The 57,344-nt window shown below is 62.8% G+C and carries 52 protein-coding genes; 8 read left to right on the forward strand and 44 right to left on the reverse strand.

The window, feature by feature from the left end; translation table 11 throughout:
* The 34 genes from EEB15_RS26370 to EEB15_RS26535 form a co-directional block, all read right to left on the reverse strand.
* Positions 1–912: DnaJ domain-containing protein (locus EEB15_RS26370; RefSeq protein WP_158290236.1), on the reverse strand; the 912-nt coding region annotated here is incomplete at its 3' end.
* Between the two features lie 3 nt (positions 913–915).
* On the reverse strand, positions 916–3,249 hold the full coding sequence (locus EEB15_RS26375; protein ID WP_141512946.1) for a polysaccharide biosynthesis tyrosine autokinase: 2,334 nt from the start codon (positions 3,247–3,249) through the stop codon (positions 916–918).
* Positions 3,250–3,297: 48 nt separating this feature from the next.
* Positions 3,298–4,065: a polysaccharide biosynthesis/export family protein gene (locus EEB15_RS26380; RefSeq protein WP_141512947.1), complete on the reverse strand. Its 768-nt coding sequence runs from the start codon at positions 4,063–4,065 to the stop codon at positions 3,298–3,300.
* A gap of 26 nt (positions 4,066–4,091) precedes the next feature.
* Complete coding sequence (locus EEB15_RS26385) at positions 4,092–4,880, reverse strand: glycosyltransferase family 2 protein (RefSeq protein ID WP_141512948.1); 789 nt, start codon at positions 4,878–4,880, stop codon at positions 4,092–4,094.
* Positions 4,881–4,896: 16 nt separating this feature from the next.
* Positions 4,897–5,676 (reverse strand): YdcF family protein, encoded by a 780-nt coding sequence (locus EEB15_RS26390; protein ID WP_141512949.1) that lies wholly within the window; start codon positions 5,674–5,676, stop codon positions 4,897–4,899.
* 16 nt (positions 5,677–5,692) lie between these two features.
* The gene (locus tag EEB15_RS26395; protein WP_141512950.1) at positions 5,693–7,465 is read right to left on the reverse strand and encodes a carbamoyltransferase C-terminal domain-containing protein; all 1,773 of its coding nucleotides are present in this window, start codon (positions 7,463–7,465) and stop codon (positions 5,693–5,695) included.
* The gene (locus tag EEB15_RS26400; RefSeq protein ID WP_141512951.1) at positions 7,462–8,250 is read right to left on the reverse strand and encodes a glycosyltransferase family 2 protein; all 789 of its coding nucleotides are present in this window, start codon (positions 8,248–8,250) and stop codon (positions 7,462–7,464) included. The genes EEB15_RS26395 and EEB15_RS26400 overlap by 4 nt, the downstream gene beginning before the upstream one ends.
* Positions 8,251–8,258: 8 nt before the next feature.
* Positions 8,259–9,038, reverse strand: coding sequence for an FkbM family methyltransferase (locus tag EEB15_RS26405; RefSeq protein ID WP_141512952.1), 780 nt, complete (start codon positions 9,036–9,038; stop codon positions 8,259–8,261).
* Positions 9,035–10,207: a glycosyltransferase gene (locus tag EEB15_RS26410; protein WP_141512953.1), complete on the reverse strand. Its 1,173-nt coding sequence runs from the start codon at positions 10,205–10,207 to the stop codon at positions 9,035–9,037. The genes EEB15_RS26405 and EEB15_RS26410 overlap by 4 nt, the downstream gene beginning before the upstream one ends.
* Positions 10,204–11,313 (reverse strand): glycosyltransferase family 4 protein, encoded by a 1,110-nt coding sequence (locus EEB15_RS26415; protein WP_141512954.1) that lies wholly within the window; start codon positions 11,311–11,313, stop codon positions 10,204–10,206. The genes EEB15_RS26410 and EEB15_RS26415 overlap by 4 nt, the downstream gene beginning before the upstream one ends.
* 68 nt (positions 11,314–11,381) lie before the next feature.
* On the reverse strand, positions 11,382–12,695 hold the full coding sequence (locus EEB15_RS26420; RefSeq protein ID WP_141512955.1) for an oligosaccharide repeat unit polymerase: 1,314 nt from the start codon (positions 12,693–12,695) through the stop codon (positions 11,382–11,384).
* A 43-nt stretch (positions 12,696–12,738) separates the two neighbouring features.
* The gene (locus EEB15_RS26425; RefSeq protein WP_158290237.1) at positions 12,739–13,932 is read right to left on the reverse strand and encodes a glycosyltransferase family 4 protein; all 1,194 of its coding nucleotides are present in this window, start codon (positions 13,930–13,932) and stop codon (positions 12,739–12,741) included.
* Positions 13,922–14,935, reverse strand: coding sequence for a glycosyltransferase (locus tag EEB15_RS26430; RefSeq protein WP_199236642.1), 1,014 nt, complete (start codon positions 14,933–14,935; stop codon positions 13,922–13,924). The genes EEB15_RS26425 and EEB15_RS26430 overlap by 11 nt, the downstream gene beginning before the upstream one ends.
* Before the next feature lie 50 nt (positions 14,936–14,985).
* A complete protein-coding gene (locus tag EEB15_RS26435) occupies positions 14,986–16,173 on the reverse strand; it encodes a glycosyltransferase (RefSeq protein WP_141512958.1) in 1,188 nt (395 codons plus the stop codon).
* The gene (locus EEB15_RS26440; RefSeq protein WP_141512959.1) at positions 16,170–17,555 is read right to left on the reverse strand and encodes a glycosyltransferase; all 1,386 of its coding nucleotides are present in this window, start codon (positions 17,553–17,555) and stop codon (positions 16,170–16,172) included. The genes EEB15_RS26435 and EEB15_RS26440 overlap by 4 nt, the downstream gene beginning before the upstream one ends.
* Positions 17,555–18,541 (reverse strand): glycosyltransferase family 2 protein, encoded by a 987-nt coding sequence (locus tag EEB15_RS26445; RefSeq protein ID WP_141512960.1) that lies wholly within the window; start codon positions 18,539–18,541, stop codon positions 17,555–17,557. Before EEB15_RS26445 ends, EEB15_RS26440 begins: the two co-directional genes overlap by 1 nt.
* The gene (locus tag EEB15_RS26450; protein WP_141512961.1) at positions 18,534–19,208 is read right to left on the reverse strand and encodes an acetyltransferase; all 675 of its coding nucleotides are present in this window, start codon (positions 19,206–19,208) and stop codon (positions 18,534–18,536) included. Before EEB15_RS26450 ends, EEB15_RS26445 begins: the two co-directional genes overlap by 8 nt.
* Positions 19,209–19,223: 15 nt before the next feature.
* On the reverse strand, positions 19,224–20,273 hold the full coding sequence (locus EEB15_RS26455) for an NAD(P)-dependent oxidoreductase (protein WP_141512962.1): 1,050 nt from the start codon (positions 20,271–20,273) through the stop codon (positions 19,224–19,226).
* Positions 20,270–21,421, reverse strand: coding sequence for a DegT/DnrJ/EryC1/StrS aminotransferase family protein (locus EEB15_RS26460; RefSeq protein WP_141512963.1), 1,152 nt, complete (start codon positions 21,419–21,421; stop codon positions 20,270–20,272). The genes EEB15_RS26455 and EEB15_RS26460 overlap by 4 nt, the downstream gene beginning before the upstream one ends.
* A gap of 136 nt (positions 21,422–21,557) precedes the next feature.
* Complete coding sequence (locus EEB15_RS26465) at positions 21,558–23,375, reverse strand: ABC transporter ATP-binding protein (protein ID WP_199236643.1); 1,818 nt, start codon at positions 23,373–23,375, stop codon at positions 21,558–21,560.
* 8 nt (positions 23,376–23,383) lie between these two features.
* Positions 23,384–24,469: a glycosyltransferase family 4 protein gene (locus EEB15_RS26470; RefSeq protein WP_158290238.1), complete on the reverse strand. Its 1,086-nt coding sequence runs from the start codon at positions 24,467–24,469 to the stop codon at positions 23,384–23,386.
* Between the two features lie 8 nt (positions 24,470–24,477).
* The gene (asnB, locus tag EEB15_RS26475) at positions 24,478–26,316 is read right to left on the reverse strand and encodes an asparagine synthase (glutamine-hydrolyzing) (RefSeq protein ID WP_141512965.1); all 1,839 of its coding nucleotides are present in this window, start codon (positions 26,314–26,316) and stop codon (positions 24,478–24,480) included.
* 3 nt (positions 26,317–26,319) lie between these two features.
* Entirely contained in the window at positions 26,320–27,288 is a 969-nt protein-coding gene (locus tag EEB15_RS26480) for a UDP-glucuronic acid decarboxylase family protein (protein ID WP_141512966.1), read from the reverse strand.
* A 1-nt stretch (position 27,289) separates the two neighbouring features.
* A complete protein-coding gene (locus tag EEB15_RS26485; RefSeq protein WP_141512967.1) occupies positions 27,290–28,654 on the reverse strand; it encodes a UDP-glucose/GDP-mannose dehydrogenase family protein in 1,365 nt (454 codons plus the stop codon).
* Positions 28,645–29,616, reverse strand: coding sequence for a GDP-L-fucose synthase (locus tag EEB15_RS26490; protein ID WP_141512968.1), 972 nt, complete (start codon positions 29,614–29,616; stop codon positions 28,645–28,647). Before EEB15_RS26490 ends, EEB15_RS26485 begins: the two co-directional genes overlap by 10 nt.
* Entirely contained in the window at positions 29,613–30,638 is a 1,026-nt protein-coding gene (locus tag EEB15_RS26495; protein ID WP_158290239.1) for a glycosyltransferase, read from the reverse strand. The genes EEB15_RS26490 and EEB15_RS26495 overlap by 4 nt, the downstream gene beginning before the upstream one ends.
* 141 nt (positions 30,639–30,779) lie before the next feature.
* Complete coding sequence (locus EEB15_RS26500) at positions 30,780–32,420, reverse strand: ABC transporter ATP-binding protein (protein WP_141512970.1); 1,641 nt, start codon at positions 32,418–32,420, stop codon at positions 30,780–30,782.
* The gene (locus EEB15_RS26505) at positions 32,417–33,046 is read right to left on the reverse strand and encodes a 2OG-Fe(II) oxygenase (RefSeq protein ID WP_141512971.1); all 630 of its coding nucleotides are present in this window, start codon (positions 33,044–33,046) and stop codon (positions 32,417–32,419) included. The genes EEB15_RS26500 and EEB15_RS26505 overlap by 4 nt, the downstream gene beginning before the upstream one ends.
* 13 nt (positions 33,047–33,059) lie before the next feature.
* The gene (locus EEB15_RS26510; protein WP_158290240.1) at positions 33,060–33,332 is read right to left on the reverse strand and encodes a PqqD family protein; all 273 of its coding nucleotides are present in this window, start codon (positions 33,330–33,332) and stop codon (positions 33,060–33,062) included.
* Position 33,333: 1 nt separating this feature from the next.
* Entirely contained in the window at positions 33,334–34,224 is an 891-nt protein-coding gene (locus EEB15_RS26515; RefSeq protein ID WP_141512973.1) for a hypothetical protein, read from the reverse strand.
* Positions 34,221–34,730, reverse strand: a complete 510-nt coding sequence (locus EEB15_RS26520) for a lasso peptide biosynthesis B2 protein (RefSeq protein WP_141512974.1) — start codon at positions 34,728–34,730, stop codon at positions 34,221–34,223. Before EEB15_RS26520 ends, EEB15_RS26515 begins: the two co-directional genes overlap by 4 nt.
* Before the next feature lie 207 nt (positions 34,731–34,937).
* Complete coding sequence (locus EEB15_RS26525) at positions 34,938–36,767, reverse strand: asparagine synthetase B (protein WP_141512975.1); 1,830 nt, start codon at positions 36,765–36,767, stop codon at positions 34,938–34,940.
* Positions 36,764–37,888, reverse strand: a complete 1,125-nt coding sequence (locus EEB15_RS26530; RefSeq protein ID WP_141512976.1) for a methyltransferase domain-containing protein — start codon at positions 37,886–37,888, stop codon at positions 36,764–36,766. The genes EEB15_RS26525 and EEB15_RS26530 overlap by 4 nt, the downstream gene beginning before the upstream one ends.
* Before the next feature lie 12 nt (positions 37,889–37,900).
* A complete protein-coding gene (locus EEB15_RS26535) occupies positions 37,901–39,061 on the reverse strand; it encodes a nucleotidyltransferase family protein (RefSeq protein ID WP_158290241.1) in 1,161 nt (386 codons plus the stop codon).
* A gap of 151 nt (positions 39,062–39,212) precedes the next feature.
* On the opposite strand from EEB15_RS26535, the gene mnmG reads away from it, so the two are divergent.
* From mnmG to EEB15_RS26565, 6 genes are read left to right on the forward strand one after another with little or no spacing between them, the layout of a single operon-like run.
* The gene (gene mnmG, locus EEB15_RS26540; RefSeq protein ID WP_141512978.1) at positions 39,213–41,144 is read left to right on the forward strand and encodes a tRNA uridine-5-carboxymethylaminomethyl(34) synthesis enzyme MnmG; all 1,932 of its coding nucleotides are present in this window, start codon (positions 39,213–39,215) and stop codon (positions 41,142–41,144) included.
* Positions 41,141–41,776: a 16S rRNA (guanine(527)-N(7))-methyltransferase RsmG gene (gene rsmG / locus EEB15_RS26545; RefSeq protein ID WP_141512979.1), complete on the forward strand. Its 636-nt coding sequence runs from the start codon at positions 41,141–41,143 to the stop codon at positions 41,774–41,776. Before mnmG ends, rsmG begins: the two co-directional genes overlap by 4 nt.
* A 43-nt stretch (positions 41,777–41,819) precedes the next feature.
* The gene (locus EEB15_RS26550; RefSeq protein ID WP_141512980.1) at positions 41,820–42,434 is read left to right on the forward strand and encodes a LysE family transporter; all 615 of its coding nucleotides are present in this window, start codon (positions 41,820–41,822) and stop codon (positions 42,432–42,434) included.
* Between the two features lie 41 nt (positions 42,435–42,475).
* Entirely contained in the window at positions 42,476–43,246 is a 771-nt protein-coding gene (locus EEB15_RS26555) for a ParA family protein (protein WP_141512981.1), read from the forward strand.
* A 59-nt stretch (positions 43,247–43,305) separates the two neighbouring features.
* Entirely contained in the window at positions 43,306–43,845 is a 540-nt protein-coding gene (locus tag EEB15_RS26560) for an alpha/beta hydrolase (protein ID WP_141512982.1), read from the forward strand.
* A gap of 8 nt (positions 43,846–43,853) precedes the next feature.
* Positions 43,854–44,783: a ParB/RepB/Spo0J family partition protein gene (locus EEB15_RS26565; RefSeq protein ID WP_141512983.1), complete on the forward strand. Its 930-nt coding sequence runs from the start codon at positions 43,854–43,856 to the stop codon at positions 44,781–44,783.
* A gap of 64 nt (positions 44,784–44,847) precedes the next feature.
* Here EEB15_RS26565 and EEB15_RS33815 read toward each other — a convergent pair whose 3' ends face one another.
* Positions 44,848–45,912 carry a hypothetical protein gene (locus tag EEB15_RS33815; RefSeq protein WP_158290242.1) on the reverse strand — a complete coding sequence of 355 codons (1,065 nt, stop codon included), beginning with the start codon at positions 45,910–45,912 and terminating at the stop codon, positions 44,848–44,850.
* A gap of 98 nt (positions 45,913–46,010) precedes the next feature.
* Positions 46,011–47,435 (reverse strand): FAD-binding oxidoreductase, encoded by a 1,425-nt coding sequence (locus EEB15_RS26585; protein ID WP_141512987.1) that lies wholly within the window; start codon positions 47,433–47,435, stop codon positions 46,011–46,013.
* Between the two features lie 530 nt (positions 47,436–47,965).
* Here EEB15_RS26585 and EEB15_RS26590 point away from each other — a divergent pair.
* On the forward strand, positions 47,966–48,535 hold the full coding sequence (locus tag EEB15_RS26590; RefSeq protein WP_141512988.1) for a cob(I)yrinic acid a,c-diamide adenosyltransferase: 570 nt from the start codon (positions 47,966–47,968) through the stop codon (positions 48,533–48,535).
* A 9-nt stretch (positions 48,536–48,544) separates the two neighbouring features.
* On the opposite strand, the gene EEB15_RS26595 is transcribed toward EEB15_RS26590, so the two are convergent.
* The 4 genes from EEB15_RS26595 to EEB15_RS26610 form a co-directional block, all read right to left on the reverse strand.
* Positions 48,545–48,967: a hotdog fold thioesterase gene (locus EEB15_RS26595; protein WP_141512989.1), complete on the reverse strand. Its 423-nt coding sequence runs from the start codon at positions 48,965–48,967 to the stop codon at positions 48,545–48,547.
* 10 nt (positions 48,968–48,977) lie between these two features.
* Positions 48,978–50,300 carry a solute carrier family 23 protein gene (locus EEB15_RS26600; protein WP_141512990.1) on the reverse strand — a complete coding sequence of 441 codons (1,323 nt, stop codon included), beginning with the start codon at positions 50,298–50,300 and terminating at the stop codon, positions 48,978–48,980.
* Between the two features lie 119 nt (positions 50,301–50,419).
* Positions 50,420–51,304: an alpha/beta hydrolase gene (locus tag EEB15_RS26605; RefSeq protein WP_141512991.1), complete on the reverse strand. Its 885-nt coding sequence runs from the start codon at positions 51,302–51,304 to the stop codon at positions 50,420–50,422.
* Between the two features lie 206 nt (positions 51,305–51,510).
* Complete coding sequence (locus EEB15_RS26610; RefSeq protein WP_141512992.1) at positions 51,511–52,113, reverse strand: TetR/AcrR family transcriptional regulator; 603 nt, start codon at positions 52,111–52,113, stop codon at positions 51,511–51,513.
* 76 nt (positions 52,114–52,189) lie between these two features.
* Between EEB15_RS26610 and EEB15_RS26615 the strand changes: the two genes are divergently transcribed.
* On the forward strand, positions 52,190–54,202 hold the full coding sequence (locus tag EEB15_RS26615; protein ID WP_141512993.1) for an acetoacetate--CoA ligase: 2,013 nt from the start codon (positions 52,190–52,192) through the stop codon (positions 54,200–54,202).
* Here EEB15_RS26615 and EEB15_RS26620 read toward each other — a convergent pair.
* The 4 genes from EEB15_RS26620 to EEB15_RS26635 are packed head-to-tail and all read right to left on the reverse strand — an operon-like array spanning position 54,179 to position 57,343.
* Positions 54,179–54,796: an ATP-binding cassette domain-containing protein gene (locus EEB15_RS26620; protein WP_141512994.1), complete on the reverse strand. Its 618-nt coding sequence runs from the start codon at positions 54,794–54,796 to the stop codon at positions 54,179–54,181. The two genes, EEB15_RS26615 and EEB15_RS26620, sit on opposite strands and share 24 nt — an antisense overlap.
* Positions 54,796–55,590: an ABC transporter ATP-binding protein gene (locus tag EEB15_RS26625; protein WP_233259631.1), complete on the reverse strand. Its 795-nt coding sequence runs from the start codon at positions 55,588–55,590 to the stop codon at positions 54,796–54,798. Before EEB15_RS26625 ends, EEB15_RS26620 begins: the two co-directional genes overlap by 1 nt.
* Positions 55,587–56,330 carry an ABC transporter ATP-binding protein gene (locus EEB15_RS26630; RefSeq protein WP_141512995.1) on the reverse strand — a complete coding sequence of 248 codons (744 nt, stop codon included), beginning with the start codon at positions 56,328–56,330 and terminating at the stop codon, positions 55,587–55,589. Before EEB15_RS26630 ends, EEB15_RS26625 begins: the two co-directional genes overlap by 4 nt.
* The gene (locus EEB15_RS26635) at positions 56,327–57,343 is read right to left on the reverse strand and encodes a branched-chain amino acid ABC transporter permease (protein ID WP_141512996.1); all 1,017 of its coding nucleotides are present in this window, start codon (positions 57,341–57,343) and stop codon (positions 56,327–56,329) included. The genes EEB15_RS26630 and EEB15_RS26635 overlap by 4 nt, the downstream gene beginning before the upstream one ends.
* Position 57,344 lies beyond the last annotated feature (1 nt).

The following is a 57,344-nucleotide window of genomic DNA, read 5'->3' on the forward strand; positions in this document are numbered from 1 at the left end:
GTCGATGGGTGGAGCGCTAGCGGTCGCCACCATCGACGGGATGAGGGCTGCAGCAGGGGTCGTCGCGCGCGGCGCAGTCTGCCGCGCGGGTGCTTGCGGCGCTGCGAAGACGCGTGAAGGCAGTGCAGGGGCAGAAGTCAGCGCAGTCGGCAACGCCGCGACCTGGAGCGATAGCGTTGCGGGCGGATTCGATGCGGGAGGGGCCGGTGGCGCAGCCTGCACGACGAGCTGTTCCTGCGCAGCCGATGCCTTACTAGGCCGCTCTTTCTGGATGAGGCTCTCGCTCTCGTGCTCGCTATTGCTCGCCACCACCAGCGCGAGGACGCCCATGGCGCCCAGTGCGCCGAAGCCTGCCGCGAGGTGCTTGACCAGGACACGAGGCTCGGGCGCGGCGGGTTTGGGCGGGGCGGCATCCGGCGCGCCCGCCGGGGGAGTGGGCCGCGTCGCTACAGTGGGCGTGGGAAAGCGCTCCTCGTACTGGGCGCGCTTTTCAGGCGACCCGAGCGCCTCGTAAGCAAGGTTGATTCGCGTCGCCGCGTCGCTGGGCCACGCCGAACCGGGGCCGCCAGAAAAGTCCGGGTGGACCAGGCGCATCATCAGCCGATAGTGTTCCTTGATGGTTGCTGCATCGCTTGCGCGGGTGACGCCCAGCAGCGTGTAGTGATCGGCCCCAGGAAAGATGACCGCGAAGCGGACGAAGAAAGCGGCGGCCCGCTGGACGGACGCGCCGTGCTCGTCGTCTGCCGACTTGCCCGCGGCAAGCTGGAGGATTGCGCGGATCGAGCCGAAGAGGACGGCGGGTTCCCTGAGCGCGGTGGAATACTTGCCCGGCTGGCGGTGATAGTCCAGCAAAGCCACGGACAAGGGCGATTGCCCGGCTGCCGCGGGCTCAGGCGCAGGCTGCTTGGCCACCGCCTAGCCCTGGGTCGCGCTCTTGGCGGAGCGCCGGCTTTCCCTGGTGGACCCCTTCTCGACCGCACCGTAGCCGTAGTACGACTCGTAATGCTGATGACTCACGTTGCGCTGAACCTGGGTAAGCACGACGCCTCTCGGAACAAGACCCGCCAGTCGAAGCCGGCGCAGGGCGTCTCGCACCTGCGATTTGCGGGTGCTGCCTGCATGCACCACGAACAGGATGTTCTGAATCTGGTTGCCCAGCACGATGGAGTCCGCGATGCCCAGCAGCGGCGGGGCATCCACGATCACGTAATGAATGCCGTGGGCAGTGGCCTGGTCGAGTACGGCCGCCAGCTTGGGGCCAAGCAGCAGGTCGACCGGGTTCGGCGGGATCGGCCCGGCCGTCATGACGGAGAGGAAGGGAACGGTTGTCTGCGTGATCAGGGTGGCGGCGCCATAGTCGCCCGAAAGCAGGTTCGACAGGCCTGATTCATTGGGGATGCCCAATTGCTTGTGGACCGAAGGATTGCGCATGTCCGCGTCGATCAACAGCACCCTCTGCCCCATCTGCGCAAAGTTGATCGCCAGGGCCAGCGCACTTGTGCTCTTGCCTTCGTCGCGCGTGGTGCTGGTGATAAGCAGCCTGCGCGGCGCGCCTTCTGACGTTGAGAATTGCAGCGACGTGCGCAAGGAGCGATAGGCTTCCGCAATCGGCGATCGCGGCTGGGTGTGTACCTCGAATGCGATGGAGGTTTTATCCTGGTCACGTCGCTGACTGATCATCGGCACGATGCCCATCAGCGCCACACCCAGCGTCCGCTCGATCTCGTCGGGGAACTTGAAGGAGTCGTCCAGATATTCGAGGAGGAAGACCATGCACAGGCCCAACACGAGTCCGACTGCCAGTCCGAACATGAGGTTGCGCTGCAGATCGGGTTTGTAAGGGAACAACGGCGGTTCAGCGCGATCGACAACCGAAATGTTGTTGGCAGTGATGTCACCGGAAACACCGATTTGCTTCAGCCGCTGCAGGAGGCCGTCGTACAGCTGGCGATTGGTATCCACCTCGCGCTTGAGCAGGTTCAGGTCAATGCTGCTGTCTTGCGTGCTAAGCACTTGCTTGCGGGTCTCTCCGAGCTTGCTGCGCAGCAGGCTTTCCTGCCGCTGCGCGGCCTCGTACTGCGACTGCACGGCGGCACTGACGGCGGCGATCTCGGCCTTGATCTGCGAGTCGGCTTTGTCGATTTGCCCTTTGAGCTGGACCATCTTGGGAAAGTCCGGCTTGTAAATGCCCAGGTTCTGCTGGTACTCGATCTCCAGCTTGGCCTTTACTTCCTTGTAGTTCTGGATCGGTTTGCTTTCCATCACCTGCTGGGCGGCGTCGGGGCTGCGTTTGATCTCGGCGAAGGCGGCTTCGGCCTTGATGCGCTCCTGCTCGGCGCGTGCGAGAGCGGTGGCATAGTCGGTATAGGTTTGGTTGACGACGTTCGTCTTGTCGTCCAGGGTGAGAATCTGCCGCGTCTGCGCGTACTGATTGAGCTTGCGCTCTGACTCTTCCAGCTTGGCCTTGACCTGTTTGATCTGGTCTTCCAGAAAGGTTTTGGCATAGGTCGACGCTTCCATGCGCCTTTCCAGGCCCATGGCGATGAAGGCCTGGGCCGTCGCGTTTGCAATCTGCGCGGCGAGTGCTGGGTTGGTGTTGTCCACGTGCACGCGAACCAGGCGCGAGTTTCGAACGGGTTCGATTGTGAGTGAACCCAAGAAGCCGCCAATGACCCCTTCGCGGCTCAGCACTTCAGAGTCTGCGTTGGCCGGCATAGTCAACTTGCGGTAGCCGCCCACGATACGGTCGATATAGCCGGTGGACTGCGCCGCAGGCTTTGCATCAGTGGGTTGTCCAACTTTGGCTGGTGCCGTCGCCTTCGGGCGCTCTAGCCGAAGTTCGTCGACGACCCTTTCGGCCAAAGAGCGGCTGCGCAGCAGCTCATACTGCGTCTTCAGCAGCGTGAACTCGTCAGAATAAGGCTCCTGGTCCAAGTCATTGTTGAAGTTCACCACGCGCGGAGCACTCTTTTCGATCTGCAGCGTGAGCGTCGAGCGGTAGACCGGGGTACTCAACAAGGTCCTCACAACGGAGACGGAACCCGCCACAAGGAGCACGGCCAGCAGCGTCCACTTGTGCTTCAGGACGATCCGGAGCAGATCGGTCAGCGTCAGTGCACTGCTTGCAGCCTCATCGCCGCCTACGTTGTCGGTTCCGACCTGCAGTTGATACGGCCGATGCAGTGCCATGGCGGTGTTGGCGCCCCGTTGGGGGCGCTGCAGCGCTGGCGTCAAATGAGGATCGGACATGATTTCAATGGTTGGGCAATCGGGCGGAGGGTGCCCGGAATGCCCCCGTTAGCGGCCAAAGACCGAGAAGGGGTTGATCGAGTCGAGCACGTCGCGGAACACGGAGTCCTTCAGGAGAGCCCGGGTGCTGTCCCGCTGGACGACGATGAGGTCATCGCCCTTGATCACCGGATCGTCTGCGGTGCCCGAGCGGATCTTGTTGACGTCGTACACCGCCACTTCACGCACGCGCTTTTCGTTCACGCGAAACAGCATGACCTCAGTTGAGTTCGCGATAGGGCCGAAGCCACCGGCCAGCGCCAACGCGCGCAGCAGCGTGATCTGGCCCGTCAATGGGAATATGCCAGGCTTGGTGACTGCGCCTTCCACCGTAATGCGCTCGGTGGTGAATTCCTTGATGAAGACGGAGATTTGCGGGTTCTGCAGATACTTCTCGCGATAGCGGTCGGCGATGCGCGTTTCAAGTTCTTGCGATGTGGAGCCGGCGACTTGCACCGCGCCGATCAGGGGCAGCGAGATCATGCCGGCCGCGTTGACGCGGACCGTGCGCTTCATGTTGTCCAAGTCCATGATCTCGATGTCGATCAGGTCATTGGGCCCCACCCGATAGTCTTTGCTCAGGGAGACCAGCGGCGCCGCCAAGGGCGCGCTGCCTGCGAGCGGCGCTGCGTCGGTGGCAAAGTTCGACTTCGCACCATCCGGCTGCAGCGCGACGATGCGAAGGTCAGGTGACTGGGCAGGCGCCTGCGCGAAGCAAACGCCGCTGATGGCCAACAGCGCCATCGCCGCAAAGGCATTGATTCGAACAGGTTTCACTACGGGCCTCTCTGAGACTGGGAAGACTAAGCGGCGCTACGCGTTGCTGTTTGAAGGCGTGCACCGGGTGTCAAGAATTGCGGCAGCTTTGTCACGTTTTTAAGTAACACGCCCTGGAGCCCCCCCATCCCATTTTGCCGCAGAGCTGCAAAATCTTCTCGTGACTTTTGCACGATGTTTAGCAACGAACGGTTGCTTATTCCACCGGTGCGCATACGCACCAGGACCTCTGGAATGTAAGCGGCATGAACACCCCCGCCCCACAGGATGCGAAGCATGTTCTCGTAGTCTGCGGCAATGCGAAAGCGGGTGTCGAAGCCGCCCATGCGCTCATAGTGTTCCCGGCGCACGTAGAACGTGGGGTGGGGCGGCATCCAGCCGTGCGTGAGCCGGCTGCGGCGGAACGCCCCTGCGCGCCAATACCGCACTACGCGTGAAGCGTCGTCCTTGTTGACGTACACCAGGTCGCCGTACACGGCCCCAACAGACGGATCTTCGAACGCCGCGGCAACACGCTCCAGCGCCTGGGGCGTCGCGTAGCTGTCGTCGGCGTGCATGAATCCCACCACGTCGCCGGTGGCACGGCTGATGCCCTTGTTCAACGCGTCGTAGAGCCCGTTGTCTGGCTCGGATACCATCTGGGCTATCGAATGCTTGTGCCGGGCGAGAATGTCCAGGCTTCCGTCGGTGGAGCCGCCATCGATCACCACATGCTCAACGTGCCGCCAGGACTGGGCGCGCACCGACTGCAGAGCTTCATCCAAGGTGGACGCCCTGTTGAACACGGCAGTGATGACGGAGATGTGTAACGACATGTGAAAAGTGTGTCGCTCACATGATATCCAGCGCAAGCCCTCCTGCATACTCTTTGAGCAGTTTTGTTACAAAGCCCAGCGCAGAAGCGTCAGGAATCCACATTTTTGGCAACAACCTGCGTGGCGATTCCGACTCAACGTCGGCGGTAGCGGCGATCACCTGCACGCCCGAGCCCGACCAAGCCTTCTCGAAGGTCTTGATCGCGCGGGGCATATGGATGGCCGACGTAACCAAAAGAACTCGTTTTGCCCCCAACGACTGGACCAGCGGCAGGCTGTTGGCGGCGTTCTCGCGGGTGTTGCGGCTCAGGCCCTCAATCCGGATCGCTTGGTGCGGTACCCCCAACACGCCCAGCATCTCGGTGATCGCTTCGGCTTCGACCTGCTCGCCTTCCTGCCCGGGTTGGTTGCCTCCTGCAACGACGACCCAAGGGGCTTTTCGAGCCCTGTAGAGCTCGGCCGTGAACCAGACGCGCCCCGCTGAGGGGCCAATGTTGAACGTAGGCCGTTTGGGTGGGCTGGCGCCAGACAGCGCCCCCCCAAGGACCAGGATGACGTCAGCGGATGGCGAGGCCGCGGCTGTAATCGCTGGATACTTTTGCTCGAGCGGCGCGGCCAGTGCCAGGGCGACGACCGGCGTGGACGCCATCCAAAGCAGGGCAAAGCCGGAGAGGGCAAGAACGAATGTCCATCGCCGGTGGCGGAGCAGCAAGCAGGCGCCGGCAGCGATCCATAAGCCGAGCCCCCATGTCAGCGGGGCGAGCAGGTAGCTGGCGATCTTGCTGATTTCGAACAATTGCCTCGACCAGCGCCTACGCCCTCGCGCCTGCCGAATCGGCAGGCGTGCGGCGCACAAGCCAGTCTCCCAAAACGAGTACGTCCATCTTCGTGCGCAGGAAGCAATCGAGGGCTTCCTGCGGCGTGCAGACCACCGGCTCGTTCTCGTTGAACGATGTGTTCAGCACCATCGGTACACCCGTGATGTCGCGGAAGGCCGAGATCAGCTTGTAGTAGCGCCCATTGGTTTCCCGGTTGACGGTCTGCAGCCGGCCGGATCCATCCACGTGAGTCACTGCCGGGATCAATGCCCGCTTCTCCGTGCGGATCGGATAGACCTGCATCATGAAGGGCACCTCACCATCGAGTTCGAACCATTCGGGCACAGCTTCCTGGAGAACGGAAGGCGCGAACGGTCTGAACGATTCGCGGCGCTTGATCTTCAGGTTCAGGATGTCCTTCATGTCGGCCCGGCGCGGATCGCCCAGGATCGAACGATTGCCCAAGGCGCGCGGGCCCCACTCCATGCGCCCCTGGAACCAACCGATGACTTCGCCGCGCTCGATGGCGGCCGCTGTCTGGCTGACCAGAACTTCTTCATCACGCACGTGAGTAACCGTGCAGCCGGCTTGTGCGATCTCGGGCGAGCGCTCGGTGACGAGACGCTCCATTGCCTCGCTCCCGTAATGGGGGCCCCAGTAAGCGTGATCGTGCGCGGGGCCGCGCGCACCGCCGAGCTGGTGCCACACGCAGTAGGCCGCCCCGACAGCGCCGCCTGCATCCCCGGCAGCCGACTGGACATACACACGCTCGAACGGCGTCTTCAACGTGATCTTGCCGTTGGCGACCGAGTTCATTCCGCAGCCACCGGCGACTGCAACGGCATCCAGCCCGTAACGGGTGTGCAGCGCGTTGAGCAGGTGGAAGAACGCTTCCTCGTACATCGCCTGAGCCGATCGGGCCAAGTCCTTGTGGCGCTGCGTCAGCGGTTCATCCGCTACGCGCGAAGGCCCCAGCAGGTCAGTCATTGCCTGGCTGTAGAGCGTGCCGAAGTCGGGGCTGCCGTCCACCTGTCCGTAGTCGATCTTTTCGCGATGGTGGCGAAAGCAGTCGAGCTTGAGCCGGAAGCTGCCATCAGGCTGCAACGCCACAAGCTGGCGCATCTGGTCCATGTAGATCGGCTGGCCGTATGGCGCCAATCCCATGACCTTGTACTCGTCCCCATAGTTGGGAAAGCCGATGAATTGGGTCACCGCCTGATAGAAGATGCCCAGAGAGTGCGGAAAGAGCACGCGCTCGTCGACCCTGATCGCTGTTCCGTCCCCCACGCCCCAGGCGGCGCTGGCGAAATCGCCAAAGCCGTCCACTGAGACCACCACCGCCTTGTCGAACGGTGACACGTGGAAGGCCGACGACATGTGTGCGAGGTGGTGTTCGACAGCGTGAACTTCGCCTGTGAAGGTATCCCCCGGGAATGCCAGCGCCAAGTGCTGCCCTATTCCGATGCGCTCTCGCTTGTTGCGCAAGCGATTCATCACCATCCCGAAGTCCGGCCGGTTGACGAGCGTGTACGCGATCTTCTTTGCGAGATTGGCCTTGGCGTCCTGGTTGATCGCCACATGATCCACTTGCGCCAGTGAAATGCCAGCTTCGGACAGGCAAAAGCGGATGGCCTCGCTGGGAAAGCCGGCCCAGTGCTTGATGCGGCGGAATCGCTCTTCTTCCGCCGCAGCGATCATCACACCGTCCTTGACCAGACAGGCCGCCGAATCAGCATGGAATGCGTTGATGCCGAGGATGTAGGTCATCTGTTTTTCCGGCGATCCATGCCGGACTCCACGAGTTTGGCGCTGAGGATGGCCTCAGCGATGCCGCGTTGAAACGCATAGACGAGCCCGCGACGGCCATCCTTCAGGCCCCCGCCTATGGTGAGGCAATAGAGCGGCACCAGCCAGGGGGTGATCAAAACCATTCGCCGCAAGCGATCGCGCCAACTCAGGCGTGCCCATGGCGTGGACAGAAGCAGTCGGCATTCAAGCGCCGCATACCGATCCTGCGCTGTCAGCCACGAGGACATGGGCTTTCGGTCGTCATGGAGTGCTCGGGCGGCCAGTGACGAGACGTCGCCCCTGATGTGCACGCGCTGGGTGTGGCCATCCTGTTCATAACGCGCGTGGGCCCGCCGATACAAGACTGTCACATCGGGATAGAGCGAGCCCGTCAGAGGCTGGCCGTGAATGCAGTACCTGAAGTTGACGCGATAGCCGCTGACTTCAGGCGCTGTCTCCAGAAGGGCGATCTCATCCACAAGATCGGGCGTCAGCACGTAGTCGGCGTCAAGCGCCAACACCCACTCGGCCGCCAGGCCGCACTCTGCAATGCCGTAGTTCCACTGGTTTGCATGGTTGTCGAAAGCGCGCATCACAACACGCACATTGGGATAGCGCGCAGCTATTTCGAGCGTCGAATCGGTGCTGCCGCTATCCAGAACGACAATTTTGGGAAAGCGGTCCAACGCATCCAACGTCCGGGCGAGGTTGGCTTGCTCGTTCCATGTGAGGATGAGGACGTCGACACGTTCCAGAAAACTCATGGTGACTTCTAACGTCTGAGCGCGAGGAGCGAAAAGGTTTCGCGTCCCGCCGCTTCGAGAGTCTTGCCATCGCGCATGTCGAACCCGAAGCTCTCGAGGAAATCCCAACACTTCGCATCCACATAGCCATCGATGTACACGCCCTTGACTCTTCCCTCATCGAAGAACATGCGCGCGCCTTCCAATACCGCCATTTCCTGGCCCTCGACGTCGATCTTGATGATAAGGTCACGCTGCGCGAACGCGATGTTTGCCAACGGCACGATGTCGGCGGCGAATACTTCTTGCGCGATATTGTATTGATTCGAAATATCGGCGCGCGTAGTCACGTGAGACACGGCGCCGCCCACGAACTGCACCCGTTCCTGACGCTCCCCAACGCCAACGTTCATCGCGGAAAAGCCATGCAAGTGCGCATTCGCTTCAAGCCGGGTAAACGTATCAGGGTGAACTTCAAAAGCGTATACATGAAAGTCTTCATGTATACGCTTGAAGCGGGAAAAAACGATGGAGTACAACCCGACGTTTGCGCCAATGTCCACGAATGCGCAGTTGTTGGAGATGATATTTGCCAGCGATAACAAAACCGGTGTTTCGTCGCGCAAAGCAGACAGGCGCGCTGATGCCTTCGAGGCACGGAGGTAGCCGTTTTCCTTTACGCTGTGGACGTGAAAGGTGCTTCCAAGGAGGGTTGCCGACAGCAACCGGTTCCCGTACAGCATGCGGGTGACAAAACGCCGCAGCCTGGGCTGCTTGATGAAGAACACATCGATGAGCCATTCAATCATTGCGTTCTTTCCGGTAGCCTGTCGGCGAGTATGTCAACGTACAGCCGGTTCAAGCGGGCTCCCATCGCTGTGTCAGAAAAGCGATCGCGCGCGAGCGTTCGCGCATTCAATGACATCGGCGCGCATCGACTTTGAGCAATGATACGGCGAAGACCGTCCGCAATGGCTTGCGCATCGGTAGCCGTCGCAAGGCCCGCACCCGCCTGGACTACGTCGTCGGCAATGGCGACGCCTTCACCCACCAGGCATGGCAAGCCCGCGGCCAACGCCTCAGCCGCTGCGATGCCAAAGTTCTCAGAGTAAGAGGGCAAGACAAAGACATCCGCGGCGGCGAAGGCCGCAGCCTTCATTGCTCCTTCGAGGTGACCGGTCCAGGTCACTTGCGGGCCGATTCCACGTTCACTGGCGCGTCGCCGTAGCGCGGCCACGTAGTCGGGCGGGCCGCTGCCCGCCACAACGAGTCGCAACCCGGGCATATCCTGGCGGACCAACGCCACGGCGTCCAGTAGCCCTTCGAGGTTCTTCTTCGGATCCAGTCGCGACAGGAACAGTACGGACGGCGATTCCGGATCGCATACGCCTCGGTGACTGGCGGACAAGTCGAAAGCGGCTACGTTGATCCCCAATGGAATCACCGCGTCACGAAGCGCGAGCCCGAGGCGGCGCGCTTCCTGGGCCTCCTGCACGCTGGTGAAGTGAACTGCAGCCGCGCCACGCAGCGCTGGGCCCTCAACGAGCTCCATGGACAACCGCTTGAGCCATGGTCTGCGTTGCGTCATGCCATAGCCGTTCAAAGTGCCCAAGGGGCGAATGACATACGGTACGCCCGCTCGGCGCGCCGCTCTGGAAGCCACCATTGAGGTAAAGGAGAAGAGAGCGTGAACGTGCACGAGGTCGTAGTTCCGAATCTCGCGATTGATCCAGCGCGCGAACGTTGTCGATACTTTGTAGAAGTCGCTGCTTTTACGGAAATACCTGCGCACAACGCCGTTCTCCGGCAAAGGCTCCCCGCATTGCTTGCCGTTGTGCTGGTGGGGCCCGTCATCATCTGTCGTGGCCGTCTCGACTTGCGCGCCCTCGCCCGTCAGTGCCCGTTCCATCGCCGCAAGGGCGTGGGTGGGCCCGCCATGCACGATGGACAGGGAGGGAATCACGTGCAGGACTTTCATGCGCAGACCGAACTGAGGGCTGCTTTGAGGCCGGCCGTCGCGTTGTGCATCGAGTAGTGCTCCATGACCAGCTGGCGCGCCCGTTGGCCCATGGCGGCAGCGGCCGCTTTGTCCTGAAGCAAGGCGTGCATCGCGTCTGCCAGGGATTCCGCGCCGTCGGAGAATACATAGCCCGTTTCTCCGGGCCGCACGAGATCTTGGGCGCACCCGATCTGACTGCTCACGACGACCGGCAAGCCGAACAGCATGGCTTCGTTCGTTACCAGTCCCCATGTCTCGGCGTTTGTAGAGGGCAGCACGAAGGCATCTGCGGGGATGTAGGCTCTCCACAATTCAGTTTGATTGAGGAAACCGGTGAAATGGACGGGCACCGAAAGGTCTTCGGCTCGAAGCCTTATTTCCTCTGTCAGCTCACCCAGTCCGGCGAATTGCAGTTTTACTTTGAACCCGCGATCTCGCAGCAGTGCAGCTGCCTGGACGAGGAGCAATGGCCGCTTGAATGCCACGTGCTTGCCAACGAAGCAGAACACGAAGTCGTCTTCAGCGAATCCAGCCCTCGCTCGAAGCTGTTGGCGCTCGGCAGCGTGCATTTGCGACATCGATAGCATTCGCTCAGTCTCGACAAAGTAGGCCCCGTCAAAGAGCTTGTGCTGTTCTACGCCGTGGGCAATGTAGAAGCTGCGGTTGCCTTTTCCGATGACCGTCACCGCCGAAGCAAACCGCAGCAAGAGCCTGTGGAATGTGCTCTTGAGCCGGCTGCGCCTGCGAAGTGTGTTTGCCTCTCCACGGAGCACTACCGGAATCCCCAGCATGCGGGCCAACGGGTAGGCAGCCAACAACCCAGCTTCGTTCCAGCCAGTGATCAGTACCGCGTCCGGCTTGCTTGCAAGGAGCGCTTCCCTGAGGCGACTCCACGTCGTCGGGACCGCGCGCCAGCCGGCCGGCACATCAAGCACGTGGCTGGAGTAGCCTTGACGTAGCGGCACGTCCCAGTTAAACGCCTGCCCAAAGCCGGCGCCCTGTTGTTGCGCGTCCGGCTCGCGGAAAAAAATGACGTGGACGGAAAGTTCAGCGTCGCCAGCCAGCGCTCGGAACCATGGCGCCATGTACTGGATCGGGTGCGTCGTGACGACACAGAGGCGCAATGGCGGCCGCGGGGATCGTAGGCGAATATTCACGGTCGATTCACTGCGCTCTGGGAATCTGGTTGCCCCGGTTTCACAGCCCTGCGCTCGATGAGGCGTGAAGCCAGGAGCGCCGCGCCTATGGCCGCGGCGGTGGATGCCGTGACTTCCGCCAGATTCCCTCCGGCCTGGAGCATCCCCAGGCCCGGGACAAACCACATTACAAAGCGTCGGTAATCACCATTTCGTAGGCCCTGGGCAGCATGCCAATCGAACTGCCGAATGAGAACCCCGAGCAGCAAGAATCCGAAGGCGACGCCCCAGGCACCGAAATTGATGTAGAACTCGAGGACTTGTCCCACCCCGACGCTGGTACCTTCCGAGAAAGTCAGGCCAGTGAATTCCGCGACCATGTTGCCGCTACCGCCAAACGTGGGCTTGTCGGGCCAAAGTGCGCGCGGCACCAGCGCGACAAATGCAAGTAGAACGGATTCGCCGTGCGTGAAGTCCCTGAGCCCGTCCTTCATGTAGCCCACCGCCGACCCGACCAGATGATTTTGATTCAAGCGCTGGTCAATCGCGACGAGGTGGTCATTGTTTTCGATGTCCAGTAACTCGAAATCGGTGACGAGCTTCGTAACCCGGTCCATCTTCGAGGCAATGCCTGCGTCCCCCATCCAGATCATTTCGCGCAGGTCGGTTCTGTCTCTCATGTAGGTGACGTAAAGCGACATGCCGAGGTACACCACGGGCACCGCCAGTACGGCGGCGATATAGAGCGTACGTCGAGGGATATTCATCAATCCGAACGCCACGACGACGACGAGGGAGTAGGTGCCGAACCCCAGGAAAGCGGCGCTGGTCAGTGTGATGACCGGAAATGTCGCGGCCACGGCAAGCCAGAAGATGAGTCGCCGATTGTTTTTCTTCATGAACGCGTCGTGCAGTCCCAGGCATGCGCCGGCCACTGACAAGGTCGCCAGGCCCGAAGTCAAGGCGGTGAGCGAGGCGATTTGCCCGACAAAAGGAATCACGACCAGCTGAACAGCGAGCCCGATGCCCAGGAATAGCATCGCGATGCGATGAAGGGGACGCGCAGCAGCAAAGCCCGGACCTGGTGCCCGTCCGCGATCGGAGTTTGCCCCAGGGCGAACGAGGAAAACGCCGAGGCAGTACGTGGCAAGCCCCAGCGTTGTCAAGCCGAATCCGTCGACGATGGATTCGAGTTGGTAATAGTTGTGGTCAGGCAATAAATACAGGGACGCGCCGGGCAAGTGGATCAACGCCCAGCCGACGAGGTAAGCAAAGGGGAGGCCTACGGAGCCGACGCGAGACCTGCGCATCATTACGACGAGCGCAATCATGGCGCAGGGCCATGCAATTAGTTGCCAGAGAAGGCCGTCAGTTTCACCCACGAGCAACTTCCTCGAATTCCCGGGCAACGATCGCCCAAGAACGGGCGGGGGCGGTGCCAACCATGTTTGCAACCATGGAGGCGAGTTGTTCGCGGTCCTGATCACAAGCCTCGAGCCGCGCGGCGAGGCGCTCTGGCGACCGAATTGGCTCTATCCAACCGTTCATCCCCTCGCGGATGACATCGGGTCCGGCGCAGTTCGGTGTCGTCAGCACGGGTAGCTGCGACGCCAGAGCCTGGACGATCACCGCAGCAAAGCCGTCCTCGATGGTGGGGAAACAAAAGACGTCCCCCCATGCATAGTGCTTTGCAAGCTCGAATTCGCTTACCCGTGCGTGCATGTCAATCACTTCACGCGATTCACGTTCAAGCTTGGAGCGGCGAGGCGGGAGATCGCCTACAAAGCGGAATCGCATTCGGCCGTGCAGCGCGGTTGCCAGCTCGATAAAGTCGCGCGCGCCCTTTCGCGGCGTAAAGGAACCGACCATGAGAACGTGCAGCGGTTCGCGTGCAAGGATTCGTCGGCGCCGCTCGCTGATTGCGGCGTTCGAAGGCGCGAACCGAGCCAGGTTCGCTGCCAGGCCGACGATAAATACCTTTTCTTGCGGAACGCCATACTGCAAGAATGTGTCGCGCGCAAATTTGGACAGCACGAGGATCCTGTCGGCGAGGGCGTACTCACGCTCTTCACGGGCGATGATCGAGGGCAGCGGTTTTTCCACCCGCGTTCCCACTCTCTCCTGTTCTTGCTGCAGCAACTCGTGTTGTGCCCGGATATGCGACGACCCTCTCACCAGCATGTTCAATGGTCGTTTTTCACCGGGTGGTTTCCTGCGCGACGACTGAAATATCTCTTCAGCAACTCCACTGAAAACGTGCACGACGTCTGCGTCACAGCGCACCTGCGTTGACGCCCAGCGGCCGAACCAGCTGTGGAGGAATGGCTCTAGATCAGGGAGGCGCAGAGGCTGCTTGAGACGGTAGTAGATGCGGGTCGCGATGCCGTGAGATACGCAGGTTCGAACGGCGGAGGCAGGTACGCCGAAACGGCGCACGACCGACCTGGGGTAGTTGGTGATCAGCCTCACGTCATGGCCATTCCCCAACAGGCCCAGAACGAGATCGAAGGCATGAAATCGACCGTGCACCACAACATCAACGCGCAGAGGCGGCTTGCTATCGTTCATCGTCCCAGCCTCTTTGCGCAAGAATGCTACGGAGCCTATCCGCGTAGGTGTTCCCGCCATTGGTGATTAGCTGGTGGGCAGCATTTGCGAGCCGCAGCCGGAGTACATCGTCGTCGCACAGTTGCCGGCATTTGACGACCATCTCTTCGATGGAATCGAAGTAGAGAACCGCTACGCCTTCGTCGCCAAAGATCTGGCGGTGTTCTTCCGTGTCCTCGACCAGCATGCATGTGCCGACCGCCGGCACCTCAAATGTACGCATGCAACTGCCGTCGCGATTTGCCTTGCGGACCAGGCACAAGGCCACTTTGGCAGAAGACAGCACTTGCGACAGATTCGCCGCGTCGGCCATGCCGCGGGAGGCGGACCGAAGACTGCGATATCGGTGCCAATAGTTGCCATAGAGCGACAGCGTGAAGCCGGCGCGCACCAGGGCCAGCATGTGTGGCACGCGATCTTCGTCGGCGCCGCCTGCAAACACGACGTCAGCGCATTCGGCTTGTGTTGGCGCGTCGGGGCCGGGAGGACTGAAAATCTGCGCGTCGTAGCCAAAGGGCAGATATCGCACGTTCTTGCAGCCGATCCTTGCCAGGTCCGGCATCATCGCCCGTCGCGGTGAAAAAATGATGTCGTATGCCGGGAGCGCTTTGATGAACCACGGTGCATGGTGGGCTGGGTTCCAGGGATCGTCAGTCAGGAAATTGACACACGTGGTTCCGGCGGCGCTCAGTTGCTTCAGAGCGTCGGCGGTTAACGGTGCCAAGCCGGTAGTCAGTAGCAACTGCGGTTCGAAACTTCGATTGACGTCCAGGACCTTGCGCCCAAAGGCGTGCAGCCGTACTGGCCGTCTGCCCTGCAGCCGCCAAGCGACAAACCGGCGAATCCGTGACCCTTCGAAAGCATCCCCGGAATCGACAATTTCGCTGGATACACCCAACTGGCCGGCGGCACGGTGGAAGGAGCCGCCCACGTGGGTGCCGCCCTTGCCGCCGACGATAAGCATTCGAAGAGGTTCTCCGGCGGTAGCCTCGTTGGCCGCAACTGGCTTCTCCGTCATGGCGCGGCCCCGGCGTTGCTTATGACTCGCGGGCTGCAGCGCGCGTCGATTTGGTGTTTGACGGCCGAGAAAGCCTGTTCGTAGTTGTAGCCATTGAGGATGGCCTGCCTTCCCCGCTCGCCGATGGCGGCCATGTCGTCGCGCCGGTCCCAGTACCAGGCTATTGCGGCCGCGATGCTCTGGGCCGATTCGGGGTCGCATTTCACGCCGAGGCCGCTCTTGACAAATAGTTCGTCCCAATCAGGCAAATCGCTCACGATGAGGCCACACCCACGGGCAAGGTACTCGAATGGCTTGTTGGACGCTCCCGTCATGTGCTTCATGTTGAGATCCGTGCTGTGCATGGGCATGAGTGCCAATCCGACATGCGCATTGCTTGCATGCGAGAGAAGACTTTCGCGAGTGACGACCCCTTCAAACTCAACGCGTCCGCCCAGACCGAGTGCTTGGGCCCGGTCCCGGAGTAGTTCCGTATAGCCCTGGCTTCCCGCTGTTTCGTATCCGATGACACGAAGCTTGATCCCGGCTGGCAGGGTGGCCATGGCGTCGAGCACCGTTAAGGGAAGACGTGCCTGCACTATGGAGCCGTGGTAGATCAGCCAGAGGGCGCGGTTGTCCCTCTCGGGTGCCTTGCCGACGGCCTCTTCCCGCGCGGGGCAGTTCCACACGCAGAACAGCGTGTTTGGTGCGATCCTGGTTTCATCGACAAGAAACTGGCCACGCACAGCGTTGGGAACGACGACGGCCGAAGCCTTGCGCGCAAGCCGCGCCCTGCAGGCATGCAGCCAGCTCTGGAAGCGGCCGGCGGGCGGAGGCGGCGCATCATGCTCGTGATAGACAAGGGCCGACACGGGCCACGTTGAAGCCAAGAGCGCGGCTGGGGCACTGAGCGTGTCGGAGGCGTAGATGCATTGCGGCCTCCACCGCAGCCGCCACCAGAGAACCCAAAGGGCGTACGCCGCATAGTGGAGCTTCTGCCGCCAACCTGGCGAGCAAGACTTCATATTCAAGACCGTCTGCCGACGATGCTGGTGCAATTCGAGACGCTCAGCGCCCCCGCCGCTGACTCCCAGAAAGGTGAGTTCCCATCCGTCGGCAAGCAGGATGTCGGCTATGTGTTGCAGTGGGGGATAGCCACCTGGGTTGGTGTACTGTACGAAAAGCGCTCTGCGCGGACCATTCATGTGGATACCTGCGCCTTTCCGCCGTGCAATGACTGGCGATACAAGTCGGCCATTTCTGCAGCAACTTGCCCCATAGTGCGAGTCGCGCGTGGGCTGCTACGCCACGTCTCGAGCAGCTGCGGGTTTTGCAACACCTCGGCCAATGCGTCGGCCCATGCCTTCGGCGAGCCCGCAGAAACCAGCCTTCCGTCCGTGCCGTCCCGGATCACTTCCGCGATGCCCCCCAGCGCGGAACCCAATACCGGCACTCCGCTCGCCAGCGCTTCGTACGCTACCAACGGGCCGGTTTCCATGCAGACGGAAGGAACGGTGATCAGGTGATAGGCCTTCATTGCATCCGGGACCGCGTGGCTCGCGAGAGGCGGATGGAAGCGAATTCTTCCATCGATCGCTTTCGCAAGGTCGTCTCGCGGCACCTCGCCGACCCCATAGATGTCCAGCGCAACGGGGGCATTTGGCAACAGCTTGACCGCAGCGACGAGTACTTCGATCCCTTTGGTTGGGTCCAGCCTGCCGAAGTACGCGAGCCGCAATGGGTTCGCCGGGCTGAAGGCGGGGCTGGGGACGATTCGCGCCTGCATCGGCGGTTGGGATTGCGCGGTTCTTGATGGCAGCCCTTGACGCGAAAGCAGCAACTTCGCGGGCGCGATGCCATTGAGCAAAAGCACTTTATGCACCCAATCGCAGACCGCCACGATTCGATCTGCCGCTGCCCAGGCCGATCGCGCCGTTTGATGACGGTTGCGCACCAGCAGCGGCATCTGCAGTGCCGTGGATGTGCGGCCCTTGCCTATGGTTCTTCCGATCCAGGCCAGCAGCCGATGGGGCAGCGCGGCCATCAGCGCCGCCACGGGCTTGGGCAGTCCCTTGCCGTGAAGCGCGCAGGCTGAGCACAGGCGGGGACGCATCCGGCCATCGCAAGCCTGCGACCCCCAGCGCAGCATCGATCCCCGCACGCAAGACACCGTTGGCGTGTGATACGTGAACACCAGCGGTATGCCCTTTGCTGCGACTGCCTGCATAGCCCGCGCCGAAACAGCCGGGCTTAGCGCATGAAAATGCACGATGTCTGGCTTGCATTGGGTGAGTATTGCTGCAAACGCCGCGGCGGCAGTGCGATCGCCCTCTCCATATTGAGCGTCCAGGCTGACGCCCGGCGATACGGCGAAGCGCCGAACGTCGACACCTTCCCATTCGTAGCGCCTGTCACTCGCACCAGGAGCGGCCACCATCGATGACCAATCGAAAGCGCGCAGTTCGCGAGCCAGAGCCGCAACGAATACCTCCGTTCCGCCTGATGCGTCCGGCATGTACCCGTACGGAACATGCAAGACAGTCGGCGCGGCGTTCGAAACCCTAGAACTGGCCCATCCTGTGCGCATCAGCTGCTTCCTCTGGCGGGCATCCGCTTTTTCATCGCCTTCTTGATGCGTTCGTACCAGGGGCGGGGGAGGTAAGTGGCCAACAGCAAACGTGACACGCGTGGGTCAAGAAGGAGGGCCGGTTGGTAACGCACCGCGGTGCTCAGGCACCTCCTGGCGTCCCGGTGCATTTCGTGACCGAAGTACTTGAGTCCGAAGTCCAGATACTGTGCCGCATAGACCTCACCCCGGGCTCGTTGCTTGGCCAAGTCCAGCTCCGGCAAGGGTTCAGTTTCACCATAAATCTTGTCCAGCAACCAGAGAACTGACCTTTCTTCGGACCCGTCCTTGCCGATTGCAGTGTGGTGATTGAGCCCGTGCACACGGTACTGAGCCAGCACTTCGTGGACGTAGTAGAACTCCCAGCGTCGCGCCAGCATCAAGTTGAAGTACCAGTCGTTGAAAGCCAAGCCGCTCGGGATGGGCCAAGCTGACATCCATGCCTCTCGCCGGGCAACCACGGTCGGCGCGCAGATGAAATTCTTCTTCAGCAATGCCACCAGCTCATTGCCTTTGAAGTCCATGCCCGCGTGGGTTTGGTCACATCGCTCCTGCGTGACTACGCCTTCCGCATTGATGATCGATACGTCACCATATACAAGGCCGACCTCGGGATGGCGCTCCAGTATTGGCAATGTGCGGGCGAGAAAAACGGGTGTGTAGCGGTCGTCTGGATCGATCCGCACCACATATTTACCACGGGACGCCTGAAGCCCTTCGTTGACGCTGATGACGTGACCCTGGTTAACCTCATGGTCAATCAGTTTCAAGCGCGGGTCGGAGTAGCTCTTGAGGATTGCCAGCGTATCGTCGGGCGAGGCGTCGTGAATGGCGATGATCTCGATGTCGTATCCGCCGTCGAGCGACAGGATGCTGTCCAGACAATTGCGCAGATAGCGGCCATACCCGTAGCAGGGCATGACAAAACTAACCAGTGGGCTACTCATGAGGGACGCCCTGCCGCTTGATGATGCGGGCTGGAACGCCGGCCGCGGTTACCCCAGAGGGAAGGTCTTCGACAACGACGGCGCCAGCTCCTATGATCGTCCAAGCACCGATGGTTCGCTTTTCCAGGACGGTGGCGCCGGCGCCCACGTAGCAGCCCTCCCCAACGGTGACGTTGCCGCATAGTGTGGCGCTGGGATTGATATTGCACCAATCACCCACTGTGCAGTCATGCGACGCGCTGGACTGAATGTTCATGATGCAGTGACTGCCGATCCGCACTTGTGCCGTGAGGATCGCGCCGGGCGCGATCAGTGTCCCGTCGGCGATCGTCACGTTGGGCCCTAACCATGCTGAGGGGTGAATCAGGGACGAAGCCGTCAGGTTTGGAATATTCAACGCAGCGATTGCGCGCACAACGCGCCGGCGAACGGCGTTGTCGCCGAGGGCAGTCATGTAGACAACATTTTCGTGACTGGAACAAAACTCAGGCAGGTCGACGAGACCCCCAAGTATGTGAGTCAGCTGCCACGGCCCCGGCGGTCTGTGATCGTCGAACACGCCGCCGAGATTGACGCCCATGCCGGTGGCATAGGCCGAGACCTCGACGCCATGGCCACCAGCCCCGATGATGACCAGCGGCGTGCTTGGCTTGGCGGCAGCTTTCATAACAACTATCCAGTCTCAGCGCACCACGCGGTGGGCGGCCATGAGGTCCAACATGCCGATAAGCCCGCGATGATCGCGGGCACCCAATTCCGTCAGTTCCTTGAGCCACTTGGCGTTGCGGTAAAAGATCGATTCGGGGTCGGCGATGCGCCCAGTGACGATGGCCTCAACGATTTCTTCGGCGCCAGTGCGAATGTCGATACGGGGTTGAATGCCCGCCGCCCGCATTCTTGCTGTAGACACGTGGTAGTTGCGCGTGTCCGGATTCTCGAGCTTGACGTGGATGGGAACGCAAGCGGGATTGATCGTCTGAAAAATGCCGATAAGGTCGACAACGCGCATGTTCTCGTTTGCGATGTTGAACATGACGTGGTCCCTGTTCGGGTTCTCCACGAAGTGGACGAATGCGCGAGCGCAGTCCGCAACGTGCAAAAAGGGCCGCCATTGCTGTCCGTCGCCGAAAACCCGGAGTTCTCCGTAAAGCGCGGCGCAGTAGCTGAAGATGTTGATGACCAGGTCGAACCGCATGCGCGGCGAGTACCCGAACAGGGTCCCGTTGCGCAATATGGTGGGGCGCCAATCAGCGTCAGCTTGGTCTACGAGGAAATTGTCCATGTTGACTTTGGACCGGGCGTACACCGTGAGAGGGTTCGTAGCGCCTTCTTCGTCCACCTCTCCTGGCGCCTCGCCATAGACAGAGCAGGACGATGAGAAGATAAATCGGATGCCGCGCTCCTTGCACGCCATTGCCAAGTCGCGGGAGGCCTCGAAGTTCACTTCCTCGGTGAGCCGGGCATTCAGCTCAGCGCTGGGATCGTTCGAGATTGCTGCCAGATGGACAACGACGTCGATGTCTTTCAACATCCGATCCAGTTCCGCGGGGTCCGCGAGAACTGCGCGGATGTCTTCGCGAAAGATCTCCACACTGGGTCGCATGCCCCGCAGGTGCTCCACGCCGAAGTAGCCAATGTCTACCGAGCGCACCTGGTGACCTCGAACGAGTAGCTTGGGAATGAGGACTGCACCCAGGTAGCCCGCTCCCCCTGTAACCAGCACTTTGCTCATTGAATGCTCCCGCGGCGCGAAGAAGCCGAACTGAAATATTTCAGAACCGCATCGAAGAGGGTCTCGATTTCCTCGTCACTCATTACTGTGTGCACTGGAAGTGCGACTACGCGGTCTCTGATGGCATTTGTCATGGTGAGGTCCTGGCTCCTGTAGCGATCACGATAGTATTTAAGGTCGTGCGTTGCGGTGTAGTAGCGCCTGACCGCGACGCCGCTCTCTTGCATGTGCGTGACGAACGGGGTTGCTTCCTCGTTCAAGGTGATGGGGAAGTAGAGGTAGGTGCAGTTCACGGAAGGACTGACCTTCATCTGGCGCAGGAGCCCTTTGGCTTCCAGCGCACCGAAGAACTCGACATAGCGGGCGGCGTTTCGGGCTCTGCTTGCCAGAATGAATTCGATCTTTTCGAGATTGCGTAGCCCCACAAGGGCGCACACCTCGGTCATCTTGCTATTCAGTCCGGGCAAGTCCACATCTCCTCGCACTTTCTCGTATTGGCCAAAGTCCCTCAATCTCAAGAGGTAGTCAGCAACCTGAGGGTCATTGACGATCGTGGCCCCTCCCTCCATCGAGTTGTATATCTTGGTCGCGTGGAAGCTGAGCATTTCGCTGAAACCGAATTCGTGCGGATGTTTTCCCTTGAACCGCGCACCGAACGCGGGTGCGTTGTCGAGCAGCACAGCAAGGTTGCTGCGCGCGGCAATTTCCCCTAGCTGCTCCAGATCGCAGAGGTTTCCGTAAGCTCCGACCGGCATGATCATTTTGATCGACGGCGAGTCGATTTCAATCTTGTTCAGGTCCAGGACGAATCCGTCGTCGATGTCACAGAAGACCGGCCGAAGATTGTTGGTCACGAGGGCATTGATCGTGCCGGAAAAAGTGAACGACGGAACCAGCACTTCGAAGCTATCGTGGGGGCCGGCTCCGAGCTTCGCTTTCCAGGCCTGTATCAGATTGAACAGTGCCAGCTCGCCATTGCAGTTCACGCACGGCTTTATTGCGCTGCCAAAGTACCGCCAGAGACTCTCTTCCAGATCCTGCACATGCTTGGAGTTGTTTGTGACGAGCCCCGAAGAAAGGCAGCGGGCAAAGTCATCCTGAATTTCTTCCAAATTCGGCATGAACGGCTTGACTATGTTGATCTGCATGATTCCTCGCGTTGACTTTAGAGAATGGAGCCGGAACTGGCGATTGGAGCACCATTGACCTCGGAAGCGGAGGCATCGACGCGCTCATGCCATGTGGGCAGCGCTTCCTTGCAGAACAGAGTTGCCGCGGCGGTGCTCATGCTGCGACCTGCGCCATGTGGCGAAACGACTCGCTGGATTCCAGCAGTTCTTCCCAGCTGCCCTGGGCAGCTACCGTGCCATTCTTCAACTCTACGATGAGGTCGCAGCGCCGGACCGTGCTGAGCCGGTGTGCCACCATGATCACGGTGAGATCTCGGCTCAACCCGTTGATGGTGGACATGATCGAGCGTTCCGTAGCGCTGTCAAGCGCGCTGGTGGCCTCGTCGAACACAAGTACGTTGGCGCGCTTGTACAGCGCTCTGGCGATTCCGATTCGCTGTCGCTGGCCGCCGGATAGGCGGATGCCTCGCTCGCCTACTTTTGCGTCGTACCCTTCCGGGTGACCTTCGACAAAGTCAGCGATCTGCGCTTGCTGCGCCGCCGCCCGCACTCGGGCCATGTCGATTGCCTCGGGCGCAACGCCCAGCGCGATGTTGGCGGCAATGGACGCATCGGCCAAGAAAATGCTCTGCGGCACGTGCGCAATGGTCTGTTGCCAAGCCCGGACCCGGCTGCCCATGATCGGCTGGCCGTCGGCAAGCACGTGCCCAGACGTCGGCTCGAGCAGTCCCATCAGCAGGTCCATCGTTGTGCTCTTGCCGCTGCCCGTTGCGCCAACCAAGCCAATGTGCATCCCTTTGGGAAGGGTCAAGTTCAGCCCTTTCAGAACCCAGGGCCCTTGGTCGGAGTAACGGAAGCTCACGTCGTCGAGGCGGATTGCGTGACGCAGCGGTGCAGGCTCCGGCGCGGGAAGATGCGCCTCTTCGGGAATTGGCTGATCGAGCAAGTCAAGAACGTCTGCCAGCGGTCCACGACTCCCTGAGATCACTGCCCACGATTGGTAGCTTTGCTGCAGGGCGGGCAGGAGCCGCTGGGCGCCTAGGGCGAGGGCGCCTAGCACCGGCATGGCAGCTCCCACGCCGCCTGCCTGAAGGCTGAGGCCATAAGCCAGCGAGGCAACCAGGATGATCCCCAGCGCTTCCATCAGATAACGAGGGCTTTGCCCTATAAAGGTCACGGCGCCTTGTGCCCGGCGAAGCGGTTGATCAGCCCGCCGGTAAATATCGCAATAGACGGGCTGCGTTCCGTCGAGCAGCACATCGCGTATCCCCCCCAGCCCCTCTTGCAGCGCCTGAATGATCCGTGTCTGCTCATCTGCGATGCGGCGACTGTTGCGCGCCAACTTGCGGCGAGTGAACCATGTGATAAGTCCGTAGCTCGCTCCAAACGCCGCGGCGGCGACGATCGCTACCCTCGGATCGATCACGAGCAGCGCAGTGAGGATGCTCACAATGAGGATCAGTGTGCCTGCGAGCGTGAGCGTCATCATGATGACGCCGAACACGGCGCTGTTGACCTTGTTCACAATGCCGCTGATCACCTCGCTACTGTTGCGGTTGAGATGCACACGGTAAGGCTGGTAGAGCGTGCGGCGGTATACCTCCATGCTCAGATCGGCGCCTGCGGCGTAGCCGATGCGTGTGCTGGACCATAGCAACAGCAAACGGATCGCGGCTGCCAAGACGGTGGCGCCTATGAAAAGCTGTGTTAGCGGCCACGTTAGATTCCGCGCGGAATCGACGCCAAGGTAGCGCGCCAGGGCGGGCACTCCGGAGTGGTCGAAAAGTGTTTCGGGAGCCAACAGGACGCCCAAAAAGGGAATAACCGCACCCAAGCTGATGACTTCCGCAAAGGCGCTCAGAACCATCAATACGCCAACCACCCCCAGCTGGGCGCGCCTGCGTCGGCTCAGGTGCTGCCAAAGTCGAATCAGCAACGTCGGCAGGGGCGGTGTGTCAGTACTCGGATTCACGGGGGCTCTCAGGTGTTGGCGCGCGCAAGCTGCGCCAGCGTGACTGCAAGACGATGGGCCTGTGCCTCGAAGTAGCGGAACTCAAATGGACTGTCTCCGGCGGCGTCGCGAGGCCTTGCCAGCGCCTCTTCGATTGCTCTACCGAGAGATTCCGGCATGCCAATCGTAACCAACGCGCCATCGGCGCCATCACGCAAAGGATCGCGCGATCCGTCGCCGTCGGCTGCGATCACGGGCAGCCCGCACGCGATTGCCTGCAGAAACACGATGCCGAAGCCTTCGCCGGTGCTTGGCATCACAAACACATCGGCGCTGCGGTACAAGTCCGGCAAGTCCTCGTCTTTGACAAACCCCGTGAACCGGGTGTTGCCGGCCACGCCGAGGTCGCGCGCCAAATGTTGGAGGCGTGGAAGGTCGTCTCCGTCGCCCGCAATCACGTACACCAGATCCGGGTGCTGCGACTTCAGGGCCGCAAGGGCGGAAAGAACCAGGTCGTGTCCCTTGTAGCGCTCGGCCGCAGCCAGCCTCGATACGGTGAGCAATATTTTCTTGCCGCGCAGGTCGTACCGGTCAAGGAGGGCATCGCTTCGCGGGCCAGGGGTGAAGCGCGGATCGACCGTGTTCGGCATCACCTTGACCGTCTCAGGTTCCAACTTGGCCCAACCGAGGAACCTGTCTCGGGTGTAGCGACTCACCGCCGTCACCAGGCGGGCCTGTTCTGCGGCCCACCTGCGCCAGCGCCCGGGCGGGTCCCAGGCTTCGATGCCATGAAGTTGGAGCCAGAGGTTTGCCCCGGCAATCTTCGCCGCGACTGCGGCGACAGGAGCCGTATAAAGATGACCGCAGAAGACGACATCGAAAGGTCCGCTTCGCAGCGCGACGTTGATGGCCGCCAAGGCGTACAGGATTTTTTTGGGGCGTGCGGGCAGCTGTACCACGTTGGGGGGAATCTGTCCGGCCGTTGCGGCGCCCGAGCGGGACAGCACTACAACCTCCGTGATTCCAGCCGACTTGCTCAGCGCGTCGAGCAGGTCTCGGTTGTACTGCGCGATTCCCCCATCAGCGCCATAGGCGTCGGTGACCAGTGCGAGCATTCGCATTTTTACCAAGCTGCCCGCTTCAAGACGGACGAACCCCATTGGCGTGCCCAGGGGCCGGTGCGGCGCGATACGGTCGTGGCTGCCCCATCGGTTCGGGCGGTCGTTCGCTGCCAGTCGCCGACAGGCGTGGTGAATCCGGTCTTCTTACGGTGGGTCACCTCGGTCGGCAAAGCGAGGGTAGGGCTGGCAGCAAGCAACAGCTTTCGCTTGGACGCGCCGGCGTTCAGCAGCGGCCCCGCAAGCGTGCTTAACAAAGGGGCATCGACCAGCGGCGTGCGCACTTCCAGCGAATGCGCCATGCTGGCCCAGTCGGTGTCACGCAGTAATTGATTGCGCATGTAGAGGCTCGTTTCGAGCGCTGCGACTTGACCGTATGCAGTTCGCGGTCCGGGCTGCAACCTGGCAGCGATGTGACTCAGGGGGTCCAATTTGCGCAGTCCCTCACGCGCAACGTCGGGGCCTAGCAATGCAGGCAGCTCGATCGGCATGAACAGGCCACGTCGCAACAGGTAAGCTCCTTGCGGGGTGCCCCCGTATCGCACCATCGATCCGGCTTTGGGACTCAGTCCGCGCAAGAGCGGGGCGAAGGCCGCTTGCACCTGTTCGGTCAGCCTGCCCAGCCCAGGTATGCGCGAAGGCAGCCACATCGATCGCACCCAACGCGGAATGTCGTGGAAGGAAGGGTACCCGCCGAACAGCTCGTCGCCGCCCAAGCCGGAAATAGCGACCTTCAAGCCGGCCTCGTGGGCGGCTTTGCTGACAAACCACGTATTGATTCCATCGATACTGGGCTGGTCCATGGCCATCAAGATGCGGGGCAGGTCGGCAGCAAACTCCTTCTCGCCCACAACTCGCCGCGCGTGTTGGACGCCGTAGAGTCTGGCCACCTCCGTGGCCAGAGGCGCTTCGTCCTGCGGAGTGCCGACAAATTCTTCGAAGGCCAGGGTGACGGTCTGCACTTCCGTCTGGCCGGCATCCTTCATGAGTCCGACGAGGGCGCCTGAATCGATCCCGGCGGAGAGGAATGCGCCAACAGGCACATCCGCAATCAGATGGTGTCGCACGGAATCTACCAAGGCATCGCGCACCGCTTCCTGCAATTCAGGCTCGCCCATCGATGGCGTGCGCACGAGGGCGGCCTGGGCCCACACACTTGCGCAGCTGAAATACTGCTGCGGCGGTTGTGGTCCAAGAGCGTCTACCCACTGGTAGCTGCCTGCTGGCACGCTGCGAATCTGCTGATAGAGAGTGAATGGTTCCGGCACGCTGCCGAACAGGTAAAACCCCGCCAGTCCGGCAGGTTCGCTCTGGCGCGACACGCGGGGACTCGTCAGCAGGGCCTTCACTTGGGACGCGAAGCGCACGGTCCACCCGTCGTCCGCCAGATAGAGAGGCTTGATGCCGAAGGGGTCGCGTGCAAGCAGGAGCGCCTCGCGGCGGTTGTCCCACAACGCAAAAGCGAACATGCCGCGCAATCGGGCGAGCATGGCGACGCCCTCGGCGGCGTACAAGTGGAGGAGAACTTCAGTGTCGGACTCGGTGCGGAATACGCACCCGGCGTCTTGCAATTCGCGGCGCAGCTCTTTGTAGTTGTAAATTTCGCCGTTGAAACTGATGACCAGCTGTTCGTCTGCGCTGCTCATCGGCTGGATGGCGCGGTCAGACAGGTCGATGATGGAAAGACGGCGATGCGCTAGCGCCACCCGGCCGTTGGGCGCGTGCCACTGGCCCGATCCATCGGGCCCGCGCAGTGCCATGTAATCCCGGATCGCGACCAGTTCAGCCCGGTCAACCGGTAAAGCTGCCTGGTGATAGGCAAAGATGCCTGCAACGCCACACATGGCCTACTCCGGCCTTGCGTCGGCGAGCAGGGTATCGAAGTAGGCTATTGTTTTTTTCAGGCCGTCGCGCAGTTGTACTTGCGGTTGCCACCCCAGCGCGTCTTTCGCCAAACTGATATCCGGCTGTCGTTGCATCGGGTCGTCCACCGGCAGCGGCATCTTCACCAACCGCGACTTCGAAGCCGTGAGCTCGATCACCAGCTCCGCCAGCTGCCGGATCGTGAACTCGTTCGGGTTGCCCAGGTTCACGGGCCCCGGAACTTCGGGGCCGGTGTCCATCAGGCGCAGAAACCCGTCGAGCAGATCGTCCACGTAGCAGAACGATCGCGTCTGCGAGCCTTCGCCGTAGATCGTGATGTCTTCACCCTTGAGCGCCTGCACGATGAAGTTGCTCACCACGCGGCCGTCGTTGGGGTGCATGCGCGGGCCGTAGGTGTTGAAGATGCGCGCCACCTTGATGTCCAGCTTGTGCTGGCGGTGGTAGTCAAAAAACAGCGTCTCGGCGCAGCGCTTGCCTTCGTCGTAGCAGCTGCGCGGGCCGATGGGGTTGACGTTGCCCCAGTAGTCTTCCCTTTGCGGGTGGACGGAAGGGTCGCCGTACACCTCGCTGGTCGACGCCTGGAAGATGCGCGCGCGCACCCGCTTGGCCAGGCCCAGCATGTTGATGGCACCGTGCACGCTGGTCTTGGTGGTTTGCACCGGGTCGTGCTGGTAGTGGATGGGCGAAGCCGGGCAGGCGAGGTTGTAGATCTGGTCGACCTCGACATACAGCGGGAAGGTCACGTCGTGGCGCATCAACTCGAAGCGTGGGTGGTCCAGCAGGTGCTCGACGTTGCGCTTGGAGCCGGTGAAGAAGTTGTCGACGCAAATGACGTCGTGTCCCCGCTCGATCAGCCGGTCGCACAGGTGGCTGCCCAGGAAGCCGGCGCCGCCGGTGACGAGGATGCGTTGGGTGGTGTTGTATTGGCGCACGTCAGTGGGTGTTGCGGCCGATGCCGACGTAGCTCACTCCGGCCGCCTTCATCACAACAGGTTCGTAGAGGTTGCGGCCGTCGAAGATGACGGGCTCTTTCATCGCGGCCTTCAGCGCCGTGAGGTTGGGGCTGCGATAAGCCTTCCATTCGGTGACGATGATCAGCGCGTCCGCGCCTTCCAGCGCGTCCATCGGCCGCGCCGCGTATTGCAGGCGCTTGAGCAGCGCCGGCGCATCGGCGAAGTCGTCTTGCAGCGCGCGTTGGGCATGCTCCACGGCCACCGGGTCGTGCGCGTTGATGGTGGCGCCGGCACGCAGCAGCGCGCCGATCACGCCGCGGCTGGGGGCTTCACGCATGTCGTCGGTGTTGGGCTTGAAGGCCAGGCCCCACAGCGCGAAATGGCGGCCGGTAAGCGACTGGCCGTAGCGCGCGAACACCTTGCGCACCAGCACCGATTTCTGTTCGTCGTTGACGGCTTCCACGGCTTCGAGCACGCGCAATGTGCGGCCGTGCGCGCGGGCAGTGTGGGCCAGGGCCTGCACGTCCTTGGGGAAGCAGCTGCCGCCGTAGCCGGTGCCCGCGTACAGGAAGTTGTAGCCGATGCGCGGGTCGGAGCCGATACCCTGGCGCACCAGTTCGATGTCGGCGCCGACGGCGTCCGCCAGGTTCGCCAGCTCGTTCATGAAGCTGATGCGCGTGGCCAGCATGGCGTTGGCGGCGTATTTGGTGAACTCCGCACTCTTCACGTCCATCGCGCGCGTGCGTTCGTGGTTCCGGTTGAAGGGGGCGTACAGCTGCCGCATCGCGGCCAATGCTTTGTGTCCTTCTGGCGTGTCGTCCGTGCCCAGCACGATGCGGTCTGGCCGCATGAAGTCGGCGATGGCCGCACCTTCCTTCAAGAATTCTGGGTTGCTCACGACCGAGAACGATGCGTCGGATTGGCGGCGCGTGAGTTCTTCGCGCAGCACGGCCGCCACTTTCAAACCGGTGCCCACCGGCACGGTCGACTTGTTGACGACGACCTTGAAGCCGCTCATGTAGCGGCCCACGTTCCGTGCGGCTTCCAGCACCTGGCGCAGATCGGCGCTGCCGTCGGTGTCAGACGGGGTGCCCACGGCGATGAACTGGATCTCGCCGAATTCCACGGCGGAAGTGATCTCTGTGGTGAATTGCAGCCGGCCGGCCGCCACGTTGTCCTGGATCAGTTCCTTGAGGCCGGGTTCGTAGATCGGCACTTCGCCGGCGTTGAGCCCCGCGATCTTGTTCACGTCGACGTCCACGCACATCACGTGGTTGCCCAGGTCGGCCAGGCAGGCGCCAGTCACCAGGCCTACATAGCCGGTGCCAATAACAGTTACTTGCATAGTTCGGGAGCTCGGGCGCGGCTGAAATAGTCGTCGTAGGCACGGGCCAGGCCCGCTTCGAGCGAGACCTGCGGCCGCCAACCCAGTTGGTGAATGCGGGTGGAGTCGAGCAGCTTGCGCGGCGAGCCATCCGGCTTGGTTGCGTCGAAAAGAATCTTGCCTTCGTAGCCCACCACTTCGGCCACGCGCTGCGCCAGTTCGGCGATGGTCACGTCGCTGCCGAAGCCAACGTTGATGTGGCTTTGCATGGGCTCGGTACAAGAGGCGTAAGCCGCTGGGTCCAGGTTCATGACATGCACGCTGGCGGCGGCCATGTCGTCCACGTACAGGAATTCGCGCATGGCGCGGCCCGTGCCCCAGATGGTGACCGTGGGAGCGTCTTCGGCCTTGGCTGCGTCGAAGCGGCGGATGAGCGCTGGCACCACGTGGCTGTTTTCAGGGTGGTAGTTGTCACCGGGGCCGTAGAGGTTGGTGGGCATCACGCTGCGGTAGTCGGTGCCGTACTGCCGGTTGTAGCTTTCGCACAATTTGATGCCCGCGATCTTGGCGACGGCATAGGGCTCGTTGGTGGGTTCCAGCGCGCCGGTGAGCAGCGCGTCTTCGGCCATGGGTTGCTGCGCGAGCTTGGGGTAGATGCAGCTGGAGCCGAGAAAGAGGAGCTTCTTGACGCCGTGCGTCCAGGCCGCGTGAATCACGTTGGCCTGCACCATCAGGTTGCTGTAGATGAATTCGGCCGGGTACGCGTTGTTGGCGTGGATGCCGCCGACGCGAGCAGCGGCAAGGTAGACCTCGTCGGGCCGTTCGGCAGCGAAGAGTTCGTGGACGGCGCGCTGGTCGGTGAGGTCCACCTCGGCGCGGCTGCGTGTTACAAAGTTGCTGTGGCCCTGCGTCTGGAGCGTTCGCACGATGGCGCTTCCCACCATGCCCAAATGGCCAGCGACGTAAATTTTGGGCAATGTCATAGGCGTACCAAGTATCGGTAGAGCATATGGTAGAGCAGGACGCACGCGCCAGCACAAAACCAAAGGGCAATTGGGCGTTGATACAACGCGACCGCCGCCACCGCGGGCGCTGCGGCGCATACCCACATCAACACGGACACGGCCGAGTTTTGTAACGTGGGGTGCAGGTTTCGCAGCTTCGGCTGCACGAGTTTTGTGGCGACCAGGCTGTGCAAGTGGTGCCGATCGGGGTTGCCAGGGCTTTCACGGCGCAGCCCGCGGCGCACGATGCTGTACAAGACTTCGATCACGGGGTAGGCGCACACCAGGAAGCTGGCCCACGGCGACACTTGCGGGTTGCGCATGGGCAGCAGCACTGCGAGCCACGCCAAAGCGAAGCCGGCGAAGTAGGCGCCGCCGTCGCCCAGAAACAACTTGCCCCACGGAAAATTCACGAGCCAGAAGCCGGCAACCGCTGCGGCCAATATCACCGCGGTTAACACCAGAGGCGTATCGCCGACAAGCGCCGCGATGCCGGCGAGGGCCAACAGGGCGATGGTGGCGGTGCCGCTCGCCAGGCCATGAAAGCCATCAATGATGTTGATGGCGTTGGCGATGCCGCCAATCGCGAAGATCGTGAAGAGGACGGCAATGGGCGTCCAGCCCAGCAACTGGTCGACGAACGGTACCTGCAGGTGAGTAATCATCACGCCGGTCATCCAGTAGGCGACGAGACCGCTCGCCATCGTGGCCAGCAAACGCGTGCGCACGCTGATTCTTTTGGTGAGGTCTTCCAGCAGCCCGGCAACGAGGGCCGGGATGCCCGCGAGCAGGATCGTGTCGAGAATGCGCTTGGCCTCGAGGCTGGACATCAATTGAGATGCAGCTACCAAGGCCAGGTAGATGCCGATCCCACCGATGCGCGGCGTGGGATGCAGGTGGAACTTTTGAATGGCCCCGGGTGCGTCCATCGTGAAGCGCCCATGCTGGCTTGTCGTGAGGACAAGCACGATCGCAGCCGCGAAGGACGCGACGGCGCTCATGGCAATGGGGTAGGCGATTGGATCCACGGGGGTGTAGCAACGAGTTGAGCTTTGCAACATTTTATTACAGGCTTGCTGTGATGAAAGCACTATTCATCACGTGAAACCGTGACGGATTCACGTCCTGCGCCACTGTTGCGTTTACACGGTGTGGACAGTTCCGTCGCCGAGACGCAGAACGCGGTCTGCCAAAGCCAGGCTGGCCGGGCGATGTGTGATGAGGATGACGGTGCGCTCGCGGAAGGTGTCGCGGCAGGCCTGGACGAAAGATCGCTCGCCCTCCGGGTCGAACATGGCGGTGGCTTCGTCGAGTATCAGGATGGGTGGGTTCTTGAGCAGCGCCCTTGCCAACGCGACCCGCTGGCGCTGCCCGCCCGACAACCGCACGCCTTCGTCGCCGATGAGGGTGTCGTAGCCCTGCGGCAAGCCCAAGATGAAGTCATGCGCCTGCGCCATTTGCGCAGCGGCTTGAATGGCATGTTCGTCAGCGCCAGGCCGGCCGTAGGCAATGTTGTCGCGAAGGGTGCCGTTGAACAACAGCACGTGCTGCGGCACGACGCCGATTTGCCCGCGCAGGCTGTGCAAGCTCACCTGCGATATGTCGTGGCCATCGACGAAGATCTGGCCCGACTGCGGCGTTTGAAGGCGCATCAGCAAGTGTGCGAAGGTGCTCTTGCCGGCGCCGTTTTCTCCGACGATTGCGATCGTTTCACCGGCCCGCACGTGCAGGTTCAGTTCCTTGAGCACCGCTGGGCGGCCGGGGTAAGAGAAGCAGACGTTGCGGTATTCGATGTTTCCGTGAACTGCCGGCAATGCATGTGTCGCCTGAAAGATGGGCTCGCCCGGTTCCGAGAGAACGCCTTGCAGGCGCTGCAGTGTTCCCTGGGCCATCAGGGCCTGGCCGTAGGTTGTGGCCAAACGGCCGACAGGCCGCGTCAGCAGGGCCGCATACAACAGGAAGCTGACCAACTCGGCTGGGGTCATGTGGCCGCTGCCAAGGCGCGCGCTCGCGAACCAGATCAGCAGGACGGCGGATGTCATCGCCACAAACTGGACGGCCGGCTCTATGGCGGCGTAGGCAACGGATTCCTTCGCACTCAGCAGGCGTACGTTCTCGACGTGCGTTGCGTACCGTATCGATTCTTCAGCCTCACGGGTGAAGGTCTTGATGGCCGGCAACATGCTGAGGTTTTCATCGGCAATGGAAATAGCCATGGCGTCAGCCGCCTGCAGCTGCAAGCCTATCGAGCGAAGGTGGCGCCCCAAGACCTTGACCATCACGTAGAACACCGGGACCAGCATCGCTACGGCTGCGGCAAGGACCATGTCCAGGCGAACCATCAGGAGAGTTGCGCCCACCACCGTGAGTAGAGTAGGCACGACTGCCAGGAGGGTGCCCGAAATAAATCCGGCCAGTTGCGTGACCTCATAGGTGAGCAAAGCCAGGATTTCGCCCTGGCGGCGCTGGTGATAGAAGTTCAGGGGCAGCGATTGCAGATGGTCATAGATGCGGCAGCGCAAGTCCGCGAGTATGTCGGCGCCGGTGCGGGCAAGAAGGGAGCTGCTTGCATACCTGAGCAGGCATTGCAGGGCCAACAGTGCCACGATGATCAGGACTATTTTTGCCGTTGCCTGGGCGCCCTCCACCAGTTCCTGAGCGAAGCGACCCGCCAGCCAGGGCAGTGCCAGTGCGGCAAAGGCGTCCAGCAGCATCAGGAGGGCCGCAAGTGACAGACTGCGGCGATACGGCACAGCGTACGCCAGGAGCAGTCTCAGGGTCATTTCGCGCTTTGACTCGATGCGGCGCGTTGCCGCAAGACCCAGCAGTTGACCGCAAAGCGAGCATCGCCGAATTGACCCGTGGGACAAGTCACAGCGCGTACTTCGTGAGGCAGCCAGCTTGAAAAAGCCACTGCCATGTCGTGTTGTGGCACAACGTCGATGCCGCCTTCGGGGGAGATGTCCGTGGGGCGAATTTGGGGGTAAAGGCGCAACTCCCCACCGGAGAATCCCTTGGGTTCTCTGTGGAGGTAATAGACGAGGCTGATCAGCCTGTCAGCGGCGGCATCGCCGGGAGCGCGGTCGGAGCCTGTGAAGACGTCGATGTGGCGCCTGTAAAAGGCGCCATCCCCATGCGCTACCAACTCGACTTCAAACCCCGTCGCCTGAAAGGGTGTCAGCCCCAGACGGTCGATCAGCTCCGGGACAGCCTTGGCGACGCGCTTTTCGATCATGTCTCGGTAAGGACCGATATCGGTGAGCAGCCGAGACCGTCGTGCGGTGTGCTTGACACGAGCGTCGGTGCCGACGGTGGTTTCTTGAAAACGTGCCTCGTTGGCGATGGCGTAGTTCAGTAAGCCGGAGGCAGCGTCGGGGCCCAGCAGGCCTGGAATGAGGTAGTGCGACATGGCTCCCGGCGCGTCAACCCGCGCTCAGCAGGCCTTGCGAAAGCAATTCGTTCAGCAGCCGGTCAAGGTCCCGCTCCAGGTCGTCGGGCGAAACCTCGTATTCGGCGAGAAGGCTGTCGCGGACTGCGGCCGGCGTGCGGCCTTCAGTGATCAGTTGCCAGATTCGCGCGCCCACGGGATCCAGCCCAAAGTAGTTGCCGCTGGCCAGATCAAGGATGACGGTTTCGTCGCCCACTTGGCGGGCCATGACTTCGGGCGGGATGGTGACCTTGTCGGGAAGAGTCATCTCAGGAGCTTCCTTCACTGGCATGGCGGATGACGGCTTCGCGCACGAGTGGGAGACCCTCATATTGGCGCGGATAGTCGAGATGATAGTGAATTGGCAGGTTGGCGATTTTTGAAAGGCCGGAGAAATGCATTGCCAGCATCTCCTGCTCGTCGATGTCCAGAAGGAAAGAGTTGCGCACCAGTTGCATCAACGCGGCTGCCGGCTTCATGACCGTGATGTGGGGCGAGCGGGCATCCCCATTGCCAAGAAAATAGATCGCTGCCAAGGGCTTGGCTTCATCGCAAAAGTCAAGCGCCGGGCCTGCCAGGAGACGAGCCTTGGTTGTGAAATGGAGTGTGGGCGCCATGGCGTCGGTTTCGCCGATCAAAGCATCTTGACTGTCTTGCCAGAGGCGTATTGAAGGATGGCTAGGCATGGCGGTCAACTGGCTGTCGACCCATTCGAGGTGCAAGCCATCGTCCGTCAAAAACCTGGCACCTGATGTTGCGAAGCTCGCGGCCAGCGTGGACTTGCCCCGGCCCGATTCGCCCAGGAATACCAGGCACTGGTTGCCCACCTCGACGGCGCTGGCGTGAAGCACCAGCTTGCCTTGCCTGCTCAATGCAAGCGGCAGCACCTGGTTCAGGTACAAGTGCTCTACCGTCGGCGATGGCACACCCGGGGCCGGCCAGCTTTGCACGGCACGGCCGTCCTGGGACACCTCGAAGTCCCCCAGTCCTGGGAACCGGAGAAGATAGTGGGTGGGCCGTCGATAGAACAAGGTCCAGGGCGTGCTGTCCGGCAAGTGCCACTGCTGGAACGCAGGCTCTTCGATCAACTCCTGCGCGCGCTCGTCGTGCGCCAGGAACGTCACCAGTTGCTGGGACGTCTTGACCGTCACACCGCTCATGACGTTTGAAATGCGGAAGGAGGCTCCGGCGATTCGAAAGCATGGAACCGGGTGGCGATGTCCGGCTTGTCGTTGACAGGAATGCCTTGCCATTCGACCCATGCGTGGGCCGCAAACGCACCCTCGTCCAGTTTTACGCCGATGCGCAACTGGCACGGTATGCCGCGGCGGGCCAGCATCCAGGCGAGCAGAGTCGAGCGCGTCAGGCAGGTGGCGGGAAAGGGGCTTTGCTTCGCGGCCATGTTGACCAGCTTGCCCATGGATTGGATTTCAAGGAGGGAGGCACTTGCCTGCGCCAACGGACGCTTGACACGCAGCAGCGTCTGCATGCGCGCCAGTCCGAAAAGGCGCAGTCCTAGCCCGGCAAGGGGCAACAGGAGCATGGCAGCGACGAAGGTCCGACGCTCCACCGGCTGCAAGGCCTTCAAGCGGCCTAACCGGTGAGTAAACAGTTGCAAGCAATTCAATTTGTCGGCCAGGCCAGCGTCGAGCTGGCAAAACTGCAAATCAGTCGACGCCTGACGGCGGCTACGCCATAGTGACGCCCATATCGCTGGTGGGAGTGGAGCAGGCCGGATTGTCGCCCATGTTGCACCCAGAGGTCGATTGCGTCAGTGCCGACACTTGGCCAAACAAGACCAGCGTCGGGGTGCGATAGGTACTTTTCTGGCGCGGTGCAGAGGACAATTCTGGGCGCGGATTGTGATGTTGATTCATTTTTCGTGTGTTCCCGTCTTGCTATCTAACCAGGTGTTGAACGCGATGGGCGCAACGATGAGCGAAGTGTTCCAGGTGGAATCTGCGCCCTCGCCATTGCAGAAGTTATCCAAAGCGATGAAATACTTGTCTCGGCAGAGGAGCTTCGAAAAGTTCGATCCCTTCCATCGCTTTGGAAAGTCCAAATTACGATTTGTTACTATAACGCGAATGGGGTCCCCTGGCAAGGCTGTTTTTGGGCGATAACGCACAACTTCCGGGAGTTTTCCGCACATTGCCTCGCGAAGCACCGCTTTTCGCGCCAGCATGAAGTTGGGGATGCCCAGCAAAAACTGGACCAAGCGCAGGTCGTAAAACGGGTAGCGGCCAACAACCGGCTGTTTCAATATTTCGAGCGCTTCGAAGTGGCGGCTCAGCCAGGGTTGCGTCAATTGCCCATAGGCATCGACGCCGCTGTGGTAAGTCTGCCAGCCGGCATTCCATCGGGCCTCGAGATCGACCCTTTCGGCCAGGGCCGGATCTATCCAATCTGGTAGGGGAGGCATCCAGGCGGGCGTTGGCCGGGGGGGCCATAGCGCTGACCTCAGGCCCATTCCGCGGAATGAGCCCGTGCCCCGTACGTGGTGTGCAACCTCCGCCGCGAATTTGACGAGGCGGCCGCTTCGCATCAGGTTGGGGTAATGACTTGCCGACGGTGCCATCACCGCATCGCCCCCATGCCCGCTCAACAGGACTCGCGCGCCGGTCTCGGCCACTTGTGCGAGCGTATCGTGATGCGCCGCAAGATGGGGATAGACGATGGGCGCGCTTGTGGTCAGGGCCGCGCCTTGGCGGCCTTCGAACAGCTCGTACTTGCCGAGGTCTTGCGAAACAAGGCGAATGCCCAATTCAGACGCCACCATCTCCGCGAAATGGCGCTCCTGGTCTTCGGGGAGCAGGCTGTGTGAGCAAATGGTGTAAGCAGTGATTGCGCTTTTCGAAGCCGTCAAGCGGCCGGCCGTGACAGCGGCAATCGCCGTCGAATCCATTCCCCCGCTCAGCTGCATCGCGACCGCGCCGTCCGGCAGGCGATCACAAACCGCAACTTTGAACAACTCATCAAACTGCTCAACGTACTCTGAGCGGCGGCGGAACCGGGTTTCCGCGTGGCGCGGGAGTTCCCAGTACCTTCGCTGGGTGCTGTGCGAAGTGGTGATCGTCAGTGCCGTGGCGGGAGGCAGGCACTTGATGTCTCGATAGATCGAGCTCCCTGCGTCCTGGAAAGCGCCGAACAGCAAGAAATCAACAACGCTCGCCTCGTTCAGCTCGTCGGATACTTGCGGAATGGCCAGCAGGGCGTCCAGATCGCTGGCGAAGGCGAACACGTCGCCGGCCTGCACGTAATGAAATGGGCGCACACCAAAATGATCCCGCGCGCAGATCAGCTTGGCGGAGCGTTCGTCCCAGAGCGCAAATGCGAAGTCGCCGATGAGGTGACTCAGAAACTCCTCACCGAAGGCGCAGTAGCTCTCCACGATCAACTCGGCGTGAGGCGCGTCATTCTCGACACGTCTGCCAGCAGCGCGCAATTCGCGGATCAGGTCGGCGCGGCCGTCGATCCGTGCGTCCGCGGTGATCCAGACTTGGCGGTCCGTGGAGATGGCGTACCCGGCCTCTGCGCCGGAACTGCCCGTTCGCAGCAGGGCGTGGCCAAAGCCGACCGGCCCATCGCACACCACTTGATCGCCATCGGGCGCGCGGGCTTTCATGCGCGCGAGCATGCGATGCAGCCATTGGGGATCGATGGGCTTGCCTGCACGATCGAGCAGGCCGGCGATGCAGCTCACGTCTTTCCGCCGTATCGCTTGGCGATCGCCTGCACTTCCTGCAGGGCCAGCGCCGGGTTCATGGCCTCGGTTTTTACGAGGGTTTCAGCAATGGTGCGATTGCTCAGCCCTTCGGCCAACAGCTGCAGAACGCGCATCGCCCGCCGCCCGTCGTCGCTCAGGCCGGGACTGCTGGTGGGTGCCATCTTGGCGAGTTCTCTTGCGCCCTCGGCGCTGGCAAGAAAGGTGGAGTGCCGGCGCGATCCGGCGCCGGCACTGATGGACCAGGTCCAATCGCCATAAGCGGGTCGCTTCAGTGTCATCGTGACTTCCTCACCTTGCTGGAGCGCGAGGGGAGGATCGATGGGCAATATCACCGGAGACCAATGCACGTCGGGTGCGTCCGGGTCGGTGCTGATCCATTCATCGACCAAGCGGATTCTCGTCCACGCCAGCAGGCCGTGGCATAAGCCGGCCGTATCGACAGTGCAGCGGACCTCGCCGCTGCAGTCGGCGCTCGTAGCGGTCGTCAGGTCCAGGTCGCTGACAATGCCGCCTGCGCCCAGACGCTGCGTGCCAACGAATTCCGGCCGCCGAAGCCAAAGAACATCATTGGCCGCAAACCGCTTGGCCTTGGAGTAGTCGAGGCCCATGATCGGCTCTGCCCAGCGCGTGATGTGCTTCGCGTGCAGCGCAGGCGCGCACAGAGGCGCAAGGCGCAGTTCGGCACGGTCCGGCAGCATCTTGCCGCCTGGCTTGAGGTACTTGTCCCGGGCGTGAAAGAGCGACGGCAACAGGTCTTCGCTGAAAAGTAGATTGCCGGTGAAGACCGAAACGATGAGGTCGACGGGTTCCGGCAAGGTCGCGTCTTCGATGCGATCTTGCAAGACAACCACCTGGCCATCGAGGCCGCCCGCGCGGGCTGCGTCCCGTGCCGTGTGGACGACAGGCTGAGGCTCGACCAGATAGACGCGTGCTGCGCCCGCCGCGGCTGCCAAGAGTCCGTGAAGGCCCAGGCCCGCACCCAAGTCCAGCACGACGGAATCGGCGTGAACTGTCTTGGCGATGGCAGCGGCGTACCGCTCGTTGCGGTACGTGTCGAAAACCATCGAAGCGTGATGGGTGACTCGTGAATAGGACATGGCTCGAGAGTATCAGCGGTCTGCGTGTTGTGGCTCTGCGGCGGTGCGGGCGCGCATTCGCTTGACGACTCCGCCCAAGGCCCGCCGGATGTACAGCCACGAAAGCCAGGTGGATGGCGACGCCGCGTAGTGCGCGCGCATGTATTCGGCGGAAGGGAAGACCAGTTCGCGAAGGAAGCGCAATTGGCGCGTGAAGCTTCCGAGCGCCTGAAAGTCCATCCACTGCTGCCGCAGCTTCCCGCCCCCCAGATAGAGTGCGGGGGGCTCTGGCGTGCTGTGCATCGCGAGCCCCTGCAGCACCGCTTCCGGGTACTTCGTGTGAAAGCGGGCCTGCGCGTTTTGCATGCCTTCCAGGCAGACGGCGCGCAGGCCCTTGTCGTCGGCCAAGCGCACGACCTGTTCCCATTCGCCTTCGTTCAGCTGCCCCGCGAGCAAGTGAATGTCGTAGAGCCAGATCAGCCGGTTGGCGTCGTGGTGAGCTTCACCGTTCACGTAGTACGGGTTCTGCTTGTGCGTGGACCGGTGCATGCAGGCCAGCAGCAGGGCGTGCACGCGCGAAGCCCCCAATGCATGCGCACAGAGGCGAGGCAGAGGCTCGGCGTCGTGGGCAAGCTCGTCGTAAGTGAAGAGGCGCGACAGCAGTTCGGAGTTGTTGATCTTCCAGTGCAGATCCAGCGTGTGGGAGCTGCCATCGGAGGTTTGCTGGACGTAGCTCGCCTGGTAGCTGACGAACTCGCCGCTGACGGCGAGAACCCGCTCGAAGCCGAGAGCCAGCAACGCGGCGTGGACTTTCTGTTGGGCGTCGAAGGGAATGATCAGGTCGGTGTCGCCCCGTGTGCGGAGTGCGGCGTCGGCATACAGCGAGTAGGCCAGGGCGGTGCCTTTGACGAGCACGGGCCGTACACCGATGGCGTCGAGCCCGGCGAGTGTTTTGGCGAGCACCCTCTGGTGGCGTGTCTCCCACATGGCCAGCTCGATCGCATTGGTGCGCAGGCTTTGCAGCAAAGAGGGCGGCCAGTCGGCAGACGCCAGGCGAGAGTGCAATAGGGCGCAGACGCCGTGCGCGTTGGCTTGCTCGAACAAGCGTGCTGCGGCGTCTGGTTCATCTCTCCAACGCCAAGGCGCGTGTTCTCCGCGAAGCACGGCGCAGATCAGTTCTTCGGCGGTGGGCACAGGTGGCGATGGTTGGGCAAGATGAGCATTTTGACGTAGAGCTGTCCGTGGGGTCATGCGATCAGGGCCAAGCGCTCGCGCGTGGCACAAAACCGACCCGGCCCGTAAAATCAAAGGTTGCCTGCCATCTTGCCGGGCGCCCCCAAAACCCATGCTCTACCCCCAAGAATTCGACGTCATCGTAGTCGGCGGCGGCCACGCCGGGACCGAGGCCGCCCTGGCTTCCGCGCGCATGGGCTGCAAGACTTTGCTGCTCACGCACAACATCGAGACGCTGGGGCAGATGAGCTGCAACCCGTCGATCGGCGGAATCGGCAAGGGCCACCTGGTCAAAGAGGTGGACGCGTTGGGCGGCGCCATGGCCATTGCCACGGACGAAGGCGGCATCCAGTTCCGCATCCTCAACGGTTCCAAGGGCCCTGCCGTGCGTGCGACGCGCGCGCAGGCTGACCGCATTCTCTATAAGGCCGCGATCCGCCGGCGCCTGGAAAACGAGCCCAACCTCACGCTGTTCCAGCAGGCGGTCGATGATTTGATGGTCGAGGGCGACCGGGTGGTGGGCGCTGTTACGCAAGTAGGCATTCGCTTTCGCAGTCGCACCGTGGTGCTGACGGCCGGGACCTTCCTGGACGGGCGCATCCATGTGGGCCTGAACAACTACCAAGCGGGGCGGGCGGGTGATCCGCCGGCCATCTCGCTCTCGGCCCGGCTGAAAGAGCTGAAGCTGCCGCAAGGGCGCCTGAAAACCGGAACGCCGCCGCGCATCGACGGCCGGACGATCGATTTTTCGAAGTGCGAAGAGCAGCCGGGCGACCTGGACCCAGTGCCTGTTTTCAGCTTCATGGGCCATGCGTCGATGCACCCGCAGCAGGTGCCGTGCTGGATCACCCACACCAACGAGCGCACCCACGACATCATCCGCTCGGGCTTCGACCGCAGCCCGATGTTCACGGGAAAGATCGAAGGGGTGGGGCCGCGCTATTGCCCCAGCGTCGAAGACAAGATCAATCGCTTCGCCGACAAGGAAAGCCACCAGATCTTCCTGGAACCGGAGGGCCTGACGACCCACGAGTTCTATCCGAACGGCATTTCGACCAGCCTGCCTTTCGACATTCAGTACGACCTGGTCCGGTCGATGGCCGGCCTGGAGAACGCGCACATCCTGCGCCCGGGCTACGCCATTGAGTACGACTACTTCGATCCGCGCTCGCTCAAGAGCAGCTTCGAGACCAAGTCGATCGCCGGGCTGTTTTTTGCCGGCCAGATCAATGGGACCACCGGCTACGAAGAGGCGGCGGCCCAGGGGTTGTTCGCCGGTATCAATGCGGCGCTTCAGTGCCAGGGCAAAGATTCCTGGCTGCCCCGCCGTGACGAAGCTTATCTGGGTGTGCTGGTCGACGACCTGATCAGCAAGGGCGTCACCGAGCCGTACCGCATGTTCACCAGCCGGGCGGAGTTCCGGCTGCAGCTGCGGGAAGACAACGCCGACATGCGGCTGACCGAGGCAGGGCGCAACCTGGGTTTGGTGGATGACGCCCGCTGGGATTCATTCAACCGCAAGCGTGACGCTGTTTCACGTGAAACACAGCGGTTGGCCGCCGCCTGGATCAGCCCGCGCAATCTGGCTGCCTCCGAGTCCGAGCGCGTCTTGGGCAAGGCAATCGAACACGAGTACAACCTCGGCGATCTGCTGCGGCGCCCGGGTGTGAGCTACGCGGCGTTGATGTCCCTGGGCGCCGGCGCCTATCTCAGCCCTGATGTTTCACGTGAAACACTTGGCGACCTGCTGGAACCCGTCATCGAACAGATCGAGATCGCGGCCAAGTATTCGGGGTACATCGACCGCCAGAAGGACGAGGTGGAGCGGTCCGCGCACTACGAGAACCTCAAGCTGCCGGAAGACCTGGACTATATGCAGGTAACGGGGCTGTCGATCGAAGTGCGGCAGAAGCTGAACAAGCACCGGCCGGAAACGCTGGGTTTGGCATCGCGCATCTCGGGGGTGACTCCGGCTGCTGTGTCCTTGTTGCTTGTGCACTTGAAGAAGACGAAGTTCAAGGGCTTTGTGGCTGAGACGGCATGAGAGCGCAGCTCGAAAGAGGCGCCCAAGAGTTGGGCCTTGAGCTCGACGATTCCCAGATCACCCAGCTGCTCGCCTACCTTGACCTCATCCAGAAATGGAACAAGGTCTACAACCTGACGGCCGTTCGCGATCCCGCGGAAATGCTCACCCACCACTTGCTGGACAGCTTGGCGGTGATCCATCCGCTGCTCAGGCACACGGGCGCCAAGCCGGTCCAGCTTCTGGATGTGGGATCCGGCGCGGGCCTTCCAGGCGTGGTTATCGCCATCTGCCGCCCGGAAATCCGGGTCGACTGCGTGGACACGGTCGCCAAAAAGGCGGCATTCATCCAGCAGGCGGCGGTCACGCTCAAGTTGCCCAACCTGCGCGGCCTCCATGCGCGGGTCGAAAACCTGACCGGGCCCTACGACGTGGTGTGCTCGCGCGCCTTCGCCTCGTTGGCTGACTTCGTCACTTGGTCGACCGGGGCGCTGGCGGAAGAGGGTGTCTGGATGGCGATGAAGGGGAAGCGTCCGGACGATGAAGCTGCCGAGCTTCCGTCTTCCGTCGAAATGTTTCACGTGGAACAGCTACAAGTGCCGGGTCTGGACGCGGAACGCTGCATCGTTTGGATGAAACGCCGCGCCGCGTAACGTAAACTCGACCTTCAATTCGGCCGCGTGCCCGGGGGTTTCAATGTTTGGCGTAGCAGACTACGGCGCATTCGTCGCCGCGATCATCGTTTTTCTGTTGATTCCCGGCCCCGGCAATCTGGCGCTGATCACCTCGACGGGGAAGGGCGGCATCGCCGGCGGGCTTGCCGCGACCATGGGCGTGATCGCAGGTGACCAAGTCCTGATGTGGGCCGCTGTGGCTGGGGTCGCGGCGCTGCTGGCGGCTTATCCCACGGCCTTCCACGCCGTTCAATGGCTGGGCGCCGCGTACCTGGCGTGGCTCGGCATCAAGATGCTGCTGGCCAAGCCCGGCGCGGCGCCGATCCTCAACATCGAGCCACGGCATTACTTCAAGCAGGCTGGCCTCATCACCTTGCTCAATCCCAAGGCCATCGTGTTCTACATGGCGTTCTTCCCGCTGTTCGTCGACCCGGCCCGGCACCAGGGCATGCTGACTTTCGGCGTGATGGCCGCGACCATTGCCGTCCTCACCTTTGCCTATGGCCTGATCGTGGTGCTGCTCACGCATCACCTGGCCGAGCGCATGCGCGCCAACCCGGCCATCAGCCGCGTTCTCGAAAAGGTGGCGGGGCTCTTCCTGCTGGGCTTCGGCATCAAGCTCGCGGTGAGTAAGTGAGCGGCGCAGGGCCGTCGACCAGCGTGAGTGCACATAACGGCATGGCAAAAATCTTTTGCGTCGCCAACCAGAAGGGCGGGGTTGGTAAGACGACGACGACGGTGAACCTCGCGGCCGGCCTGGCCAAGATCGGCCAGCGCGTGCTGATGGTCGACCTGGACCCGCAGGGCAATGCCACCATGGGATCGGGTGTCGACAAGCGCAAGCTTCAACTCACCGTCTACGACGTGCTGCTGGAATCGGCATCGGTCGCCGAAGCCAAAGTCAAAAGCGAAAAGTGCGGCTACGACGTGCTCGGTGCCAATCGGGACTTGGCCGGCGCCGAGGTGGAGCTGGTTCAACTCGAACACCGCGACCAGCGCCTGAAGCTGGCCCTCGGTGAAGTGTCGCAAGACTACGACTTCATCCTCATCGACTGTCCGCCGTCGCTGTCGATGCTCACGCTCAATGGCCTGTGCTCCGCGCACGGCGTGATCGTGCCGATGCAGTGCGAGTACTTCGCGCTCGAAGGCCTGACGGACCTGGTCAACACCATCAAGCAGGTTCACGCCAATCTGAACAAGGACCTGCAGATCATCGGCCTGCTGCGCGTGATGTTCGATCCGCGGATCACGCTGCAGCAGCAAGTCAGCGACCAGCTCAAAGCGCACTTTGCCGAGAAGGTCTTCAACACGGTGATCCCGCGCAACGTCCGCTTGGCGGAGGCACCGAGCTACGGCCTGCCGGGCGTCGTTTTCGATCCGGCGGCGCGCGGCAGCCAGGCCTTCATCGAATTTGCCGGCGAAATGGTGGAGCGCATTCGCAAGATGTAGGGCTTGATGGCCGAAATACTGCGCCCCGCCTTGATTTAATGCTACTTATTTAATAGCAAATGAAGCCTTCCAACGTTCTGATTCTGCCGGGCTGGCAGGGAAGCGGTCCGCAGCACTGGCAAACGCTCTGGGAAAAGCGCCATGGCTATGTGCGCGTGGAGCAGCATGACTGGGTGAACCCCTTGCGCGGTGACTGGGTCACGCGTCTCGAGGAAATGGTGCTGACGCGCGATGAACCCGTAGTGTTGGTGGCGCACAGCCTGGGCTGCATCCTCATAGCAGCTTGGGCCGCGCTGTCGACGAACACGCACCGCGTGAAGGCGGCGTTGCTCGTCGCGCCGGGCGACCCCGAGCAGCCCGAACTGCGCGAGATGCTTCCCACCTGGTCGCCGATCGAGCTGCAGGCGTTGCCGTTCCCCAGCGTCCTGCTGGCCAGCCGCAACGACCCGTATGTCGAATTCGACCGGGCGCGCCTCTTCGCCTACGCGTGGAATTCGCAGTTCATGGACTACGGCGACTGCGGCCATATCAACGCCGACTCCGGCCTCGCCAGTTGGCCCGAAGGCCACGTGCTGCTGCAAGATTTGATGAAAGACTGAACCAGAACATGGTCACCAAGAAACCCAAGGGCCTCGGCCGCGGCCTCGAAGCCTTGCTGGGACCCACCGCACAAGAGAGCGCGTCTGCCGACACCGCCGCCGGCAACCCGGGCCTGCCCGCGTCGCTGCTGCTTGCCGACATGGTGCCGGGCGTCTATCAGCCGCGCACGCGCATGGACGAAGGCGCGCTGTACGAACTCGCGGAGAGCATCAAGGCGCAAGGGATCATGCAGCCGATCCTGGTGCGCAAGGTCGGCAGCGGCGATAACGCCGGCAAGTACGAAATCATCGCCGGCGAGCGCCGCTTCCGCGCGGCCAGGCTGGCCGGCCTGGACAGCGTGCCAGTGCTGGTGCGCGACGTGCCCGACGAAGCGGCCGCGGCAATGTCGCTGATCGAAAACATCCAGCGGGAGGATCTTAACCCGCTGGAAGAGGCGCATGGCTTGCAGCGCCTGGTCAAGGAGTTCGGCCTCACGCACGAACAGGCGGCGCAGGCGGTGGGGCGCTCGCGCAGTGCCGCGAGCAACTTGCTGCGCCTGCTGAACCTCGCCGACCCGGTGCAGACGATGCTGATGGCGGGTGACCTGGACATGGGCCACGCCCGTGCGCTGCTGGCGCTGGAGCGCGCTTCACAGATCACGGCCGCGAACCAGATCGCGGCGAAGAAACTGTCTGTGCGCGAAGCCGAAAGCCTGGTGAAAAAGCTGGGCGCCGAGTTCAACCTCACCTCGCCCAAGCCGAAGAAAGAAAAGTCACGCGACCTGCGCCGCGTGGAAGAGGAGCTGTCGGACCTGCTCACGGCCGAAGTCGAGGTGCGCGTGAAGAAGCGCGTCAAGCGCCACGGACGCAATGAAGAAATGGGCGAGGTTGCCATCCAGTTCGGCTCGCTCGAGGAGTTGAATGGCCTCATCGACCGGCTGAGATCAGGCAGCGCCTGACGGTATTGCGGGCCAACAAAAAGGCGCCCCTCGGGGCGCCTTTTTCATTGCGCGATGGCGCGAATTACTGGTAGCTGTAGTTGATGGTGTAAGGCACCGTCACGTTCACCGGGCCGGTGATGGTGAGCGTCGCCGCCACCGTTCCCGAGTTACCGGAATAGCTGCAGCTGTTGATCGTCAACGTGCCGCCGCCTTGCGTGCCGATTTGCGTGAACGTGGTGTCCGACTGGATGCCCGTGCAGAACTCGGCTTGCGTCGTCGGCTGCGGCACGTTGTTGATGGTGACGGTGCTGCTGACGCCGCTCACCGTGACGGTGATGACGAGGTTCTTGTTGCCGCCTGTTGTGCCACCGGTGCCACCCGTTCCACCAGTCCCGCCTGTGCCCCCGGTTCCACCGGTCCCACCCGTGCTGGCACCGTCAAACGTGAACGTGATCGCCGTGCCGTTGATCGTGGCGTACGCGGTGCCGAAGCTGGTCTGCAGCGTGTTGGGCGTCACGAAGGCCTGAAAGCCTGCCAGCGTGTTGCCGTTGGCGATGAATTGCGACACGGCGCGCAGCATCAAGCCATAGCTGTTGGTCGAGCCCGTCACCGCCGGCAGCGTGGTCGCCAGGTTGATGCCGTTCAACTGGAACTGGGTTGCGACGCTCGTGGCGGCGGTGGCAAACGTGGCGCTGCTCACACCGCCGCCGAGGCTCTTGCTCTTGCTGAATGCCGCGGAAGTCAGCGGCGTGACGATGCCGGTGGTCGAACCGCCTTGCGCGGCGATGACGACCTGCATCGGGTCGCTCAACGTCTTGGTGGTGCCCGTGGCTTCGTCGGTGTAGGTGCCGCCGCTGGCCTCGATCACCACGTCGCCCACGTACGTCAGGTTCATCGTGTACCCGCCGGAGCTGTTGGTGGCAGTGCACAGAAGCTGTTCACCCTTGCCGGTCGATGTGGCCTTGTAGGCGCAGACGTTGGCGGCGTTGACCGGGCCCTTCACGACGACTCCTGAAACCTCGGTGGTGGTGACCGTGGGGGGCGTGGTCGTCGCGGGGGTGGAGTCGTCGCTGCCGCCGCAGGCGGTGAGAAGGGCGGCCGCCAAGCCGACCCCGAGTGAAAGGAGCCGAGGGTAAGCGCGGGTCATGGGTAAAGATCTCCGAAGGTAAACAAAGGAAACGAAAGGTTATCGATCCCTTGCCTACTTGGGCACCCTCCGAACAGGGGGGTGCACTGACTCTATTTCTAGAGCGAGAAGATCTTCCCCGGGTTCATGATGTTCTTCGGGTCCAGCGCGCGCTTGATGGTGCGCATCATGTCCACCGCGCCCGCACCGGTTTCGGTGAGCAGAAACTCCATCTTGTGCAGGCCCACGCCGTGCTCGCCGGTGCAGGTGCCTTCCAGCGCCAGCGCCCGCGCCACCAGCTGGTGGTTGAGCTTCTCCGCGACCTCGCGCTCTTGCGGTTTGTCGGGGTCGATCAGGTAGCCGAAATGAAAGTTACCGTCGCCCACGTGGCCGACCAGGAAGTAGGGCAGGCCGCTCGCATCTGCTTCAGCCACTGAGTCCAGCAGGCAATCGGCCAGGCGGGAGATCGGGACGCAGGTGTCGGTGGAAATGGCGCGGCAGCCCGCCTTCGACTGGATCGCGGCAAAGTAGGCGTTGTGCCGCGCGGTCCAGAGGCGCGTGCGCTCTTCGGGCGTCGTGGCCCATTCGAACGCGTTGCCGCCATGCTCGGCCGCAATCTCCTGCACCAGCTCGGCCTGTTCTTTCACGCCGGTGGGCGAGCCGTGAAACTCCATCAGCAGCATCGGCTCTTCGCGCAGGCCGAGTTTGCTGTGCGCGTTGACCATGCGCACCGTGTTGTGGTCGATCAGCTCGACCCGCGCAATCGGTACGCCCAGCTGGATGATCTGGATGGTGGTACGCACCGCGGCCTCGATGCTGGGGAAGGAACACACCGCCGCCGAGATCGCCTCGGGCAGCGGGTAGAGGCGCACCGTGACTTCCGTGATCACGCCCAGTGTGCCTTCGCTGCCCACCATGAGGCGCGTGAGGTCGTAGCCTGCGCTGGATTTCTTGGCGCGCGTGCCGGTGCGGATCACTTCGCCGCTGGCCGTCACCACTTCGAGGCTCAGCACGTTCTCGCGCATGGTGCCGTAGCGCACGGCGTTCGTGCCGCTGGCGCGCGTGGCGCTCATGCCGCCGAGCGTCGCGTCGGCACCCGGGTCGATCGGGAAGAACAGGCCGGTGCTCTTGACCTCTTCATTCAGCTGCTTGCGCGTGACGCCGGGCTGTACCGTCACTGTCAAGTCTTCGGCATTGATCGACAGCACCTTGTTCATGCGGCCGACGTCGATGCTGATGCCGCCCTGCACAGCCAGCAAGTGGCCTTCGAGCGACGTGCCAACGCCGAACGGAATCACCGGCACGTCGTATTGGGCGGCCAGCTTGACCGCATCCGCCACGTCCTGCGTGCTCTCGGCGAAGACCACCGCGGCCGGCGGCGGCGACTCGAACGACGACTCGTCGCGGCCGTGCTGCTCGCGCACGACCAGCGCCGTGGAACAGTTGGCGCCGAAGCGCGCCTTGAGCGCATCGATCAGCGCCGCGGGGACGGCACGCTGGTGGATTTCAGGGACGAGGTGGGCGAGTGCGGCGGGGGCGTTCATGCGGGGGGTCTCCTGGGGCACCCCAGTTTAAGCCCGGCGCCGCTCGCCACACCATGGAAAGCTTTCAGCTAACGGACGAACGCGGCCTCGTATTCGGCGCGGGTGATGAGGCCGTCCTTGTTCTACTTCAGTGATTCGTCGAAACCGGGGCTCGATACGGAGCCATCGGGCGCAGCGTCCAGGCGCTCGGGGGCGTTGCTGCGCTGCGTGACCCGCGGCGCGGTTCGGCCGGCGGCGGCAGGCGCCGTATACGAAAGTAAAGGGGTGGGCGCCAAGGGGAGTTGATTGCGGGCCGGGAGTGCGGCGGCACCCATGGCGAGCGAGGCAAAGAGGGCTACGCTGCAAGCCTCGAAATTCGGAAGTCGTCGTCGTTTCACATGCATCTACGGATCTCCTGAGGTGAATGGAGGGGCCATTGCAGCCGACTGTCGCGGATGAGGCCAGCACTATTGCCCCGTGTTGCCATCGAAACATCCGGCGTGGCCGGGTAACGCACAATCCGTGCAAGCAATTTCGCGCTGGAGTAAATCATGGGCAAACGCCTGACACAAATCGCAACCCGCACGGGGGACGACGGCACAACCGGACTTGGGGACAACACCCGCGTTTCCAAGGACGGACTGCGCGTCCACGCCATGGGCGACGTCGACGAGCTCAATTCGCACATCGGCCTGCTGCTGTGCGATGACCTGGCACCGGGTGTGCGCGAGCTGCTGGTCGAGGTTCAGCACCAACTCTTCAACCTCGGCGGTGAGCTGTCGATTCCCGGCTTCGAGCTGCTCAAGGCCGATGCCGTGCTGGCGCTGGACGAGGCACTGGCGCACTACAACGCGCAGCTACCGAAGCTCGAAGAGTTCATCTTGCCCGCGGGCAATCGCGCGGCCTCGCAGGCGCATGTGTGCCGGACGGTTGCGCGCCGAGCGGAACGCGCCGTGGTGGCACTGGGTGCCGCGGAAGAGCTGCGCGAGACACCGCGCCAATACCTCAATCGGCTGAGCGATCTGCTGTTCGTGCTGGCACGCGTACTCAACCGCATGAACGGCGGCGACGACGTGTATTGGAAGAGCGAACGTCTCGCGGCGTCGAACGCCGCGCCCTGATCGCTGGACCTACTTCGCCTGCAGCACCGCCATCGTGATGCGCGACACGCAGGTCAGCTCACCGGCGTCGTTGCTCATGTCGATCTGCCAGACCTGCGTGCTGCGGCCGATGTGTACCGGCCGCGTGATGCCGGTGACCCAGCCGCTGGTGGCGCCGCGCAGGTGATTGGCGTTGATGTCCAGCCCGACAGCGCGGTCGCCTTCCGGCGCTGAATAGGCCGCGCCGCACGAGCCCAGCGTTTCCGCCAGCACCACCGACACACCGCCGTGCAGCAAGCCATAGGGTTGCTTGGTGCGGACATCCACCGGAACGCGGGCGCGGATGAAATCGTCGCCCACCTCCAGGAACTCGATACCCAGCCGTTCGACGGCGGTGTCTTTGTGGATGGAGGTGAGGATCTCGACGGAGATGGGTTTTTTCCAGATCGGCATGCTCGCGATTCTAGGAGGCCTTCTGCGGCGCCGCTTGCGACACCGGGGCCGGGCCGCGATTCAGCAGCGCGTAGAGCAGGATGGCGCCGAAGGTTGCGGTGCCGATGCCGCCCAGAGCGAAGCTGCCGAACTTCAGCGTGAAGTCGCCCGTGCCCAGGATCAGCGTGATCGCCGCGACGATCAAATTGCGGTTCTGCGAAAAGTCGACGCGGTTGTCGACCCAGATCTTCGCGCCGGCCGCCGCGATCAGGCCGAACACCACGATCGACACGCCGCCCATCACCGGTAGCGGAATGGCCTGGATCACCGCGCCGAACTTCGGCGAGAAGCCGAGCACGATGGCGAGCACCGCCGCCACCACGAACACGGCGGTGGAGTAGATCTTGGTCGCGGCCATCACGCCGATGTTCTCGGCATACGTCGTCACGCCCGTGCCGCCGGCCGCGCCGCTGACCATGGTGGCCACGCCGTCGCCGATGAACGCGCGACCGATGTACGGGTCGAGGTTGCGGCCCGTCATCGCCGTCACGGCCTTGATGTGGCCCAGGTTCTCTGCCACCAGGATGATGGCGACCGGCACGATCAGCAGCATCGCCGCGCTGTCGAATACCGGCGCGGCGAAGGCCGGCGCGCCGACCCAGGCCGCATTGGCGATGCCCGACAGATCCAGCGGTTTGCCCAGGCCCATTCCATTGGCGAGCACCGCGTAGATGATGCTGGCGATGATGAGGCCGACCAGAATCAAGAGGCGCTGCATCATGCCGCGCGTGAACACCGCCACCAGCCCGACGCACACGAATGTGACGGCCTGCATCCACGAGTCGAAATTGCTCGCGGCCATGTTCTTGATGGGGATGCTCGCGAGGTTCAGGCCGATCACCGCGACCACGGCGCCGGTGACGACGGGCGGCATCACCTTCTCGATCCAGTTGGTGCCCACCGCCTGCACGATCGCGCCGATGATGGCGTACACGAGGCCGCAGGCAATGATGCCGCCCAGTGCCACGCCGATGTTGCCGTTGGGGCCCTTGCCCGCATAGGCGGTGGCGGCGATCACGACGCCGATGAAGGCGAAGCTGGAGCCCAGGTAGCTGGGCACCTTGCCGCCGGTGATGAAGAAGAAGATCAGCGTGCCGATGCCGCTCATCAGGATGGCGACGTTGGGGTCGAACCCCATGAGGATGGGCGCGAGCACCGTGGCCCCGAACATCGCGATCACGTGTTGCACGCCCATCACCGCGGTTTGCGGCCACGGCAATCTTTCGTCGGGAGCGATGACGCCCCCTTGATGCAATACGTCAGCGGGCTTCTCTGTCCAGTCGAACATTCCCATGTCTCGCTCCTTCCTGTGAAAGTGGAGCGATGCTAGGGGCAATGCTCGTGCCGCGCAAGCTGCCTTGCCCCCTCTCCCGCTGGGAGCGGGTTGGGGTGAGGGCTACGCGCGTGCGTGCTTCACGTCATGAAGATCGCCACCTTCCCCAGCACCTCGGCGTCTTTCAGAAGCTTGCGGTGGCCGAGCCCCTCGGTCGCCACGAGCTCGGTGCCCTTGATCGCATGCGCATAAGCCATGCCGTCGGCGAAGCGGTTGATGCTGTCTCCGCGGTCATGCACAACCATCGTCGACACGCGAATGCGCGGGCCCACCGAATCGGGTTCGAACTGCGGCATGAGAATGCCTTCGCGCGCTTCGATGCGCTTTTGCATCGCTGCCCGCGTGGCTTCCGACAAGCCGAACACCTGCGCGAACAGCCGCGTGTATTCGGGTGGGGACGCTGCCGGCGCCAGCAGCACCAGCCGCTCGATGGGCAGGCCGCGGCTTGCGACATACGCGCTGGCGCTGGCGCCGAGCGAATGCGCGACCAGCGCGCGGATGTGATGCCCCTGCTGGCGCAGCCGCGCGCTCACATACTCGATGGCGCGCGTGAATTGCGGCAGCGTGCTTTCGGCGCCTTTGCTGCGGCCGTGGCCCGGCATCTCGAGGATGACGGGGCGCATGCCTTGCCCGGCGAGCGCTTGGGCCAGCGCGACCATCTGCCCCGCATGGCCGCCCCAGCCGTGCACCAGCAGCGCAACCGGCCCATGCGGCGCGACGGCCTGCGAATAGACGGTGACGCTGGCGCTTTCGAAAGGCCAACTCTCCACGCGCCACGATGCATCCCACGGTTTGCCGCGATGCAGCCACTTGGGCGGCAGCGGCGTGAGGAACAAGCGGCAGGCGGCGCGCACGGCAAGCGCGGGCCACAGGCGTTGCGATGCGGTCAGCGCCAGGCGGAACAGGCGGATGCCGGGGCTGGCTTGGTAGAAGGCCGAGGTGGCCTCGAGCGCGGTGCGGGTCATGGCGCTTCCCTTCAATAAAAGATCATGTCTTCGTTGGTGCGCGGCAGGCCGCGCAGCGATTCGATGGCGGCGCGCACAACGCGCCAGCCGCCGTAGGCCGTGGCAATCAGAAGCAGGGTGAACATGGCAGTTCCTTTCTTCGCACAGTCGTGCGAAATGTGGGCAAGCTTTCAGGCATCGAGAACACTGTCTCCGTTCTTGTCTCTTTATCTCTTGTAGGTGTCCAGCAGGCGCAGCCAGGTGGCCTGCGCCCGCTCGGCGGCGCGCGAATCGCGCAGGAAGCGCGCGTCGTGGATCAGGCCGAGGATGAGGGCGTTGATCGCGCTCACCATCTGCTCGGCATCGGTTTCGCTCCTCAGGTGCCCGGCATCGACGGCCTGCAGCACGGTGCGCCGCAGCGCGGCGCGCCAGCCGACGACTTGCTGCAGCAGCAGGTCTCGCACCGGCCCTTCCTTGTCGTCGAGCTCGAACGCGCCGGCGCTGTAGATGCAGCCCCTCTTGGCGTCGATGTCGCGGGCGCGGATGATCCAGCGCTCCACGATGTTGGCCAGGCGCGGCAGGCCCTTGGGCAGTTGCATCGCGGGCACGAAGACGTCGGCCAGATAGCCCCGGCCGAATTCCTCGATCACGGCTTTCTGCAGCGCCTCACGTGAACCCACGCGAGAGAACACGCCGCTCTTGGAGAGGCCACTGCGGTCGGCCACCGCCTGCAGCGTGATCGCTTCCAAGCCTTCCGCCGAAGCGAGTTCGATCCCGGCGGCCACGATGGCGGCGCGGGTCAATTCGCTTTTCTGAGTTTTGGCGTCCATGCGGCGGATATTAGCACGGTTGTGCGAAATGGCAAGCGCGTCGCTTTCCAGGGCTTCCGGGGGTATGCTTTTTGCCATGCCCGCCCCCCACATCCCCCAGATCCGCCTCTACCAGGATTGGCTGCGCGACACCCGCGGCCTGACGTTCGACAGCTACGAGGCGCTGCGCCAATGGTCCATCGATGATCTGGCGGCGTTCTGGCAGAGCATCTGGGACTACTTCGACCTTCGCTCGCCTACGCCCCACCGTGCGGTGCTGGACGACGCGCAAATGCCGGGCACGAAGTGGTTCGAAGGCGCGCAGTTCAACTACGCTCAACAGGTGTTCCGCCACGTCGCGCCTGCACACGCGGCCGGCTTTGCGGCCGTCATCAGCCGCAACGAGAAGGGCGAGCACCGGGAGCTGGGCTGGCCCGAGCTGCGTCGGCAAGTCGCATCGCTCGCGCTGCACTTGCAAGCGCAGGGCGTGCAACCCGGCGACCGTGTCGCGGCCTACCTGCCGAACATTCCGGAAACCATCGTCGCCTTCCTCGCCGTGGTGAGCATCGGTGGTGTGTGGAGCCTGTGCGCGCCCGACATGGGCACGAACGCTGTGCTCGACCGCTTCAAGCAGATTGAGCCCAAGGTGCTGATCGCGTGCGACGGCGTGCGCTACGGCGGCCAGCAGTTCGACCGAACCTCGGTCGTGGCCGAGATGCGCGCCGCGTTGCCGAGCGTCACGCATCTGATCGTGCATCGGAACCTCGGCGTCGATGCCGCGGCGATGGATGCGCTCGCGCCATGGACGGATTGGGAGCAGGCGAACGCGCGCGACGACGACGCGGTCGCGAACTTCGAACCCCTGTGGATGCCATTCGACCACCCGCTGTGGATCGTCTATTCCAGCGGCACCACCGGCCTGCCCAAACCCATCGTGCACGGCCACGGCGGCACGGTGATCGTCGGGCTGGCGCTCAAGGTGCTGCACAACGACATCGGCTGCAGCTACCTGCTCAACAGCTGGGGCGAACGCTTCCACTGGTACAGCTCCACAGGCTGGGTCATGTGGAACATGCAGGCGGCGGGGCTGTTGAACGGCACCACTTGCTGCATCTACGACGGCAACCCGGGCGGCACGAAGGACAAGCCGGACTGGTCGACGATGTGGCGCTTCGCGGCGGACCTGCGCGTCACCTTCTTCGGTGCGGGCGCGGCCTTTTACGCCAACTGCATGAAGGCGGGTGTGGACCTTTCGCAGTGCGGCGATTTGCGGTCGGTGCGCGCGTTGGGCACTACCGGCTCGCCGCTCTCGGCCGAGGTTCAGCTGTGGGGCACGAAGCAGTTCGAGGCGATCGGCACGCCGGGCATGTGGTGGTCCAACATGTCGGGCGGAACCGACTTCGCCGGCGCCTTCATCGGCGGCAACCGCGAGCTGCCCCTGGTGCCCGGCGAGATGCAATGCCGCTTGCTGGGCTGTGCCGTCGAGGCATGGAATGAGCAAAGCCAGCCGGTCATCGATGAAGTGGGCGAGCTCGTGTGCGTGCGGCCCATGCCGTCGATGCCGCTGTACTTCTGGAACGACGAGGGCAGCAAGCGATTGATTTCGTCCTACTTCGACACGTATCCGGGTGTCTGGCGGCACGGCGATTGGCTGAAGATCACGCCCGCAGGCGGCTGCATCATCTACGGCCGCAGCGACGCAACCATCAATCGCCATGGCCTGCGCATGGGCACCAGCGAGTTGTACAGCGCGGTGGAGGCCTTGCCCGAAGTCTTGGACTCGATGGTGGTGGACCTGGAGTACCTGGGCCGCGAAAGCTACATGCCGCTCTTCGTCGTGCTGCGCTCGGGCATGACGCTCGACGATGCGATGAAGGCGAAGATCAACAACGCGATCAAGACCGCCCTGTCGCCGCGCTTCATTCCGAACGAGATCTTTCAGGTGTCCGAAATCCCGCGCACGCTGTCAGGCAAGAAGCAGGAGCTGCCGATCAAGAAGCTGCTGCTCGGGCAGCCCATCGAGAAGGTGGTCAACAAGGATGCGATGGCGAATCCCGGGTGCCTGGATTGGTATGTGGCACTCGCTTCAAGCAGGCGCGAGGGCGCCTAGATAGGCCCGTACCCGCTCGTCTTCCACCAGCGTCTCGAAATCCGGCGCCTGCGTCACCACACCCTTCTGCACGTAGATGAACTGCTCGCAGCTCTCGCGCAGGATGTCGATGTGGTACGGCTCATTGGGGTGCAGGCACAGGAACACCAGCTTGCCTTCGCGTCGCAGCTTCTTGAAGAAGTCGAGCATGAAGCCGATGTAGCCGTCCTGCGTGTTGAACTGCGGCTCGTCGAACAGGTGGATGCGCGGCGAGTCGCTCGCCGCGTGATCGAGCATGAAGTTCGGCTTGCTCTTCTGGAACGACCGCACCTGGTACGACTGGTGATAGTGGATCGCCAGGCGATCCCGCTCGCGCGTCTTCACCTGATGAATGTCCTGGCCCTCGACCAGCACCCGCCCGCTGGTGGGCAGGTTGCTGCCGGTGATCAGCTCGAACAGCGTGGTCTTGCCCGAGCCGTTCGGGCCCATCACGCCGACGACCGCCGGGCCATCGATGGTGAAGTCCGCGGCCAGCGAGAACGTGACGCGCTTGTCGATGATGCCGCGCGTGTACTGCTTGGCGACTTGATCCACGTGAAGCAAAGGCTTGGCCATCACACCCCCAACAGGCGCTTGCGCAGCGCCTCGTCTTCGCGCAACTGCGCGGCCGGGCCCTCATGCACGATGGCGCCCAGGTTCATCACATAGGCCCGGTCGGCGACCTGCAGCGCGCTTTGCACGTTCTGCTCCACCACCAGCACGGAAATGCCTTCGCCCTTGAGGCGCAGGATCGTCTTCATCACGTCTTGCACGACCTTGGGCGCGAGGCCCTGGCTCGGCTCGTCGAACAGCACGAGTCCTGGTGCGCCGATCAGCGCCCGCGAGATCGCGACCATCTGCATCTCGCCACCGGAAAGGTTTTCGCACTCGCGGTGCATCAGGTATTCCAGCGCGCTGAAGATCTCGAAGCACTCTTTCTCGCTCCAGGAGCGAAAGCGCGTCTTCTTGCGAGCGATCGCGAGGTTGCGCGCGACTGTGAGCGTCGGGAAGATGCGGCGGTCGTCCGGCACCCAGCCGATGCCGCCGCGCGCGATCTCATGCGTGGTGGCGTGCGTCACGTCGCGGCCGTCGAAGTGCACGGAGCCGGAGCGGGCGGGCGTCAGGCCCAGGATGGAGCGCAGCGTCGTCGTCTTGCCTGCACCGTTGGCGCCGAGCAATGCCACGACTTCGCCGGCGCCGACTTCGAGCGAAACGTCGAACAGCGCTTGCGTCTCGCCGTAGAAGGTGTTGATGCGGTTGACGGTGAGCATGGCGGAAACAACCTCGTCATCCCCGCGAAGGCGGGGATCCAGGGCGCCTTGGATTCCCGCCTTCGCGGGAATGACGGGACGGTGGGTGACTACGTTCATGCCAGTGCCCCCAAATTTGACCGCCGAACCCACTCGTTCTCCTTCAATTGCGCCGGCGTCCCTTGCGCGATCACCTGGCCCCAGTGGATCACCGACACCTTGTCGGCCAGCTTGAACAGAAATTGCATGTCGTGTTCGATGATGACGATGGTCACTTGCCGCTTGAGTTCGGCGATCAGTTCGGCAAGGCGCGCGGTGCCTTCCGAACCCAGCCCCGCAGTCGGCTCGTCCAGGAACAGCATGCGCGGCTGCGCGGCCAACGCGACGCCGATCTCCAGCGCGCGCCGCTCGCCATAGGAAAGGCTCTTGGCCTGCACCTGTTCCTTGCCCTTCAGGCCCACACGCGCCAGCACCGCCGCCGCCAAATCTTGCGCCGTGCTGTCGGCACCCAGATCGCGCCAGGCATTGAAGCCCTGCCGCCTGACATGCGGCGTCGCGATCAGCACGTTGTCCAGCGCAGAGTAGTCGTTGAACAGGTTCATGATCTGGAACGATCGTGAGATGCCCTTGCGCGCGATCTCGCGCGGCGCCAGGCCGGTGATGTCTTCGCCCGCGAAGGTCACACGCCCCCGGTCCGGGCGGAAGCGGCCGGTCAGCACGTTGAAGCAGGTCGTCTTGCCCGCGCCGTTCGGGCCCATGATGCCGGCGAGCTGGCCTTCGTCGAACGAGAGGCTGATGTCTTCCAGCACCACCTGTTCGCCGAATCGCTTCGCCAATCCCTTTGCTTCGAACAGACTCATACGCGCTGCTCCTGCACGGCAACAGCCGGTGAAGAAGGTTTGGGCTTGCGCCTCGCGCGCCAGGCTTGCCACATGCCCGCCACGCCCTCGGGCTTGAACAGCACCAGCGCCATGAACACGAGGCCATACCAGAGCAGCCATGTCTCGGTGTACGCGCCCAGCAAGTCCCGCGCAAGGATGAAGAAGGCCGCGCCGATCAGCGGGCCCCAGAAGCTCACCAGCCCGCCGCCGATCAACACCATCATCACGACGAAACCCGAGTTGTGCAGGCTCATCACGTTGGGATACGCCGACTGCTGCGCCATCGCGAACAGGCCGCCCGCCAGGCCCGCCACCGAAGCGGAAATCGTGAACGCCAGCCACTTGTACAGCCACACGTTGTAGCCGACGAAAGCGGCACGTGTCTCGTTCTGCTTGATGGCCGAGAACACGCGCCCCAGCGGCGAATGCACCAGGCGCCACAGCACCGCGACGGCCACCGCGAAGACCGCGAGGCAGAAGTAGAAGAGGGCGTCGTTGCTCTTCAGGCTGATCGACACGAAGCCAAAATCCGCCGGCAGCCGCTTGATGTTCAACAGGCCGTCTTCACCGCCCGTCAGGCTGTGCCACTTCATCGACACGAACCAGAACACCTGGCCGAACGCGATGGTCAGCAGCGCGTAGTAGATGCCGCGCCGGTGCGAGATGAACAAGGCCACCAGCGCGCCGAGCAGCGCCGCGGCGACCATCGCGCCCAGCAGATCGAACCACAGGTTGGCCCACAGCTTGTGCTGCAGCAAGCCGAACGCATAGGCACCGATGCCGAAGTACGCGCCGTGCCCGAAAGAGGGGAGGCCCGTGTAGCCGAGCAGCAGGTTGTAGCCCAGCGCGAACAGCATCCAGATCATGATCTCCAGCGCCAGGTACTGGTAGAGGCCCACGCGCGACAGCCACAGCGGCGTGGACAGCAGCACCAACACGGTGGCCACCATCGGCAGGGGAAAGAGCGGGGCGCGGCCCGGGGCGGATTGCATG

Origin of the sequence: Ramlibacter sp. WS9 (genome assembly GCF_003797765.1) — a bacterium.
Lineage (GTDB): Bacteria > Pseudomonadota > Gammaproteobacteria > Burkholderiales > Burkholderiaceae_C > Ramlibacter.

Bases quoted from the DNA above. Each gene is read 5' to 3' on its own strand.
- EEB15_RS26375 (WP_141512946.1), bottom strand. From the start codon at position 3,249: ATGTCCGATCCTCATTTGACGCCAGCGCTGCAGCGCCCCCAACGGGGC.
- EEB15_RS26385 (WP_141512948.1), bottom strand. From the start codon at position 4,880: ATGTCGTTACACATCTCCGTCATCACTGCCGTGTTCAACAGGGCGTCC.
- EEB15_RS26395 (WP_141512950.1), bottom strand. From the start codon at position 7,465: ATGACCTACATCCTCGGCATCAACGCATTCCATGCTGATTCGGCGGCC.
- EEB15_RS26400 (WP_141512951.1), bottom strand. From the start codon at position 8,250: ATGAGTTTTCTGGAACGTGTCGACGTCCTCATCCTCACATGGAACGAG.
- EEB15_RS26405 (WP_141512952.1), bottom strand. From the start codon at position 9,038: ATGATTGAATGGCTCATCGATGTGTTCTTCATCAAGCAGCCCAGGCTG.
- EEB15_RS26410 (WP_141512953.1), bottom strand. From the start codon at position 10,207: ATGAAAGTCCTGCACGTGATTCCCTCCCTGTCCATCGTGCATGGCGGG.
- EEB15_RS26415 (WP_141512954.1), bottom strand. From the start codon at position 11,313: ATGGCGCCATGGTTCCGAGCGCTGGCTGGCGACGCTGAACTTTCCGTC.
- EEB15_RS26420 (WP_141512955.1), bottom strand. From the start codon at position 12,695: ATGATTGCGCTCGTCGTAATGATGCGCAGGTCTCGCGTCGGCTCCGTA.
- EEB15_RS26425 (WP_158290237.1), bottom strand. From the start codon at position 13,932: ATGAACGATAGCAAGCCGCCTCTGCGCGTTGATGTTGTGGTGCACGGT.
- EEB15_RS26430 (WP_199236642.1), bottom strand. From the start codon at position 14,935: ATGCTTATCGTCGGCGGCAAGGGCGGCACCCACGTGGGCGGCTCCTTC.
- EEB15_RS26435 (WP_141512958.1), bottom strand. From the start codon at position 16,173: ATGAATGGTCCGCGCAGAGCGCTTTTCGTACAGTACACCAACCCAGGT.
- EEB15_RS26440 (WP_141512959.1), bottom strand. From the start codon at position 17,555: ATGCGCACAGGATGGGCCAGTTCTAGGGTTTCGAACGCCGCGCCGACT.
- EEB15_RS26445 (WP_141512960.1), bottom strand. From the start codon at position 18,541: ATGAGTAGCCCACTGGTTAGTTTTGTCATGCCCTGCTACGGGTATGGC.
- EEB15_RS26450 (WP_141512961.1), bottom strand. From the start codon at position 19,208: ATGAAAGCTGCCGCCAAGCCAAGCACGCCGCTGGTCATCATCGGGGCT.
- EEB15_RS26455 (WP_141512962.1), bottom strand. From the start codon at position 20,273: ATGAGCAAAGTGCTGGTTACAGGGGGAGCGGGCTACCTGGGTGCAGTC.
- EEB15_RS26460 (WP_141512963.1), bottom strand. From the start codon at position 21,421: ATGCAGATCAACATAGTCAAGCCGTTCATGCCGAATTTGGAAGAAATT.
- EEB15_RS26470 (WP_158290238.1), bottom strand. From the start codon at position 24,469: ATGCTCGCACTGGTCACCGACGCCTATGGCGCTGATGGGGGAATCGCG.
- asnB (WP_141512965.1), bottom strand. From the start codon at position 26,316: ATGTGTGGCGTTGCAGGCATCTTTGCCTATCACCAGGCAGCTTTACCG.
- EEB15_RS26485 (WP_141512967.1), bottom strand. From the start codon at position 28,654: ATGCAAGTAACTGTTATTGGCACCGGCTATGTAGGCCTGGTGACTGGC.
- EEB15_RS26490 (WP_141512968.1), bottom strand. From the start codon at position 29,616: ATGACATTGCCCAAAATTTACGTCGCTGGCCATTTGGGCATGGTGGGA.
- EEB15_RS26495 (WP_158290239.1), bottom strand. From the start codon at position 30,638: ATGAGCGCCGTCGCGTCCTTCGCGGCTGCGATCGTGCTTGTCCTCACG.
- EEB15_RS26500 (WP_141512970.1), bottom strand. From the start codon at position 32,420: ATGACCCTGAGACTGCTCCTGGCGTACGCTGTGCCGTATCGCCGCAGT.
- EEB15_RS26505 (WP_141512971.1), bottom strand. From the start codon at position 33,046: ATGTCGCACTACCTCATTCCAGGCCTGCTGGGCCCCGACGCTGCCTCC.
- EEB15_RS26510 (WP_158290240.1), bottom strand. From the start codon at position 33,332: ATGACTCTTCCCGACAAGGTCACCATCCCGCCCGAAGTCATGGCCCGC.
- EEB15_RS26515 (WP_141512973.1), bottom strand. From the start codon at position 34,224: ATGAGCGGTGTGACGGTCAAGACGTCCCAGCAACTGGTGACGTTCCTG.
- EEB15_RS26530 (WP_141512976.1), bottom strand. From the start codon at position 37,888: ATGTCCTATTCACGAGTCACCCATCACGCTTCGATGGTTTTCGACACG.
- mnmG (WP_141512978.1), top strand. From the start codon at position 39,213: ATGCTCTACCCCCAAGAATTCGACGTCATCGTAGTCGGCGGCGGCCAC.
- rsmG (WP_141512979.1), top strand. From the start codon at position 41,141: ATGAGAGCGCAGCTCGAAAGAGGCGCCCAAGAGTTGGGCCTTGAGCTC.
- EEB15_RS26550 (WP_141512980.1), top strand. From the start codon at position 41,820: ATGTTTGGCGTAGCAGACTACGGCGCATTCGTCGCCGCGATCATCGTT.
- EEB15_RS26555 (WP_141512981.1), top strand. From the start codon at position 42,476: ATGGCAAAAATCTTTTGCGTCGCCAACCAGAAGGGCGGGGTTGGTAAG.
- EEB15_RS26560 (WP_141512982.1), top strand. From the start codon at position 43,306: ATGAAGCCTTCCAACGTTCTGATTCTGCCGGGCTGGCAGGGAAGCGGT.
- EEB15_RS26565 (WP_141512983.1), top strand. From the start codon at position 43,854: ATGGTCACCAAGAAACCCAAGGGCCTCGGCCGCGGCCTCGAAGCCTTG.
- EEB15_RS33815 (WP_158290242.1), bottom strand. From the start codon at position 45,912: ATGACCCGCGCTTACCCTCGGCTCCTTTCACTCGGGGTCGGCTTGGCG.
- EEB15_RS26585 (WP_141512987.1), bottom strand. From the start codon at position 47,435: ATGAACGCCCCCGCCGCACTCGCCCACCTCGTCCCTGAAATCCACCAG.
- EEB15_RS26590 (WP_141512988.1), top strand. From the start codon at position 47,966: ATGGGCAAACGCCTGACACAAATCGCAACCCGCACGGGGGACGACGGC.
- EEB15_RS26595 (WP_141512989.1), bottom strand. From the start codon at position 48,967: ATGCCGATCTGGAAAAAACCCATCTCCGTCGAGATCCTCACCTCCATC.
- EEB15_RS26600 (WP_141512990.1), bottom strand. From the start codon at position 50,300: ATGGGAATGTTCGACTGGACAGAGAAGCCCGCTGACGTATTGCATCAA.
- EEB15_RS26605 (WP_141512991.1), bottom strand. From the start codon at position 51,304: ATGACCCGCACCGCGCTCGAGGCCACCTCGGCCTTCTACCAAGCCAGC.
- EEB15_RS26610 (WP_141512992.1), bottom strand. From the start codon at position 52,113: ATGGACGCCAAAACTCAGAAAAGCGAATTGACCCGCGCCGCCATCGTG.
- EEB15_RS26615 (WP_141512993.1), top strand. From the start codon at position 52,190: ATGCCCGCCCCCCACATCCCCCAGATCCGCCTCTACCAGGATTGGCTG.
- EEB15_RS26620 (WP_141512994.1), bottom strand. From the start codon at position 54,796: ATGGCCAAGCCTTTGCTTCACGTGGATCAAGTCGCCAAGCAGTACACG.
- EEB15_RS26625 (WP_233259631.1), bottom strand. From the start codon at position 55,590: ATGAACGTAGTCACCCACCGTCCCGTCATTCCCGCGAAGGCGGGAATC.
- EEB15_RS26630 (WP_141512995.1), bottom strand. From the start codon at position 56,330: ATGAGTCTGTTCGAAGCAAAGGGATTGGCGAAGCGATTCGGCGAACAG.
- EEB15_RS26635 (WP_141512996.1), bottom strand. From the start codon at position 57,343: ATGCAATCCGCCCCGGGCCGCGCCCCGCTCTTTCCCCTGCCGATGGTG.